Consider the following 54,593-nt stretch of genomic DNA (forward strand, 5'->3'; position numbering starts at 1 on the left):
GCATGCGTGAGCCACTCACGCGAAGGAGAGGGGATCGGTGGGCGGCGGGTGAAGCACCCGTGCCGCCCGGCGACTCATCCAGTTCTACCGACGGCCCCGGGCCCTGGCAACGACCCCGATTACTAGCCTGCCTCGCAGCACCGGCCCGACGACCATGCCACGAGACGGCGAGGAGGGGGCCGGGCGGGACGTCTCGGGACTACTAGCCCGGTTCGTATGTGACGTGGGTCCTGTGGGGCGCCTCACCGCCAGGGGACCCGAATGTCACCGAGTGCAACAAGTCGCACACCTTCAGGGGGCGCTCGATGCATCTGCACCGGCGTGCTCGGCCGACTGCCGAGCGCGGAGTTGCCGGGCCCTTCGGCCAGTGCTTGCTTGGACGGGTAGAGCCCCCGGACCGCGGGGGCCGCCTCGTACCAGGAGGACCCATGAAGTTCGCGCAGATCATCGACTTCGAGACCGACCGCGCCGACGAGATGCGCGACCTCATCCGTCAGTACGAGCAGACGGCCCGGACGGAAGGCCGCAAGCACGCCCCCACGCACCGCACCCTGCTGCGCGACCGGTCCAACCCGAACCGCATTCTGGCAGTGGTCGAGTTCGATTCGTACGAGGACGCCATGGCCAACAGCAACGCCCCGGAGACGGCCGAGCTCGCCAGGCAGCTCGCGGCCCTCTCCACGCGGCCGCCCGCCTTCACCGACTGCGACGTGGCGGAATCCTCGGACCTGTAGCGGACCGGTCAGGCGACGAGCGTGTAGATACTGCTGCCCATCAGCCAAAGACCGGCCAGCAGCGAGAGGGCGACGATCAGCTGGTCCTGGTGGTGCTCGAGCCGGCTCCGCAGTGCGTTCAGCCGGGCCTGGGCGGCGTCCGGCGCCCGTACGGCGTACAGCTCCATCACCAGGAGGCTGAGGGTGGCCAGCAGGCAGTAGGCCGTCAGGGCGAGCCAGTCGGAGAGGGAGGAGAGGTCGGCGTCGACGGCCGTGGCGGCGCCGGCGCCCACCAAGGCCCAGGGCTGGAGCAGCCAGGCGAGTGCGGCGGTCGTGCCGAGCGAGGCGTCGTCGATGCGGGCCGTCCAGGCCGGTGGCTTGCGCGGGCGCGGCGGCTGCCGGTAGTGGTGGACGCCGAACAGCACCAGGCCGACGCCGATCGCCAGCTTCGCCGCGACCGCGGCGGTCGACGGCGTGCTGTGGTGGACGGGCGGGGTCCCGCCGGTCAGCAGCACGACGCAGGCGATCACCACGACCAGATTGGCCAGCCAGGACAGCAGGAACGTGAGGCCCTTGCGAACGCCGCGGCGCGACGCGAGCAGCAGGATGAAGCCACTGTTGTGCAGCGGGCCGAGGGTGATGGCCGTGCCGATCACGACGAGGTCGACGACCATCGGCACGGCCACTCCCGGGGGTGAAGGCCGCCCGGTGTCCCCGGACGGGCATTTCGCGCGGGCGTGCCCGGCGAGCAGGGGTTCCGGCGCCTGCGTGGTGCCGCGTCCCGACTCTGCGGCCCCCGGCCCGACGGGTCAAGCGGGCCACGCCGGTGCGCGCCGACCGTGGTGACGACCTAGGAGCCGGGGTTCACGGGCCTCTTGTAGTACCGCCACGGGAACCATCCCGCGCCGACCGGGATCCAGCCTTCGGACTCCATTCGCCGGTGCCGTGCGAGGGAGGGGAGCGTGACTCGGCAGTGTTCCCAGGGGTGGCCGGACGCCTCCACCTCGTGGAAGAACGGACCGTAGCCGACCATGTGCCAGCCGTCGCGGCCCGCCTCGTCCAGGGCGGCCATCTCGTTGAACGCGGTCAATCCTCCGAGGGTGCGACGCTTCGGGGCGTTCGGTCCCCCGGCGGCCGGCGCCGTCGCGCCCGCGACCTTGGCCGCGAAGCGCTGCTGGGCGGCCTGGCGGCTCACTCCCAGGACCCGACCCACCGTGTCCCAGCTGTGGCCGGCGGCCCTGGCGCCCTGGACCGCCTCACGCAGCAGCCGGCTCGCCTCCTCTGCACCGACGCGCGAGGCGTCCACCAGGCGCAGGTACCCGTGGGCGTCGTGTTCGAGCGAGTCGGCCAGCCCCTCGGGGGCGCCGAGGACGGCTGCGGCGATCCCTTCCCGGATCCGGTCCATCTCCGCCGGGTGGAGCAACGGTTCGTCACTCATCGGCGCAGTCCGGCAAGGGGTTCGAGGGCGTCGAGGACCGCCTCGTCGCGGCGCGCCTGCTCGGCGGTGTTGCGGGCAGCCGCTCGGGCGGCCGCCCCGGCCGTGCAGGCGATCAGTGCGAGGCCGACGACGATCAGGACGACGGTGACCCAGGGGCCGAGCCGGTCGTCGAACATCACCGTCACGGCCGGCAGGCTCACGGCGAGCGGCAGCACGGCAGCCATGGACGTCGTGGCCGGAAAGAGGTCCCGGTGTCGGGCCCTTGAATTCAAGATCAACATGCGTCAAGGAAACCTTGACGTCGCCGACTTGTCAAGAATTCCTTGACATCGGCGTCCGGGCCCACGTGCGGGGGCGTGTTGCCCGTGGGGCAGGATGGCAGCCCGGGTCGAGTGCGCACACCTGCTCGAACGGGGCTCCGTACAGCACGATCTGACAGGTGAAGAAGTGACGACACGACACATACGTCGGCCGGCGGCCCCGCTCGCCGTGCGCCCGATCCCCCTCACTCCGGAGGGGGCCCTGTGAGCCGGGACCTCGTCCTGCACGACTGGGTGGTGGCCGCCATCGCGATGGCGGCGGGTGTCGCGGCCGGGTTGCTGCTGCGCGTGCTGATGCGGTGGCTGGGCGGGCACGCGAGCAGGACGGCCTGGAGCGGGGACGACATCATCGTCGACGCGCTCCGCACGCTCGTGCCGTGGGCCGCCGTCATCGGGGGCGCGGCCGCGGCGGCGTCGGCCCTACCGCTCACCACGCGGGTCACGGGGCTCGTGAACGATTCGCTGATCGCCGTGCTGATCCTCATCGCCACGGTCTCGGCGGCCAGGGGCGTCGCGGGGCTCGTGCAGTCTCTGGCGCAGTCCCGCACGGGAGTGGCCGGATCGGCCACCATCTTCGTCAACATCGCCCGTGTCGTCGTACTGACCATGGGTGTGCTCGTCGCCCTCGAAACCATGGGCGTGTCCATCGCGCCGCTGCTCACGGCACTCGGCGTGGGTGGTCTGGCGGTCGCCCTGGCGCTGCAGGACACCCTGGCCAACCTCTTCGCGGGCGTGCACATCCTCGCGTCGAAGACGGTGCAGCCCGGTGACTACATCCGGCTCAGCAGCGGTGAGGAGGGGTACGTCGTCGACATCAACTGGCGCAACACGTGGTGCGCAACCTGTCGAACAACCTGGTGATCATCCCCAACGGCCGTCTCGCACGGACGAACATGACCAACTTCACCCAGCCGGAACAGAAGCTGTCGATCCTGGTCCAGGTGGGCGTCGGGTACGACAGCGACCTGGAGCACGTCGAGCGGGTCACGCTGGAGGTCGTCGACGGCGTGATGGCCGATGTGTCGGGCGGGGTCGCCGATCACGAGGCCCTCGTCCGCTTCCACACGTTCGGGGACTCCAGGATCAACTTCACGGTGATCCTGGGCGTGAGCGAGTTCAGCGACCAGTACCGGATCAAGCACGCGTTCATCAAGCGGCTGCACGAGCGGTACCGGGCCGAGGGCATCTCCATCCCCGCGCCCAAGCAGACGCTCTCGGTCGAGTCGTGGGGTGCGTCGGTCCCCCACCAGCGCGAGGCCGAGGCCTCCGTGCTGATGGGGAACGGGCGCGATTAGCGCGGTCCGCCCCCTCGGCGGGATACCCGGGCTGAGGGGGCGGCATCGTCGCGGGGGGCGATCGGCTCGATTACGGCTCGTCCTGCTCGTCCGTTTCGTGATCGGCGTTCTGCTCGGGCCTGTTTCCCCGCATGCTCGCGTAGGAACTGCGCGCCGGAGGGTGGTCGGCGGATCGGGCCGGCGCTCCGCACGGCAGCTCAGCGCCGGACAATCCGGCGGCGCCGTCGCTCCGGGCCCCGGACAATGAGCGCCATGACAGCGCCCGCCGCATCCCGCATTGACCGAGCCGTGTCGGGCGTACGGCTCGCCGGTCAACGCCGGCCGGTCGTAGCGGTGATGGCGCCGAGGGCGTCGTGGAGGGTGTGGTCGTTCGGCGGGCGGTCGTGCCAGCGCGCGGCGACGTGGCCGTCGGGGCGGACGAGGAGTGCTCCCTGCGTCGGGAGGCCCCAGGCCTGCCCGTGCCCGTCGGTGAGGGTCTCGATGCGCAGTGGCCATGGGGTGGCGGATTGCCGTTCCCACGGGACGGGGTCGGCGGTGAGCAGGGTGAACCACTCGCCGAGGGTGTCGAGGGTGGAGCGTTCGGGTGTGAGCCACAGGTGCGGCATGCGGTGGCCCGGCTCTGCCGTGGGGACGTAGTCCGCGGTCGTGCTCGTGCCGGCCGGCTCCGGTGGGGTGCCATCGCCGGAGAGGACGGCCTCCGAGCGGTAGGCGACGCCGAGCACGAGGCCGAGCTGGGCGAAGTACTCCTCGGCCCAGGGCAGTTCGACCTGGTTGGAAGCCGTCGCCGCTCCCGCTCGGAGCTCCTCGCGGCGCCTGCTCTGCACTTCGAGTGCGAGCTGCGTGTTGGCGACTGCCTGACCGAGCGTCAGGTGGGCGACGGGCAGTCGCTCGGTCTCGTACGTGTCCAGCACACCCGGTCCGGCCCACCCCCGGAGGACACCGGCCAGTTTCCAGCACAGGTTGTGCGCGTCCGCGACGCCGGCGTTCATGCCCATGCCGCCGAAGACCGGGATCGCGTGGGCGGCGTCTCCGGCGAGCAGGGTCCTGCCGTGGCATAGGCGTTCGGCGACGAACGCGTTCATCACCCAGTGCTGAACGCGCAGCACATCGGCCCGTACGTCGGCCCGGGGGCCGAGGGCGCGCGAGACTAGGCCTGGCCAGTCGGTGCTCCCGGTGTCCTCGGGCGTGGGCCCGAACCAGGCCCAGCCGCCCTCGGGGTAGAGCGGGGCGAACGCCCCGTGCGCGGTGAAGTAGACGCCCGCGGGCTGTCCGTCGGACCAGCGGCCGAGATCGGCTTCGAACACGACCGTGGTGAAGGCCGCCATCGCCCCGGGTCCGCTGGTTTCGATGCCGAGCCGTTGCCGGACGGTGGAGTTCGCGCCGTCGGCGGCGAGTACGTAGCGGGCGCGGACGCGGCTCTGTTCGCCGCGCTGGTGGTCGACGAGTACGGCGGTGACGCTCCCGGGCCCTTCGGCCAGGCCGACGAGCTCCGTGCCGAAGCGCAGCGGCCCGTCCGCCGCGGCCAGGAGGGTGGGTTCCAGGCGGTCCTGCGAGGTGACCACGCCGATCACGGGGCTTTCGGGGATCGGTGCGTCGACCCCCACCATCGCGGCGCTGGCGAAGTCGCTGTCGTAGAGGGTGTCGCGGAAGCGGACGCGGCCGAACTTCGGCGGGAACGCGCGGGCGGCGATGTCGGCCTCGAGGCCGAGCCGGCGGAAGATCTCCATCGAGCGTGCGTTGACCAGGCGGGACCGGGGGAACGGTGACAGTTCCCGGTGCTTCTCGACGAGCAGGGTCCGTACGCCCCAGCGCTCCAGGAGCGCCCGCGCGGTGAGCCCGACCGGCCCCCCGCCGACGATCAGCACGTCCGCCTCGATGTCGGCCTCGATGTCGGCCTCGTTGTTCGCCTCTTTGTTCGCCTCGGGGTTCGCCACGGGCATGTCGGGGTCCTCCCGCTCACCTCGGTCCGGCAGGGCACTCGCTCGCCGACGGCCTGGTCACTGGCGCCCGGCACGCCGCATCCGGTCATCCCACCCCGCCCGCACGGGGATCGACCGCATTCACCCGCGGGGCGGCGCGGCGGCGGGCCGGCCCTTCGGCAGGGCCGTGGCCGCGAGAAGGAGGGCGATGCCCAGGGCGCAGCTCGCGACCACGAAGGCGCCGGGGGTGGCTTCGGCGCTGACGATGCCGGCCTCGTCCGCCGCGTCGCTGTTGATGCCGAGGACCACGGCTCCCGCGCCGGCCAGGCCGAGCGCCCCGCCCAGTTGGCGGAGCGTCTGCCGGACGACGGACGCGTCGGGCCGTCGGTCCGCGGGGACCGCGCGCATCATCTCGGCGCTCAGGGCGGGGACCGGCAGCCCCATCCCCAGCCCGGCGAGGATCATCCCGGGGACCAGCCAGCGGTACTCCCCCGTCGGCAGCGCGGCCGTCCAGGCCACAGCACCCGATGTGGCGGCCGTGAGGCCCAGCAGGACGGGCACCCGGATCGACCGGGAGCGGTCCAGCAGGTACCCGGACAGGAAGGTGCCCGTCGTCAGGGACGCGACCAGGGGGATCAGGGCGGTCCCGGTGGCCGGGAGCGACAGGTGCAGGGCCTGCCGCAGGAACAGCGTGCCGTGCACGACCACGATCAGCTGCGCGGCCTGCACCAGGAAGGTGAGCGCCACTTCCACGGCGTACGGGCGGATGAGCAGCAGCCGCAGGTCCACGAGGGGCTCCGGGGAGCGCAGGACGAGCCGTACGGTCAGGGCCAGCGCCGACGCTCCCGTCACCAGGGCGGTGAGGGTCCTCGGATCGGTGACGCCCCGGATTCCGCACTGGTAGAGCCCCCAGACGAGCAGGCCCAGCGAGAGGATCACGGCGAGGGGTTGGCCCGCGGCGAGCGTGCCGCTCCCGGCCTCGTTGCGTACGCGCGCCCGGCCGATCACCCAGAGGGTCAGCGCGCCGACCGGCACGTTGACGAGGAAGACCGACCGCCATCCGAAGAACACGATGAGGACCGCCCCCACCACGGGCCCCATGACGAAGAGGATCTGTGCCAGACCCGCGTACGCGGCGAGCGCCCGGCCGCGTTCCCGCTCCTCGTACACGTCCGCGATCAGCGTCGTCGCCACCGGCAGCATCAGCGCGGCGCCCATGCCCTGCACGGCCCTGGCCGTGAGCAGGTACGCCTCGGCGGCGTCACCACCCGGCGCGAGGCCGCAGAGCCCGGAGGCGACCACGAACACGGCGGTCCCGCACCGGAAGGTGCGCAGGAGGCCGAAGTGGCGTGAGGCCATGGCCCCGACGGGCGTGAACGCGGCCATCGCCAGGCTGTAGACGAGCACCACGGCGTGCATGACGAAGGTGGTGAAGCCCAGGCTCCGCGCCACGGGGTCGAGGGCGACGGCGACGACGGGCTGGTCCAGCATGACCATGCCCCCGGCGCAGCCCATGGCGGCGACGACGAGGTGGGGTCGAGGCGGGGCGGAAGGTCCGGCGGAAGGACGACGGGCGGGCGACACTCGTTCCCAACGAGCGAGGGTCCTGTACGACATGGCCGTGCAGGATGGGGGTCATGAGTTTCACCGTGCATGCCCGCCGCGTCCGTGACGAGCGTCTGAGTCCCGCCCGGCGCGGCGCGGCGCTGGGCAGTGCGATCGTCCTGTACGGCCCGTTCGGTTTCACCTGGACCCACTCCTACCTGAGCCGGTTCGGGGACACTCGCCGCGACCCGCGGGCCATGGTGGCGGCGCTGGCCGCCCTTGAGCGCAGCAGGGACGCGCGTACGGCCGAGTGGGCGGAGTTCTCCCACCGGCGGAGCAGGGAGAAGCAGGAGGAGCACCGCCGTACGCCGTCGGCCGCCGACCGGGCCTGGATGGCGGCTCCCCGGTGGCCCGGGCCGGACCTGCACCGTGCCCACCGGGCGATGGTGTTGCGGTGGTCGTGCCTGCCCGCGCCTCCGCCCGCGGAGCTGCGCCGTGAGGGGCTGACCGACCTGGAACGGGCAGTCGTCGCACAGGTGGACGCCTACCTGTCGGCGGACCGGCCGAACCCGGAGGCGGGAGCGGTACTGGGCGGCTTGCTGCCCGCTCTGCGGGCGGCCGCGGCGCGGACGCGGGGCGCGCGGACGAGCCGGCCGGCGGCACGTGCCGACCGGCTGCGGATGATGGCCGAACTCGTCCACTGGGACCGCCCATCCCGCTGACCTTCCCGCCGGCGGGGTGGGCACGGCGAACCGCCCCTTCGCGGAGTTCGTGCCGCGGAGGGGCGGTGTTCTGGGCCGTCCTAGTTGCCGGCGGCCCGGAAGCTCCGTAGGCGGAGGCTGTTGCCGACCACGAAGACCGAGGAGAAGGCCATGGCCCCTCCGGCGATCATCGGGTTGAGCAGTCCGGCCGCGGCGAGCGGGAGGGCGGCGATGTTGTAGGCGAAGGCCCAGAACAGGTTCGAGCGGATCGTGCCGAGGGTCTTGCGGGCGAGGCGGATGGCGTCGGCCGCGGCCCGCAGGTCTCCTCGTACGAGGGTCAGGTCGCCCGCCTCGATGGCGGCGTCGGTGCCGGTGCCCATGGCCAGCCCGAGGTCGGCCTGGGCGAGTGCGGCCGCGTCGTTGACGCCGTCGCCGACCATGGCCACGCTGCGACCTTCGGCCTGGAGTCGCTTGACGACGTCGACCTTGTCCTGCGGCATCACCTCGGCGATGACCTGTTCGATGCCGACCTCGGCCGCGACGGCTTCGGCCACGGCCCGGTTGTCGCCGGTGAGGAGGATGGGGGTGAGGCCGAGGGAGCGCAGCCGCCGGATCGCCTCGGCGCTGGTCTCCTTGACGGCGTCGGCGACCTCCAGGACGGCGCGGGCCTCGCCGTCCCAGGCCACGGCGATGGCGGTACGGCCGGCCGCCTCGGCCCGCGCCTTCGCGCGCTCCAGGTGCACCGGCAGGTCGATGGCCCACTCGGCGAGGAGCTTTTCGCGCCCGACGAGGACGGCGTGGCCTTCCACGATGCCCTGGACTCCGAGGCCGGGGACGTTGGCGAAGTCCTCGGGGGTGGGCAGGGTGCCGGCCTTGGCGGCCGCGCCTGCGGCGACGGCCTGGGCGATGGGGTGCTCGGAGGCGTGCTCCAACGCGCCCGCGAGGCGCAGGACTTCGGTCGCGTCGGTGTCGTCGGTGGTGTGGACGGCGAGGAGGGTCATCCTGCCGGTGGTCACGGTGCCGGTCTTGTCGAGGACGATGGTGTCGACCTTGCGGGTGCTCTCCAGGACTTCGGGGCCCTTGATGAGGATGCCGAGCTGCGCGCCGCGGCCGGTGCCGACCATGAGGGCGGTGGGGGTGGCCAGGCCCAGGGCGCAGGGGCAGGCGATGATCAGGACGGCGACGGCCGCCGTGAAGGCCGCCGTGAGTCCGGCGCCGGAGCCGAGCCAGAAGCCGAGGGTGGCCAGCGCGAGGCCGATGACGACGGGTACGAAGACCGCGGAGATCCGGTCCGCGAGGCGCTGGGCGGCGGCCTTCCCGTTCTGGGCGTCCTCGACGAGCTTCGCCATCCGGGCGAGCTGGGTGTCGGCACCCACGCGGGTGGCCTCGACCACGAGGCGGCCGCCGGCGTTCAGGGTGGCGCCGGTGACGGGGTCGCCGACGCCGACCTCGACGGGCACGGATTCGCCGGTGAGCATGGAGGCGTCCACGGCGGAGGAGCCCTCGACCACGATGCCGTCGGTGGCGATCTTCTCACCGGGGCGGACCAGGAAGCGGTCCCCGACCTGGAGTTCGGCGGTCGGCACGGTGACTTCGCGGCCGCCACGCAGCACCGTGACCTCCTTTGCCCCGAGTTCCAGCAGCGCCTTGAGGGCGGCGCCGGCCTTCCGCTTGGACTTGGCCTCGAAGTAGCGGCCGGCCAGGATGAAGGCGGTGACTCCGGCCGCCGCCTCCAGGTAGATGTTGCCCGCGCCGTCGGTCCGGGCGATCGTGAACTCGAAGGCGTGGGTCATGCCGGGAGTGCCGGCGGTGCCGAAGAACAGCGCCCACAGCGACCACAGGAACGCGGCCGTCGTGCCCACCGAGATCAGGGTGTCCATGGTGGCCGCGCCGTGCCTGGCGTTGGTCCAGGCGGCGCGGTGGAAGGGCCAGGCCGCGTAGGTGACCACGGGCGCGGTCAGGGTCAGCGAGAGCCACTGCCAGTACTCGATCTGGAGCGCCGGGACCATCGCCATGGCGATGACGGGGACGGCCAGGGACACGGCGGTGACGAGGCGTTGCCGCAGCGGGCGCAGTTCGTCGTGGTCCCCCGCCGGGTCGGCGGCGTCCCCCGCCTCGTCCGTACGGACCGGGGCGGGTTCGTGCGCGGTGTAGCCGGTGGCCTCGACGGTGGCTATCAGCTCCGCGACGGACACGCCGTCGGCGTCGAAGGTGACCTTGGCCTTCTCCGTCGCGTAGTTGACGGTGGCCTCGACCCCGTCCATGCGGTTGAGCTTCTTCTCGATGCGGGCGGCGCACGAGGCGCAGGTCATGCCGCCGATGGCGAGTTCGATCTCGGCGGCGCCGACGGTGGTGGTCATGGGTGCTGCTCCTCGTTCGTGCGCGGGAGGGGTGGGAACGGGCCGGGGCCCGGGCGGACGGGCCCCGGCGAGGGGACGGTCGGGTCGGGTGTCAGGCGGCGCGGCCGGTCGGCTCGTAGCCGGCGTCGTCGATCGCCGCCGCGATGGCGTCGTCGTGGGGCTCGCCGACGGTGGTCACCGTGACCAGGCCGCCGGCCAGGTCCACGTCGACGGAGACGACGCCGTCGAGGGCTCCGACCGAGGTGGTGATGGCCGTGCGGCAGTGTCCGCAGGTCATGCCCGAAACGCGGTACGCGGTGCTGACGGTCGGGTCGGCGACGGCAACGGCCACGGCGGTCGCCGCACCGGCGGTCGTGCCGGCGTTCGTGCCGCAGGTGCCTTCGGGAGTACAGCAGGACATGGTTCTCTCCATTCGCTCTGATACCTGGAGGGGGTATCGGTTTGGACGCCCTCAGGTATACCCCCCATGGGTATCACGCACAAGGGACCCGATCGCTTGACTTGATACCCCTGGGGGGTATGGTGACGAGCGTCGGCAGCCGCCGGACCCCCACCCCTCGCACGGGAGAGCAGAGATGAACACCGGACTGAAGATCACCGCCTTCGCCGCCGCCCTCACGACCGTCTTCGGAACCGCGTACGGAGTCGGCAAGGGCGTCGGCCCGATGGGCACCCCGGAGCGGGCGGAACACCCGGGTCACTCGGCACAGGCGAGCGCGCCGGGCGCGTCGGGCGCGGGCGCCGGAGCCGACGCGGACGCGGACGCGGACGGGCATGGCGGCCACCCGGAAGCGGCCCGGGCTTCCGCACCCGGCGGGCTACAGGTCTCGGACGCCGGCTACACGCTGTCCCTGGACACGAGGCAGGTCGGGCCCGGCCCCGCCGAGATCAGGTTTTCGATCAAGGACCGGGACGGGCGCAAGGTCACGGCGTACAAGACCGAGCACGGAAAGGAGCTGCACTTCATCGTCGCCTCGCGCGACCTCACGGTCTATCGCCACCTCCACCCGGTCCGGGAGGCCGACGGGACCTGGTCGACGCCGGTGGACCTGCCCGCGGCAGGCGGCTACAAGGCCTTCGCCGACTTCACCCCGGCCGCCGACGGCGCGAAGGGCGTCACCCTCGGCGCGGATCTCGCCGTACCCGGCACGTACGCTCCCGCCCCGATGCCACCGGCGACCGGGACGGCGGAGGTCGATGGCTACGACGTCACCCTGGGCGGCACCCTGGACCCGGGCAAGGCCGGCGAACTCCGGCTCACCGTCGGCAAGGACGGAAGGCCCGTCACGAACCTGGAGCCCTACCTCGGTGCGTACGGCCACCTCGTCGCCCTGCGCGACGGGGACCTCGCCTACCTCCACGTCCACCCCAACGCGGGCGGCCCGGGGCCCGAGGTCTCCTTCACCGCCACGGCCCCGAACGCCGGGACGTACCGTCTGTTCCTGGACTTCCAGCACGAGGGCAAGGTCCGGACGGCGGCCTTCACCGTGCAGGCCGGCGGGCCCGCCGGCGCCCCGAGCGCGCCCGCAGCCACCGGCTCCACCGGCTCCACCGCCGATGAGCCCGGCGGGCACTCCCACTGACCGCACGCCTGCTCCGTCCGGGAGCGAACGGCCGAGTCGGGGCCGCCACCCGTGGGCGCGCGCCCCATCGGCGGTAGGGTGCGCCCCGTGTCCGAGCATCAGCGCGATCTCACGGGTTACGGCGCCGAGCCGCCGCACGCCGCCTGGCCCGGTGGCGCCCGGGTCGCCGTCAGTCTCGTACTCAACTACGAGGAGGGCGGGGAACAGAGCGTCCTCGAAGGGGACGCCGCCTCCGAGGGGTACCTGCACGAGATCGTCGGCGCGCCGCCCGTGGTCGGCGGACGGGACCTGAACGTCGAGTCGATGTTCGCCTACGGCTCGCGCGCCGGTTTCTGGCGCATCCACCGCACCCTGGCGGCGCACGGAGCGCCCCTCACCGTCCACGCCGTGGGCCGGGCACTGGAGCAGAACCCGGACGCGGCGCGGGCGATGGGCGGTGCCGGGTGGGAAGTGGCGGGCCACGGCTGGCGGTGGATCGACTACCGGCACGCCCCCGAGGACGTGGAACGCGCCGACATCGCCCGCTCGGTCCGTAGGATCGAGCGGCTCGTCGGACGCCGGCCCGTCGGGTGGTACACCGGCCGCACGAGCAGCGCTACGCGGCGGCTCGTCGCCGAGGAGGGCGGCTTCCTCTACGACTCGGACGACTACTCCGACGACCTGCCGTTCTACGTGGAGGCGGCCGGCCGACCGCACCTCGTGCTTCCGTACAGCCTCGACACCAACGACTTCAAGTTCCTGATCGTGCACGGCTTCACCACCGCCGACGACATGCTCGCCTACCTCGTCGACGCGTTCGACGCGCTCCATGCCGAGGGCGCCGACCGCCCGCGCATGATGAGCGTCGGCATGCACTGTCGGATCATCGGGCGGCCCGGCCGCATCCGCGCCCTGGAAGGCTTCCTGAAGCACGTCGAGCGGCGCGGCGGCGCGTGGCTCGCGACGCGCGAGCAGATCGCCCGCCACTGGCTCACGACGCACCCGCCACCGCGCTGAACCCCGGGGCCGAACGCCCTCAGCCCGGCCGCCCCGTGTGGAAGAAGGCCGTCAGCACGGGTGCGAGGGCGTGCGGATCGATACCGTGGTCCTGGCCCGGGAGGAAGTCGCCTCCCAGGCCGCCCAGACAGGAGTGTTCCGCTCGGACGAGACCGCCTTGGACATCCGCACCCCCGTTCTGCCGTCAACACGCGGGACGTTGCGCTTCGGAGGCAGCGTGGGGACCTGGGTACGGATGAACAAGATCATCGACTGATCGGCCGGCCGGAGCGCCATGCGGCCCGCCGCGGCTATGCCACTTGACCGCCCCTCAGGGCCCGGATGAGCCAGGGGTGCACCGGGGTCAGGTTCGGGACCACCTGCCAGCCGTTGACGATCCACACGAGCCGCCAGTACCGATCCACCCGGGGATCGTGGAGCTCCTCGAACCGCCGGGCCAGCCAGTCCCGGAACGCGGCGTCGGGCGTGCGGTCGAACGTCTCGGCGAAGCGGTGCACGAGGTCGTCGATGATCGGTCCGGCGCCTTCGCCGAGCGGGTCGATGCCCGACTCCATGGCCCCGGCGACCTCCCGGCGGACGAGGTCCATCAGCTCCTCGCCGGCCTCGCCCTCGATGCCGGACCCGCCTCCGGTGGCCTGGTGCACGGCCGTACGGCGCATCCGCGCCCGGAAGTCCTCGTCACCGACCAGCTCGGCGAGCTCCACCCACGCGGCGACCTGCTCGCCGGACGGGTCGTCGGGGAGTTCGGGAGTGGCGGCGCGGAGCATGGACGTCGCGGTCCTCGTGCCCTCCTCGCTGTCGCGACTGCCGAACGTGTCGTCCATGAAGTCGTCGATCAGACGGCGGCGTTCCTCGCCGGACAACCGGGTGAGCCTGTGCATGAGTTTGATCTCCTCGGGTCCGGCCCCGCTCGCGGCGACGGCTCGCAGAACGCTCCGGCGCAGCTGCAGCGCCCGGATGCGGGCGTCCACGGCATCGGCGTGCGCCGCGGCGACCTCCGCCACCGAGAGCTCGCGGTCCAGCACCCGCCGGCTCGTGGCCAGGTCCATGCCCAGCTCGCGCAGGGTGCGCAGGAGTTCCAGACGGAGCAGTGCGTCGAGGCCGTAGAGCCGGTATCCGGCGGGGCTTCTGGTGGTCGGCGCCACCAACCCCGCGTCGGAGTAGAACCGGATGGTCCTGACGGGCAGGCCGGTGCGTCGGGAGAGTTCCCCGATCGAGCAGAGGGTCGTGGCGTCCATGTCTCCCACTCTGCAGTCTCCAGTCACTGGAGACTCAAGGCCGTGACCCGGCGGCGGGCAAGGCCGCCAGCAGCCTGCGCAGTACGGGGGCGGGCGGTCCCTCCGGAACGGCTAGCCATGTCGTCAGGGCGGGGCCCGCGAGGGGTCGTACGGCGATGCCGGGGAAGTCCGGAAGCCCGGTCACCTCGTAGAAGAGGGTCCAAGACGGTTCGGCCGCCGAGGCGATCGCCGCGAGGGTCTCGGTCAGGGTGGTGAAGCGGGGGCCCAGTGGCGGCCGCCCGCTGCCGGCCGCGCGCAGCAGGTCCGTCACCAGGTCGTGGAACGGTGGGTTCGCCGGCCGTTCCACGAGACGGAGTGGCAGTTCCGCGAGGTCGGCGAGGGTGAGGGCGGGCCGCGCCGCCAGGGGGTGACCGGCAGGAACGGCGGCGTACAGCGGATCCTGCCAGGCCTCCAGGAGGCTGACGCCGGGCGGCGCGAGCGGCTCGCCCCGTACGAAGGCCGCGTCGAGCTCGCCGTCGCGCAGGAGCCGGAGCCGTTCGGCCGCCGGGACGTGGCGCAGGGCGACCCTGAAAGCCGCGGTGTCGTCCGCGAGGCGGTGGAGGAGCTGGTTCGTCCGCTCGCCGGGACCCCTGACGGGGCCCAGCCGGAGCAGCCCGGCGGATCCGCCGGCGAGTTCGGCGGCGAGGGTCCGGGTGCGGTCGGCCGCCTCCAGTACGGTCCGGGCCTGCGGCAGGAGCGCTTCGCCGTGGGCCGTCAGAACGGTCTGCCGGGCGCCCCGGTCGAACAGCACCAGTCCGAGCTGTCGCTCCAGGCGCCGCACCTGGGTGCTGACCGCGGACTGGACGATGCCCAGGCTGTCGGCCGCCCGGCCGAAGCCGCCCTGTTCGGCGACCGCGACGAAGTACCGCAGCTGTCGCAGTTCCACGCTCGCGCTCCCCCAGTACGACGAGGCCTCCCCGGCCGGCCATCTCGATCCCAGATGGCCGTGATCCTCAACCGGTTCTGGCCGCACGGTTGTTCCCGGGGTCGAATGGGGTCGTCAGCCGTCGTGCTCGAGGAGGAGCGACCGTGAACCCGTTCGTCGTACGGCCCGAGGAGGCCGAACCCGTCGCACTGCCCGGAGGAGCCGGCTTCCTGCTGCTCGCGGATGCCGCCGACACCGGCGGGGCGGTGGGCGCCAATCTGCTGAAGCTGGCCGCCGGGTCCGACGGCGCGGGCCCGCACCACCACACCCGGTCGACCGAGGTGTTCTACGTCGTGGCCGGCACCGCCTGGTTCCGGTTGTTCGGCGCGGACGGCACGGACGGCACGGACGACGACCGGGTGGAGACCGTGGGGGCGGGTGGACTCGTGGTGGTCCCGCCTGACACCGTCCACGCCTTCGGGGCCGCCCCGGGACGGGAAGCGGAGCTGCTCGTGCTCCTCACCCCGGGAGTCGACCGCTTCGGATACTTCCGGGCCCTGGGACGAGTCAGGCGGGGTGAGGAACCCTTCGACGTGCTCCTCCCCGAGCAGGGGCGCTATGACGTCCGCTTCGCCGCGGGCCGCGCATGAACCTCGTCCGCGCCTGTCTGCGCGACGGCGTCGGTGGCAGCCCCACCGCCGTGGTGGAGGACGACGGAGCGCCGAGCGACGAGGACCGCCGGCTTGTGGCCGCGGAGCGGGGAACCTCGCACGCGGTCTTCCCGCGTGTGCCGCGCCGGGGCGCGCCCGGGCCGTCCGGGGTCCGCGTCCGCTTCTTCACCTCCGAGGGCGAGCTGCCTGCCTGCGGGCCACGGTACGGTCGCCGCGCCGGCCTTCCTCGCCTCCCGAGCGGGGACCGGGGCCGGGCCCGGGCCCGGGTACCGGGCCACCCTCCGTACGTCCGCTCGCGCGTTCGACGGCTGGGTGGTGCGGAACGGGGCGTACTTCTCCGCGAGCTTCGACCCCGGCCCCGTCGGACTTCGTACTCCCACGGCTGCCGAGCCGGACCTCGCGCTCGCGCCGCTCGGCGCCGCCGCGGAGGCTGCCGCCGCGGGGGGACGGGTGGCGGGGGTGGGCCGGGAGCGGCTGATGGTGCCGTCGCGAGCCGCGCCGCGCTCGCCGCTTTGGACCCGGACCTCGACGGGCTCCGGGACGCGTGCGACCGGCTCGGCCTGCCGGGCGCGTACGCCCATTCGCCGCCCTCGCCGACGGGTGGGCTTGCGGCCCGGATGTTCGCACCGTCCATCGGGGTCCCGGAGGACAACGCCAACGCGAACGGCACCGCCCGCCTGGCCGCCCTCCTGGCGCGGCGGGGCACCACGCGCATCGCCGTCGACATGGGCGATGCGGTGGGCAGCCCCGCCACCATCACCGCCACGGCACGTCCCGGGCCCTCGGGCGTCCGGATCCGCGTGGGGGGCACCGCCACGGCCGCCGGGCTCCGAGTGGCCGGTCGCCCGGAGGCCTGACAGGCTGTCGGGAGTGATCGACAGGAGGCGTCCGTGCTGCTCGAAGGCGTGATGCTGCTGTGGTTCCTGCAGGTGGCCGTCGCCGTGGTCTTCGTCGCCGTCGACATCCGCAGGACGCCGGAAGCGACGGTGATGAAGTGGGGCTTCGTCATCATCACCGCCTTCAGCAGCCTGTTCGGAGCGCTGATGTACGTACTGAGCTGCCGCGAGCCGCTGCCCGGCACGCACGAGCAGTACGTGGCGGCCAAGTGGCGTCAGGTCGTCGGCTCCACCATGCACTGCGTGGCCGGCGACGGCGTCGGCATCCTCGTCGCGGCGGTGATCACCTACAACCTGGGGCTCCAGCCGTGGGCGGAGCTGCTGTGCGAGTACGCCCTGGGCTTCCTGTTCGGTTGGACCGTCTTCCAGGCCCTCTTCATGAAGGACATGTTCGGCGGCTACCGCACATCCCTGAGGAAGACGTTCATGGCGGAGCTGCTGTCCATGAACGCGGTCATGGGCGGCATGACCGCCGTCATGAACCCCTGGATGACGAACACCATGCCCCACCCGAGCCCCACGGAGCCCACCTTCTGGTTCATCATGTCCATCGCCCTGTGCGCCGGCTTCCTGGTGGCCCTGCCCATGAACTGGTGGCTGGTGGACCGGGGCCTCAAGCACGGGATGATGACCGTCCGCGACGCGGAGCCGGTGCCGCTTGCCGCGGGAGCGGCCCTGGCCGGCGCGACGCTCTCCGGCGGGCCGGGCCCCGCGGCGGCCGGAGGGCACGACCACGGCACGATGCGGGCCGGGGTCGGCCGCCGCGAGCTCGCCGTCATGACGGTGGTCAGCTTCCTCGTCTTCGGCGCCGGAGTCCTGGTCGCGGGGGTTTTCGGGCATCTGACCATGTGATCCTGCCGCATCGTTCCTCCGGGTCGAACGGACCGCCCGCCTCAGACCTGGCGCGCGCCGCCGTCCACGAAGAGTTCGATCCCGGTGATGTAGCTGCTCTCGGGTGAGGCGAGGAACAGTGCGGCGGCGGCGACCTCCTCGGGGCGGCCGGGGCGGCCGAGGGGGACACGGGCCGTCGCCTCCTCGATGACCTCGGCGGGGGCCTGCGCCAGGGACGGGGTGGCGATCGGGCCGGGACTGAGCGTGTTCACGCGGATGCCGCGGCCGGCCAGTTCCAGGGCCATGCTGCGGGCCATCGAGCGGACGGCGGCCTTCGTCGCGGCGTAGACGCCGAAGCGCCGGGACCCGGCGGAGCCGGCCGCCGAGCCGAGCAGGATGATCGAGCCGCCGTCCCGGAACAGGGGCAGTGCGCGCTGCACGGTGAAGAAGGCCGCCTTGAAGTTCAGGTCCGTCGTCAGGTCGAACTGGTCCCCGGTGAGATCGGCGAGTCCGGCGGGCCGGCCGCCCCCGGCGTTGGCCACCAGGACGTCCAGGGGACTGCCCGAATCCGCCACCGCCGTGTAGAGGCGGGCCAGGTCGGCCTCGCTGGTCACATCACCCGGGACGGCGGTCACCGAGTCTCCCAACGCGGCTGCGGCCCGGGCGAGTTCCGTCTCCCGTCGGCCCGTGAGGAAGACCCGCGCGCCCTCCCTGACGAAGCGTGCGGCTATCGCCAGGCCGATGCCGGACGAACCGCCCGTGACGACCGCGACCTTGCCGTCGAGTTGTCCCATACGTCGTCCTCCGCGCTGTGGGCCCTGGCGTAGCGGGCCGGGGTGCGCCCGAGGGTCGGGCAGCGGCCCGACGAAGTCAAGGCATCCCCCGCGCGGCCGCGGCCCCGCGAGCCGGTGGGCTCGCGGGGCCGCGGGGGCGTGCGGGACCAGGTGCGGTCCGGGGAGGATCAGGGACAGGTGGCCAGGAGGACGGAGACGACCGTGCAGGAGGCGGTCGCGCTGTCGTTGAGCGTGTTGGGGTCGGTCGGGGCGGACGCCGTCCGGGTGGCGGTGACCGAGACGCGGCCCAACGAGAGCAGGCTCAGCGGTACCCGGAACGTCTTGGCCGAGGCGCTGCCGGCGGCGATCGTGCCGTAGACGCAGGTCACGGTGGTCCCGAGGGCGGTGCATCCCGGGGACGGCGATCCGGCGGACGAGCCCGGCGGCAGTGTCGCCGTGATGGTGGCCGAAGTGACCGTACCGGGGCCGGTGTTGTGGGCGGTGAGGGTGTAGGTCAGGTACGGGACGAGGAGGCTCAGGCCCGGCTGCGCGGTCAGGTCCACGTCGATGTCGGCGGGCGGGAGCTGGTACGTGTACCGTCCGGCGGCGGCCACGGCGCTGGTGCCGCCGGGCGTGGTGACCTGTACGTCGACGGGGCCCGCGGCGTGCGCGGGTGCGGTGGCCGTGCACGCCGTGGCGGTGCAGGACAGGGCACCGGCCGGGTTGCCGGGGCCGAAGGTGAGCGAGGTGGCGCCGCCGAGGCCGGTGCCGGTCACCGTGACGACGGTACCGCCGTCCGTCGTGCCCGTGGACGGGCTGAGCGAGGTCACCGCGGGTACGGGGATGTAGGTGAAGCGGGCGGCTGCGGACGGCGCGCTGGTGCCGCCGGGGGTGGTGGCCCGTACGTCGACCGTGCCGGTCCCGGCGGGTGCCGTGGCGGTGCAGGAGGTCGGGGTGCAGGTGACGCCGGTGGCGGGATCGCCCGCGCCGAAGGTGATGACGGCGCCCGCCAGGTTCGTGCCGGTGACCGTCACCGCGGCGCCGCCCGCGGCGGGTCCGGTGGCCGGGCTGACGGCGGTGACCGTGGGCGCCCGGTGGAACGCGAACACGACGCGGCCGTCTCCGGCGTTGGCGCCGTTGGCCAGGGTGACCGGTGCGCCGGGGACCGTGCCCGAGACCAGGCTGGATCCGCCGCCTCCGCCGCCGCCTCCGCCGCCGGTTGTTCCGTACCGGCCGCCGGCTCCGCCCCGGCCTCCGCCGCCGTACCCGGCGCCGCCGCGCCCGCCGGCGCCGGTCGGGCTGAAGACCCCTTGCGCGGCCGAGCCTCCGGCGGCGTTCGGGTAGCCGCCCGGGGAGCCGTTCGCGCCCTCGTTGTCGGTGCCGAACCCTCCGGTCCCCGCCGCTCCGCCGGTGGTGTCGGTGCCCGGGCCTCCGCCCGTACCGCCCTGCGCGTCGGGAACCTGGCCGTTGCCGTTGGCGCCCGCGCCGCCGCTGTCACCGCCGGCCGCTCCCGGGTAGGCCGGGGAGCCGATGCCGGCTCCGCCCGCGCCGCCGCCCGAACCGGCCGTCAGCAGGGGGGCGCCTGCGTCCGTCGTCACCGCGACGAGGGCGCCACCGGAGCCGGGCGCGCCGAACTGCGCGTTCGCGGCCGCGTTGGCGCCGCGTTTGCCGACGGTGACGTTGAAGGTCTGCCCGGGAGTCACGGGTACGGTCGCCACGAGGTGCGCGCCCTTGCCGCCCGGTGTGCCGTCGTAGGCGTTGCCGCCCCCGGCGCCGTCGAGGGTGACCACGGCACCGGACATCTCGTCGGGCACGGTGAGGCTTCCGGAACCGCCGGCCGTGCAAGTGATCGTGGTGACGGCATCCGCCACGACCGGCGCGGCGCACACCCCTTCGGCCGCCGCCGGACCCGCCAGGACCGTCAGGCCGCCGGCGGCCAGCGCGGACGACGTGGCCACCGCCAGGAGGCGGCCCCGCCACCAGGGTCTCGGTCCGCGCGGCACGGCGATCGATGACATGAAGTCTCCCCCTCGGAGCCGGTATCGAGGACCGCTCGCGGAGCGGCGGCCCGGTGACGACTGCGGAAGCATCGCAGCGGCGGGCGCGCGCCGGGCGCGAAATGCCGGATCGTCACTTCGGCCCCGTCGGAAAATCCGACAGAGAAACCGGATCGGCTCGTACGTGCGAATACTTCGTGCCGGAGGAGTGGATTCCGGGTCAGCCGGATGCCGGGAGGTTGTCGACGATGACCGTCACGCCCTCCTCGACGGTTTCCGGCGAGAGCACCAGCGGGCCGACCGCAGGGTTCACCGGGAGCTCGTACCCGGGCGGAGCCTGTGTCTCCAGCCAGTAGTACACGCCGAGCGGCATGCTCCGGGAGCACACCCCGTCGGCCCCGGTCGTGCAGGGGCCCCCGATGTCGGTGTCCGGGTCTGCGCCGGTGGTCTGGAGACCCGGGATGCCGTTGGTCTCCTCCCACAATCGGAAGACGGCGCCGGGCAGCGGCAGGCCCGTGAGCTCGTCCTCCTTGATCACGGTGACCGCACCCGTCTCGGGCAGGCCGGGGCCGTCGCAGTCGTGCGGGCCGTGCGGATCGTGCGGGGAGCCGGCCGGAGGGCACGGAGGTCCGCTGGGGGGCGCCTCCGCCGCCACGGCGTACGAGGGGGCCGCGGCGAGCAGCGCCGCCGTCGCCATGACGGTGAACCATGGGCGCCACGAGGCCCGGGTCGGGCGAAGTCCAGGAAGTGCCATGGCACGACTTGACCAAGCCGGGTGGGTGGAGCGCACCGGCGACACTCCCCCGCCACGGGCTTCCGTCCGCAGGACCACCCGGACGGGTTCGGGGTGACGGGGGTCAGCCGACCCGGGGCACGTCGTACCGGCGGAGGACCATGAGCGAGTCCTCCGGGGCCGCGACCATGGCGAAGGGGAACCGGTCCAGCTCCAGGCAGAGCGCGACGTCGTCGGGGTGGGTCCCTTCGCGCACCCTCTCGGCCAGCTCGGCGGCGGCGCGCGACCCTGCCGCGCGGCGGAGGAACCCGGCCGCATCCGGCCCGGCCCCGGTGGCCCGCCCCGCGATGTACTGGGCGCAGGCCAGGTCCTCTTCCGCCCGTCCGTCCTCGCCGGTGACCACGAACGTGACGCTGTCGCACCCGCGTGCGCGCAGCAGCCGGGCCGTAGCCTCCGCCACCACGAAGCCGGCGCACAGCACCAGCGGGGAGTCCTTGACCGCGAGGGCGCCGACCGTCCCCGCGGTGGTCTTCTGCACCACGGTCCGTCCGCCGAGGTCGGCGGAGCGCAGCAGGCCCGGCGAGTTGACCATCTCGAACCCGGGCAAGGGCGGTCCGTCCTTGAGCGCCACCCAGTCCGGGTGACGGGCCTTGAGCTCGCGTACCTCGTCGAGCGATTCGGCGAGCACGATCTTCTCCGCTCCCCGGTCGAAGAGCCAGCCGGCCACCGTGAAGGCGCGCATGACGTCGACCACGACCGCCGCGGACGGGGCTTCGGCCAGTTCGGGGATGCCGAGGAATCGAGTGTCCATTCAATCATGATCGCGCACGGCCGGGCGGTGTATCGCGGGCATATGGAAAATCGCATACGCCGCCGCAACGGCCGTCCGGCTCCCATGGACGCATGGACCACAGCGCATCCCCACCGGCACCGGCCCGCCGCACGCGCCGGATCGTGTTCTCCGGCATCGCGATCCTGGGCGTGGCGGGCGCCCTGTTCGTCGTGCGGCGGCCGCTGATGATGTCCGCCCCGATGTGCACGGCCGGGCGGTGGCACGGCTGTTTCGACACGTTCAACGGCGTGGTGCTCATGACGCTGGTCGCGCTGCCGTTGGCCCCGTTGGTGGCGTGGCTCCTGGCTCACCGCCGGCGCGCCGCCGGTGTCGCATCGGCCTGGCGGCTGTCGCTCGCCGAAGTGGGCATGGTGCACGGGACGGTGCCGTTCGTGTGGCTGACCATGATGCCCGGCTCCGGGGCGGGCGTCGTCCCCGGCCGGGTGAGCCTGTTGCCACTGCGGGACCTGGTCACGATGGGCCCGCTCGGGATCGTCGGGAACCTGCTGGTCTTCGCGGCGCTGGGCTTCTTCGCCCCGATGCGGTTCGCGGCACTCGCGTCCCCGCCGCGGATCCTGGCGCTGGGGGCGGGCTGCTCCGTCCTGGTGGAGGTCGCGCAGTACGTCCTGCGGCTGGACCGGGTGTCCTCCGTGGACGACGTACTGGTCAACGCGGTCGGCGCCGTGCTGGCCGGGTTGGCGTCGCGCCGCTGGTGGCGCACCGCGGCGCCCGCCCCGTCGGACCGGCCTCACCCCGCCTCGGAACCGGCACTGGAGCCGGTGGGCTGAGCGGTGTCGCCACGAACGTCGGATACGTCGGCGATATGCCGGGCTGCTTAGGCTTCGGACATGCGCGTACTGATCGTGGAGGACGAGCCGTACCTTGCCGAGGCCGTCCGTGACGGTCTGCGGCTGGAGGCGATCGCCGCCGACATCGCCGGCGACGGCGACTCCGCCCTGGAGCTGCTGAGGGTCAACTCCTACGACCTCGCCGTCCTCGACCGCGACATCCCCGGCCCCTCCGGCGACGAGGTCGCCCGCCGCATCGTCGCCTCGGGCAGCGGCATGCCGATCCTCATGCTCACCGCCGCCGACCGGATCGACGACAAGGCGTCGGGGTTCGGGCTCGGTGCGGACGACTACCTCACCAAGCCGTTCGAACTGCGGGAGCTCGTCATGCGGCTGCGGGCGCTCGACCGCAGGCGCGCCCACGCCCGGCCGCCGGTCCGGGAGATCGCGGGCCTGCGGCTCGACCCCTTCCGCCGGGAGGTGTTCCGCGACGGCCGTCATGTGGCGTTGACCCGCAAGCAGTTCGCCGTGCTCGAAGTGCTGGTCGCCGCCGAGGGCGGGGTCGTCAGCGCCGAGGAACTGCTGGAGCGGGCCTGGGACTCGAACGCCGACCCTTTCACCAACGCCGTCCGCATCACCGTCTCCGCTCTGCGCAAACGGCTCGGCGAGCCGTGGGTCATCGTCACGGTGCCGGGCGTCGGCTACCGCATCGACACCGGCCCGGGCGTCCCTCCCGCCGGTGGTACGCGTGCGTAGACGCCCGGGGTTCAGTGCCCGGCTGAAGCTCGCCCTCAGCTACGCCGGGTTCCTCGCGGTCGCCGGGGCCCTGCTGCTGGCCGTGGTGTGGGTGTTCCTGCTGCGCTACGTACCCGACAACTCCCAGGGGCTGCTGGGGATCTCACCCAACCGCTACCTCCTCGTGCACATGTTCGCGCCCGCCGCGGCCGTGGCGATGGTCTTCCTGCTCCTGTTCGGCCTGGTCGGGGGCTGGTTCCTCGCGGGGCGGATGCTCGCCCCGCTCACCCGGATCACGGATGCGGCGCGGACGGCCGGGGAGGGATCGCTGTCCCACCGGATCCGCATGGAAGGCCGGCGGGACGAGTTCCGCGAGCTCGCCGACGCCTTCGACACGATGCTCGGCCGGCTGGAGTCGCACGTCGCCGAGCAACGGAGGTTCGCCGCGAACGCCTCCCACGAACTGCGCACCCCGCTCGCCATCTCGCAGACGCTGCTCGACGTGGCCCGCAGGGACCCGACCCGCGACCGCGACGAGGTCCTCGAACGCCTCCAGGCCGTCAACGCGCGTGCGATCGGCCTCACCGAGGCCCTCCTGCTGCTCAGCCGCAGCGACCGGGGGACCTTCACCCACGAGCGCGTCGACCTCTCCCTCGTCGCCGAGGAGGCCGCGGAAACCCTGCTGCCCCTCGCCGAACAGCGCGGTGTCGCGCTCGACGTCGCGGGCGGACCGGCGTGGACCAGCGGCTCCGCGGAGCTCCTGCTGCGGATGGTGACGAACCTCGTCCAGAACGCCGTCGTCCACAACCTCCCGTCCGGCGGCGCGGTGACGGTCCGCACCGAAGCACGGCACGACGCGAGCGTGCTGCGGGTCGAGAACACCGGCCACGCGGTGCCACCGGAACTGGTGCCGACCCTGACCGAACCCTTCCGGCGCGGAACGGAACGCGTACGCACCGACGAGCACGCGGGCGTCGGCCTCGGCCTCGCCCTCGTGCACAGCATCGTCCGCGCCCACGAGGGCACCCTCGAGCTCGTCCCCCGGCCCGCCGGCGGTCTGCTCGTCACGGTCCGCCTCCCCGTCCGGGACACGCCGGAGCCGGGAGAGCGTACGGTGCTCATGTGATCAAAGGCGAGAACACGACGGGGACCGCACTGCTCCTCGCGGCCGCGCCGACGGGCAAGAGCCGGCTCATCAACGCCACCGGCGTCCTGCCCACCCTCGCGGCCGTCCCACCCAGCACCCTCACCGGAACCCCGGCCGGCACGATCGTCGAGCTCGCCGATCCGATGGACCAGCAGACCGTGCTCACCCGCGTGCGCGCTGCCGCCGCGACCCCGGGACCGCTCAGCCTCCTCGTCACCGGGCAGCTCCAACTCGACGCGCGGCAGCACCGGCTGCACCTGGCCCTGGCCCGGTCCACTCCCGCGACCCTGCGGTACACGGGTCTGCCGTGGGAGTGGCTGGTCGGCGAACTGAAGCCGCGGCGAGCCGACTCGACGAGGGTGATCGTCGACCTGGTCGCCGCCCCCGACGCCTGGCAGGAGATCGCCGCGTACGGTCTCACGCTCGGGCCCGGGATCGCCCTCTACGGCCGGGTGGCACCGCCGCCGGCCCGCAACCGACCTGCCGCGGAACCGTCCTACCTCCAGGCCGTGGCGACCCTTTGGCGCAGCGGACTGAACCCGCCGCCGGGCGAGCTCCACGCCAGGGCCGCCGCCCAGGCCGGCCACGACGGGGCCCTGCTCCTCTCCGTGGCCGGTGCGCCGGCTCCCGTACCGGCGCACGCGGCTCCGGCTCCGGCTCCGGCTCCGGCTCCCACGCCACCGGCCCCTGCGGCGCCGGCCGAGGACCCGCTGCCCGCGATCCTCTCCATCGCGCACGCCGGCCGCCACGGCGAGGCCGCGGCGCTCGCGGCGCAGTGGGAGCGCTGGGCCGTGCGGACCAGCGGCGCGGGGTCGGTCGAGGCCGTCCACTGGCTGGAGGTGCGGGCAGATCTGGCCCACGTCTCCGGCGACGCGCAGGCGAGCTGCGAGCTGTGGATGGCGGCCGCCGATGCCCGCCTCGCCCTTCACCAGGCCCCGGACAGCGCGGGCGTCCAGGCCGCCGTGGACCGGGCGCACCACCAGTGGCAACAACTCCGGGACCCTGGTCCGGCGTCGGAACTCGGGCCGCGCCTGGCCTCCCTGCGGGGCCGCGTCCCGGGGCGGCGGCCGGGAGCCACGGAGGCGGTGCGGCGCCGACTGGAGTTCCTGCGCACCGGGGCACTCACCGCGGGTCAGTGATCGCGGCCGGGGCGCGGGCCGACGTACCGGTCCGCCGGTGACGCACCGCGCGCCGCGGCGTTGTTCCCCACATGGACAGCGATGAAGAGCTTCTCGACGTACTCCTCGATCGCCCCGCCAACGGTCGGCTGAAGCTCATCAGCGAAGACGAGGCACGGGCCGTCCTGGTACTGCTCGGCATCCTCTGGGAGGAGACCCGCTCGGCGGAGGTCCGCGAGGCCGCCGAAGAGCTGCGCCGCCGTCTCGCCTCGCGGCTGGGCCCGGGCGCCGGTGGCGGCGGCGCCGTCGCCGCCCCCCTGGCCGTCCTCAAGGCCGGTGCGGCGCGGGAGGGGGCGTGTTTGCCATCATCGTCCGATGAACGATGATCAGCGCACACACCCCTCGAAGGTGGCCGACGACCGGGCGTCGCTCACCTCGTTCCTCGACTACCAGCGGGCGACCCTGGCCATGAAGTGCGCCGGGCTGACCGGCGAGCAGCTGAAGCGGAAGGCGGTCCCGACGTCGGGGCTCACGCTCCTCGGCCTGGTGCGCCACGCGGCGTCGGTCGAGCGGAGCTGGTTCCGCCTCGTCGTGAACGCCGAGGCCGTCAGGCCGCCTTGGCCCGGCGAGGTCGACGGCACGTTCGCCGAGTTCCACGTCGAGGACGCCGATGTCGGCGAGGCCTTCGAGACGTGGCGCGAGGAGTGCGCCCGCGCCCGGGCCGTCGTCGACTCCGTCGACTCGCTCGACGACGCCGTCGACTTCCGCGGCGAGACGATCTCGCTGCGCTACGTCCTCACCCACATGATCGAGGAGTACGCGCGGCACAACGGCCACGCCGACCTGCTGCGCGAGGCGATCGACGGGGCCGTCGGCGAGTAGCGGGACGGACGCCCCCGGAGCGGGCGTTGTCGGTCCCCCGTGGAAGACTGCGGCCCATGGCTCTTTCCGACCTCACCTTTGACCAGTGGCAGTCGTTCGACCTGGCGGCCGCCCGCCGGGTCGCGCAGGAGGCGGCCGATGCGGCGGGTGGTCGCCTGGTCGCCGTGGAGGCGGTCGAGCACCTCGGTGCGCCGATGCACCGTGCCCGGATCGAGCGGGACGCCCGGGAGTTCGCGCTCGTTCCGGGCGGTGCCGTGACGCTGGGGTTCGACCTCGACTCCTGGCGGCCGACGCCCGAGCAGGCCGCCGACTACCTGGAGAGCCAGGAGGAGGGCTACGGGTACGGCCTCGATCTGCGCGAGTACCTCGCGCACGTGCTCAGCCCCCGCCGGCGCGTCGCCCTGGAGACCGTCCTCATGGCCGTGGAGGACGAGAACCTGACCGAGGCCCCCGCCGACATGCCGGCCGTGCTCGCGGCGCGCGGCCTGCGGATGCCGAGTTCCGACGAATGGGAGCACGCCTGCGGAGCCGGTGCGAGCACCCTGTTCCGGTGGGGCGGCGACTGCCCGCTCGACCGGATCCCGTACACCGATCCGGCCGGCCCGCAGCACGGCCTGAACGCCCTGGGCCTGCACATCGCCTACGACACGTACCGGACGGAGCTGACGAGCGACGTCACCGCGGTGCACGGCGGCGACGGCGGTGAATCGGTCTGCGGCGGCTACGGCAACCTGCTGGGATGGCTGCCGCTGGCGACGGCCAACCGCAACCCGTTCGTCGCGGAGTTCGTGTACGGGCCGGACGGCGAGGGTCTGTACGACTCCTTCTCCACCCGGCCCGTCATCGCCTTCTGAGCCCGGAGGCGGACTTCGTCACAGCGTGGGCGGTCCCGTGTGCACCGAGGTGTCCGCGTGGCGCAGTTCGGCGAGCAGTTCGCTCTGCCCCGCCAGCAGCTCGGTGAGGATGCGCCGCGCGGCCCGCAGGAGTTCCGCCACGTCGCCGCCGGCCAGGGCGTAACTGACCGTGGATCCGTCGCGGATGGAGACCACGATGCCGGACCGGCGCAGTACCGCGAGCTGTTGGGAGAGGTTGGACGGCTCGATCTCTATCTCGTTCAGCAGTTCGCGCACCGGAACAGGGCCGTTCTGAAGCAGTTCCAGTACGCGGATCCGAACGGGATGTCCGAGCATGCGGAAGAACTCCGCCTTGGCCTGGTACAGCGGCACCTGCATGCGACAACACTCCCACCCGGGTTCGCCCGTTCCATGGTCCATCGGCCGGCCCCTGCCCAACCGGCGACGTCCAGCTCCAGCCATCCTCCCGCCTCCCGGCCCCGGCCCACTCGCGGCTGATCACTTTCAGATGTGCCGAGTTGAAGATTCTTTCAACTCGTGGGCGTGCGGAGCCGGGAAGCGGGACGAAAAGTTAGAGCTCCAGCTCCGCCTCGATGCGCTTGAGCTGGTGCCTCGCCATGGCCAGGTTCGCCCTGGCCTTGTCCAGGACCATGTACAGGAAGAGGCCGTTGCCCCCTCGGCCCTTGATCAGCCGGATGAGGTGGTACTGGCTGCCGAGGGTGATGAGTACGTCCTCGATGTCCTCCTTGATGCCCAGCATGTCCATGGTCCGGGTCTTCGCCCGGATGACGTCGGTGTTGCCGGCAGCGGCCACCTCCAGGTCGAGGTCCTTGCCCCCGCCCAGCGTCCCGAGGGCCATGCCGCTCGTGTAGTCGACCAGCGCGACCCCCACGCTCCCCTCGATCGAGGTCATCGCCTCCTTCAGAGACGTCTCCACGCTCACCATCAGTACTCGCTCCCTCGACTCTTGACGGCCCCGGCGGAGTTCGGAACCTCTCGCCGGGTGATGAGCGCAGACGCTACCCACTGGGCGTCAGGCGGGTCGGGAAGAACGGGTATTCGGCGGAAAACGATCGCCCGCACCCTAGAATGCGCCGCCGCGCCTCACGAGGCCGCTCCCGTGCGGACCCGGTGTTCGCGCCAGAAGGAGGTGAGGTCGGTGGTCGTCGCCGCCTGCGCGGCACGCTGGAACTCCTCGGTCGTGGAGACCCCGTACCAGTGGTCGCGTACGTAGCGCCTCATCATGTCGGCCATCGCCGGGGAGCCCAGCACCTTCTCCAGGTCGTGCAGCACGCACCCGCCGTAGGTGTAGACGAAACGGCTCCAACCGGGGCCGTAGGCGGCCCAGTAGCCCATGGAGTTGGTGACGGCCTGGGTGTCGTTCTCCCAGTTGACGAACTCCGCGCAGTACGCGCCGTCGTCACCCGCGAGCACGTCGCCGGAGTACATGGCGAAGGCCTCGTCCAGCCACGGCGACGCATACTCGTCGTTGCCGACGATCCCGTACCACCACTGGTGGGCCAGCTCGTGGACGACGGCGCCGCCCCACTCGTCCGCCCAGACCAGGACCAGGCCGGGGAACTCCATGCTGCCGATGGGTTCGAACCGGTCGCTGAGGACCACGTCGACCTCACCGTACGGGTAGCGGCCGAACCGTTTCCCGAGGTCGTCGATGGCGCGGAGCGCCTCGGTGCGGGCGGTCTCCACCCAGGCCTCCGGGGTGCCGTCGGTCCAGTACGTGCGCACGGTGACGCCGCCCGGCGACGTGGCCGCACCGCTGTGGAACGGGCCGGCCGCCCAGGCGAAGTCCCGCACCTGTCGCGCGGTGCCGGTGGTGACGCTGCGGCCGGGGGCGCCCGGCCGGGTGGTGGTGGTACCGGTCGCCGGGACCTTCAGCCCGGTCGGGTGGTCGAGGGTCACCCGGAAGTCGGAGGCCAGCGCGTAGTAGCTCTCGCCCCGGTGGACGTCGGGGTCCAGGTGCCAGCCCCGCGCGTCCCGGACGGCCAGCACGGGCAGGGCGTTGCCGAGGTAGCGGTGGTCTCCGTCGCGTCCGAAGCGGTGCAGCCGGTCGGGGACGGTGATCGAGACGTCGAAGCCGACGGTGGCCCGGCCGCCGGGCGGCAGCGGGGCGGGCAGCGCGATCCGCACCGCGGTGCACCCGACCGACGGGGCGTCGGGGGTGCCTCCGGTCACCCGGCCGATCCGGACCGGGGAGGGGTTCTGCGGGGTGCCGCAGCCGTCGGTGCCGTTGCCCCAGAGACGGACGTAGACCTCGCGCAGCGGCTCGGCGGAGCGGTTGCCGAAGGTGACCGTCTCGCGGCCGGTCCACCGGTCGCCGGTGGCGTCGGCGCGCAGGTCCGCGCCGTACGAGGGCCGGGAGGGCGCGGCGCCCTCGTCGGCCCCGGACGAGGATGCCCCGGCCGCGGGTGCCGCGGAGGCCGGGGTGCCGAGCCCGGTCACCCCCAGGAGTGCCGCGAGCACCAGGCCCGCCAATCCGCGCCCGGTCCGTTCCATGGTCCGCCCCCGAGGTCGTGGTGATGGGCATGCGCGCCGCAGACGCTACGGGACCGGCGCGGTCTTGCCCATACCCGCGTACTGCCCCAACTCACCCCGCACAAAGTCGACTTCGGGGAGTACGCCGCGCACGGGAGCTCGGCCCGGCGGGTCGGAATGGTCTCGGGAAGCCTGGCCGACGGCCGGCACTTACAGCGGGATGTACCTGCCTGTACCGTCCCGTACATGACCATCACGGATGGACCGGGCATCGACCCCTCGGACCCGGGGACCGTCGCGAACGCGGATGCCCTGCGCGCCGCCCTCACGAAGGCGGTACGCCCGGCGGGCGCCTGACCTGCGGGCGCCCGACCGGCAACGCGACCGGCGGGCGGCCGGGGGCCGGAAAGGCGCAGGAAGTAGGGTGCCGGAATGAACACTTCCTCCGCGCTCCCGCATTCGTTCCGGCTGCTCGTCACGGGCGGAGGGACGGGCGGCCACACCTACCCGGCCCTCACCGCGATCCGTACGCTGCAGGGCCGCCTGGCAGCCTCGGGCGGCACGCTCGACGTCCTGTGGATCGGGACCGCCGACGGCCTGGAGGCCCGTGTCGCCCCGGCGGAGGGCATCGCTTTCAAGACGGTCGCCACGGGGAAGATCCGCCGCTCGGCGAACCCGCTCAAGATGCTGTCGGCCGCGAACGTGAAGGACATGGCGAAGGTGCCGCTCGGGGTGGCCCAGGCCCGCGCCATCGTGTCCGAGTTCCAGCCGGACGTCGTCCTCGCGACGGGCGGGTACGTCGCGGTCCCCGCCGGGCTCGCCGCCCGGCTGTGCCGGCGCCCGCTCGTCCTGCACGAGCAGACCGTCCGACTGGGGCTGGCCAACCGGAAGCTGGCCGGTTCGGCCACCCGGATCGCGGTGTCCTCGGAGTCCTCGCTGCCGCTGCTGCCCGCCGAGGTCCGCGACCGCGCGGTCGTCACGGGCAATCCGGTCCGGCCCGAGGTCCTCACCGGCCACGGCGAGAAGGCGCTGCACGCGCTGAACCTCACCGGCTTCGACCGGCGCCTGCCCACCGTCTACGTCACCGGCGGGGCGCAGGGCGCCCAGCAGATCAACGGCGTGATCCGGGACGTGCTGCCGTGGCTGCTGAGCCACGCGAACGTGATCCACCAGTGCGGCCCCGCGAACGTGGACGAACTGCGCGCCGCCGCCTCCGCCCTCGACCCGGTGCTCGCCTCCCGGTACCACCTGACCGGGTTCGTGGGGCCGGAGCTGCCGGACGTCCTGGCCCTGGCGGACGTCGTGGTGTCCCGCAGCGGCGCCGGCACCCTGGCCGAGCTGACCGCGCTGGGCAAGCCCGCCGTGTTCGTGCCGCTCGCCTCGTCGGCGGGGAACGAGCAGGCGCACAACGCCCAGTACCTCGCGGACGCGGGGGCGGCGGTCGCCCTGCTCGGCGAGGTCACCCCGCAGGCCCTCCAGGGCGCGGTCGGCCCGCTGCTGACCGACCCGGCCCTGCGGACGGCGATGGCGGAGCGGGCCCGGGCGTACGGACGGCCGGACGCGGCGGACCGGCTCGTCGACGTACTGCTGTCGGCCGCGACCGGCTGACGCCCGGACCCCGAAACCCCGAAACCCGAACCCGCGCTCCGGACGGCATCACCGTCCGGAGCGCGGGTTCGTCGTTTCCGGCCGCCCCGTCAGTCCGCCTTCGGCTGGGTGCGCCGGGCGTACGCGCGGGCGGCCCGGGCGCGGTCGCCGCAGCGGGTCGAGCACCAGTGGCGGCGGCCGTTGCGCAGCAGGTAGCGGTTGCAGGGGCTCGACCCGCAGCCGGTGAGGCGGTCGGCGTCGGGGCCCGTGAGGAGATCGGCGGCATCGGCGGCGAGCGTCGCGAGGGCCCGGTCGAGGATCTCGTTGGTGGGACACGGCGCCACGCGGTAGGGCCCGTTCTTCTCGTCCCAGTACAGCAGGGCGGCCGAGGGGGCCTTGCTCATCGCGTCGTTGACGGCGGACAGCGCCGCGGGCAGGGCGGGCACCCCGTCGGCGCGGGCGGCGAACAGCGCCCGGAGGTGTTCGCGCATCGAGCGCAGCTGCGTCGCGCACATCTCCCGGACCCCGGCGTCGGCGGGCGCGAGGCCGTGTGCGGTGAGCCACCGGTTCGCGCTCTCGGGCGTGCCCAGGTAGTCGATGAACTGCCCCCCGGGCAGCGCGACGGCGCTGTTGACGAAGTCGAGGGCGAGGTGGTCCTGCGCCCCCGGCGCGGGTGGTGGCGCGGATTCGACGGCCGGGATCTCACTCATGGTTCTCATGGTACCCATTGCGCCCATCCGTGAGAGACCCCTATGATCATCACGGATAACCAACCACTCATCCGTGAGGTACTGATGGCTGACACCAGCACGCCCGTCGAACAGATCCCCGTCCGCGTGTTCGGCGGCCCGACCGCCCTCTTCGAATACGGCGGCCTGCGGTTCCTGACCGACCCCACCTTCGACGCGCCGCGCGAGTACCCGATGCCGAGCGGCCGGCGGCTGACCAAGACGGCCGCCTCCTCGGCCGCACCGGCCGACCTCGGCCGCGTGGACGTGGTCCTGCTCTCCCACGACGAACACCCCGACAACCTCGACGAGTCCGGCCGGGCCCTGCTCGCCGACGTTCCCCTGACCCTGACCACTCCCGGAGGCGGACAGCGCCTCGGAGCGGGCGCCAAGGGGCTCGCCGACTGGGAGTCGGTCGACCTCGACCGCCCCGACGGCGGCACGATCACGGTCACGGGCGTGCCCGCCCTGCACGGGCCCGGCACGCGCGAGGAGGTCGAGCCGTTCACCGGTCAGGTCGTCGGGTTCGTCCTCACCGGACAGGACCTGCCGACGGTCTACGTCAGCGGCGACAACGCCTCCGTCGACCTGGTCAAGGAGATCGCCGTACGGTTCGGCCCGGTGGACACCGCCATCCTGTTCGCGGGGGCGCCGCGCTTCCCCCAGCTCTTCGACGGCGGGCTGCTCGTCCTCGACAGCGCGCAGGCGGCCGAAGCAGCCGGGATCCTCGGTGCGCGCCGGGTGGTTCCCGTCCACTACGACAGCTGGGGGCACTTCACCGAGGGGCGCGACGAACTGGTCGCCGCGTTCACGGCCGCCGGGCTGATCGACCGGCTGGACCTGGGCAACCGGGGCTGACCGGGGGCCGACCCGCGCCGACCGCGCCGTGCGTCAGTCGCGGGCCACGCCGGCGAGGGCGTCGGCGATCAGGCGCGTGGCGTAGTCGCGGTCGTCGGTGAGCCGGTTGATGTGCTCGGCCGGCAGGAGGGCGGTGGCCTCCAGGGGATTCATCTCCTCCTCGGTCCACTCCCCGTACTGCATGCGCCACAGGTTCGGACTGAGGCCGGTTCCCGCCGCGATGACCATGCCGGCCGTCGTGGGGATGGCCTCGGGCCGGACGCTGCGGGGCATCGAGCGCATCATCGCCGGCCCTTGCCGTCGTAGACGGCCTTCAGCCGGGAGTCGATCACCGGGAGCGCCGCACTCACGTCACCCGCGGGCGCGTACCGGGGGTCGCAGGTCGATGACAGCGGGTCCTCCTCTGGTGGCCGCGGCAGGACGGGGCGGCCTTCCGGAACTGCGACGGCGTTCCCGTGACAGCGCGTTCAGCCTGGCGAGCGACCGTCGGACGGAGGGAGGAAATGCAAGAACCCGGCGCAATCCAGGCTCCATGCCTCCCCGGGGCCGCCCTTCGGACACCCCGGTGCGGCGAACTAGGCTTACAGGCATGGATCTTCAGGACGAGCTCGTGAACCGGCCGTACGCGGCATACCGTCGACTGCGGGAGACGGCGCCCGTGCAGCGCGTCACGGGACCGGGTGGCTCGCCGGCCTGGCTCGTCACCCGGTACGACGACGTTCGTGCGGCGCTCGCGGATCCGCGGCTCTCCCTCGACAAGCGTCACGCCGCGGAGGGCTCCTACCGCGGCCTGTCCCTGCCACCGGCCCTCGACGCCAACCTCCTGAACATGGACCCTCCGGACCACACCCGGCTGCGCAGGCTGGTCGGCCGGGCGTTCACCCCCCAGCGCGTGGCGGAACTGCGCGGTCCGATCCGCCGGACCGCCGACGACCTGCTGGACGCGCTCGGCACGCACGGCCGCACCGACCTCATCACGGCCTACGCGGCGCCGCTGCCGATCACCGTCATCTGCGACCTCCTCGGGGTACCGGACGACCACCGCAAGGACTTCCGCGCCTGGACCACCGAGCTGATCTCGCCGGATCCCGCCCGCCCGCAGGCGGCCAAGCAGGCGGTGGTCGCGATGCTCGCCTTCTTCACCGAGCTCATCGCGCACAAGCGCGAGCACCCCGCGGACGACCTGCTCTCCGACCTGATCGCGGTCCGCGACACCGACGGCGACCGGCTCGGCGAGGACGAGCTGACGTCCCTCGCCTTCCTCATCCTCATGGCCGGCTACGAGAACACCGTCCAACTCATCGGCAACGCCGTTCTGGCCCTGCTCGACCGTCCCGAACTCCTGACCGCGCTCCGGCTCGACCCTTCGGGCATCCCCCGCGCGGTCGAGGAACTCGCGCGCCTCGAAGGGCCGGCGCTCCTGGCCATCCGCCGCTTCCCCACCGAGGACGTGACCATCGCGGGGGTGACCGTCCCCGCGGGAGAGACGGTCCTGCTGTCGCTGTCCGCCGCCAACCGCGACCCCGACCGCTTCCCCGACCCCGACCGGCTCGACTTCACCCGGGACACGACCGGGCACCTGGCGCTGGGGCACGGCATCCACTACTGCCTGGGCGCGCCGCTGGCCCGCGCCGAGACCGAGATCGCGCTGGAAGCCCTGCTGGAGCGGTTCGGCAGCCTGGAGCCGGCCGCGCCCGAACCCCGGTGGCGGCCGTCCCTGCGCGCCCGCGGACTCGTCGAACTCCCCGTGGTGTACGGGCCGGCGCGGCCGCTCGACTGAGGCGGCGGCGTACGCCGCGGGCCGTTCGACGGCACCTCAAACTGGTGATCGATTTTCGGCCGCCGGGTGGGTATGATCTCCGACAGCAAGGCCGTAGCGCAGAGGTCGTCGCGCCCACGCATCGAGCTGGAGGACGTCGGTTCGAATCCGACCGGTCTTGCGTCTACTTGTGCAGTTCTGGTCTCAAGTCGTGTTGGACGCCGGGCACCGGCGAAGGAACCGGTGGAGTGGTGATGACACAGCCGACACCCGTACGTTGCCCTGCGATCGAGCACCCCGACATGCCACCGGCCGACCCGGCCGGCCTCGACCCGCTGCTCGCCCGGCTCGCCGCGGACCGGCCCGTCGAGACCGACGAGACCTTCCCGCTCGGAACGCTGCGCGCCGACGGCCGGGTCGACCTCTGCAAGCAGGGTCTCGGGCCGGAAGGCGCGGCCCGGCTGCTGCCGGTCGCGGCCGCCTCAGCCCACGCCACCCACCTGCTCCTCGGCACCAACGCCATCGGCGACGCGGGTGCCCGCACCCTGGCCGGAACCCTCACCCCCGGGCACGGGCTGCACACCCTGTACCTCGGCTGCAACCGGATCGGTCCCGACGGGGTGGAGGCCCTCGCCGGCGCCCTCGCCGACGACACCACCGTCCGCGCCCTCTGGCTCAAGCGCAACCCGCTCCACGCGGACGGCGCCCGCACCCTGGCCGCGCTGCTGCGCCGCAACTCCGCCCTGCGCACCCTCGACCTGGTCAACACGGGGATCGGCACCGACGGCGTACGCCTCCTGCTCGACGCCCTGCTGGACCGCGGGCAGCCCCTGGAACGGCTCTTCCTCGGCGGCAACGGCCTCGGCCCCGACGCGGCCCCGCTGCTCGCCGCCCTGATCCGGGAGGCCGGCGTACGCGAGCTGTACGTTCCGGCCAACCACCTCGGTGACGAGGGCGCCGCGGCGCTCGCCTCCGCCGCGGGCGACTCCGCGCACCCGGTCCGCCTCGGACTCGGCGGCAACGGCATCGGCGCCGCCGGAGCGCGCTCCCTGGCCGCCTCCCTCGGCGGCATCGAAGCCCTCGACCTCGGTCGGACCATGTCCGAGCGCAGCCTCGGGGCTCCCGGCAACGAGCCCGGCGACGAAGGCGCGTACGCCCTGGCCGCCGCCCTCCCGGGCAGCCCCCTGCGCCGCCTGGAGCTGCGCCACACCGGCCTCACCGGACGCGGCGCGAAGAGCCTGCTCGCCGCGGTGCCCGCCGACAGCCCCCTGGAGTACGTGGGCCTCGGGCCCGGACTGCCCCGCCGCGTGAAGCGCTCCTTCACCGAACGGCTCCGCCCCGCCCGGGCCGCCCACCCGGACCTGCGCGCGATCGGCAGCGTGTACCGGTGAGCGTCGAGGACACCGAACTGCCCGGCGACTCCCGGTGGGAGGACGGTCCGGCGTGGCAGCGCATCCGCCGCCACGCCGTGCCCGGCTGGATGATCGAGCGGGCCACCGCGCACCGGCTGGCCGGCGACTGGCGGGCCGCCTGCGCGGCCGCGGCCGTGGACGTCCGCTTCGACCCGGCCGAACTGGAGGCCCGTCACGGCGCCGCCACCGCCGAGGCCATCTCCGAGGACCTGCGCCACTTCGCCCCGGACCTGCTGCGCTGGCACCTGCCCCGGTACCTGGGCGGCCGCACCACCCTCACCACCGACCTGCGCGTCGTGCTCGCCTCCTACGGGGGCCCGGACGGCCCGACCCTGTCGGTCACCACCCCCCTCCTGACGGAGGGCTCGCAGCGGCTGCAGCTGCACTGCGAGCCGCTGCTCGTCGCCGAGAAGCGCAACGCGTACACGGGGCAGGGATTCGTACGGGAGCACTGGAACGCGGTCCGGCCGTTCTGGGACGCCCGGTGCGCCCCCGACCTGGCCGCGCACTTCGCCGTCCCGGAGGGCCTCGCCGAGCGGATCGCCCGGCTGCGCGCCGACGGGGAGATCGTCGAGGCCTACGCGGCCGCGGGCATCGAGTGCGACCTGACCGATCCCCCCGCGCCGCCGTACGGGCGCCCGGACGACGCGAAGAGCACCTTCGCGCGCCTGCCCGTCGACCTCCGCCGGCTCGCACGGGAAGTGACGCGGCTCGTGGCGGCCGGGGCGGGCGACCGGTACCGGATCCCGACCGGCTGGTACTCCCACCTCCTGCTGGAGCACGCCGGTCCGGACCGGCTCCGGGCCCGCATCATCGACCGGACCGAGGCACTCCCCGTCCCGCCCATGCCCCGGTACGCCTTCCAGTCGCTGCCCGACCCCGAACTCGTACGCACCGGCCGGATCACGCCGCGCGAGCTGCACCCGCTGGTGGCCGCCGCGCTGTTCCCGGGCTCCGGGCCCGCCGAGGGCCCGCCCGGCCCGGACGCGGGCGGGCCGGTACGGGTGCGCTGCCACGGCGTGTGGCACCAGGTGCGCTCGCGCGACGGGGTGCTCGACGTACCGCACACCCCGGAGGAGCAGCAACGCGAGCGCGCCATGCGGGCGTTCGGCGGCGCGGTCTCCGGGTGCTTCGCGGTGCAGCAGAGCTGGACCACGGGTGAGGGGCGGCTGCCCCGGGCCCTCCAGGACCAGCGGCGTGAGCTCTTCCTGCGCGTGCAGCACGGCGACACCCCCGGTGTGACGGCCCTGCTGGACGCGGGCGTGGACCCCCGCATCCGGGACGCCCGCGGCCGCGGCCTTCTGCACTCCCTCCACCTGCTCGACCACGAGGTGCTGCTCCCCCGGCTGCTGAAGGCCGGCCTCGACCTGGAGGCACGGGACACGAACCGGCGCACGCCGCTGCTGTCCGCCGTGCACTGGGGCGGTTCGGCGGATCTGGTCAGGGCCCTGGTGGCGGCCGGCTCCCGGATCGACGTCACCGAGGAGATGGACCTGTCCCTGTCCCAGGAGATCCGCCGCTACAAGCGCAAGGACCTCGCCTTCCTCCAGGAGCGCGTCGACGAGGAGTTCCCGGACATCGGTGCCGACTGGTTCGACGAGCACATGGAGTACCGCGAGGAAGACGAAGAGGAAGACGAAGACCAGGACGACGAGGACGACGACGCATGAGTGCGACCCGGCAGCAGGGACAGCCGCAGCCCCAGCCCTCTCGGGCCCTGGCCGCCGCCGACGCCCTGGGGGCCCGGCTCGGCGCCACCCGCACCGAGCCCGCCGGCAACCCCCAACTGGAGGCGCTGGCACTGGCCGTGACGGCCAATCAGCCCGTGCTGCTGTGGGGTGAGCCCGGTATCGGGAAGTCCGCCGGCATGGAGCAGCTCGCCGCCGCGCTCGGCGTGCGGCTGGAGACGGTCATCGCCAGCGTCCACGAGCCCTCCGACTTCTCCGGGCTGCCCATCGTCGGCGAGGACCCCGCCACCACCGGTGTCCCCATGGCGCCGCCGGACTGGGCGGTGCGCCTGGCCCGTACCGGGCACGGGCTGCTGTTCTTCGACGAGCTGTCCTCCGCCCCGCCGGCCGTGCAGGCGGCCCTGCTGCGCGTGGTCCTGGAGCGCCGGGTCGGCAGCCTCGAGCTCCCGGCCGCGGTAAGGATCGTCGCCGCGGCGAACCCGCCCGCCAGCGCCGCCGACGGCTGGCACCTCAGCCCGCCGCTCGCCAACCGCTTCGTCCACCTCGACTGGACGCACAACCCGCGCACGGTGGCCCGCGGCATGGCAGGCACCTGGCCCGAGGTGGCGATCCCGGCCGTGGATCCCGCCAAGGCCTCGGGTGCGGTCGCCCGGGCCCGCGGCGTCGTCTCCGGCTTCCTCACCGCCCGGCCGGGCCTGGTCCACCACATGCCCACCGAGGCGGCCGGACGGGGCCGCGGTTGGCCCTCCCCGCGCACCTGGGAGATGGCCCTGCGGCTGCTGGCCACGGGGTACGCGGCCTCCACGGGCCGGGAGGCGCTCGCGGCCGCGCTCACCGGGGCCGTGGGCGAGGCCGCCGGGATCGAGCTGCTCTCGTACCTCGAACACCTCGATCTGCCGGACCCGGACCGGGTGCTGGCCGACCCGGACGCCTTCGCCCTGCCCGAGCGCGGCGACCGGCAGCTGGCCTTCCTGATCGCCGTGGTCGCCGCCGTGCAGAGCGAACTGACGCGCCCCCGCTGGGAGGCGGGTTGGGCGGTGCTGGCCAAGGCCGTGGACGCGGGCGTGCCCGACGTCGCCGCCCGCGCCGCCGCCGACCTCGCGGCGATGCGGGACCTGGACTGGCCGGTGCCCGCCGGGATCGACGCCTTCGTGGAACTGCTCCAGCTGTCCGGCTCCCTGCCGGGCGGGAACTGAGCGCGGGTCCGCCGTGCGCCCGGAGCTGGACCGCGCGAAGCTGCTGGCGGCCCGTTACAAGGCCGCCGAGTCCCGTCCGTACCTGGCCTCGGCCCTGTACGCGCTGACCGTGGTCCCCTCGGAGGGGATCCGCACGATGGGCGTCGACCGGTACTGGCGCTGCTACGTCTCGCCCGCCTTCGTCGAGGCGACCCCGGTCGTCGAGCTGGCCGGGGTGTGGATCCACGAGGTGGCGCACCTGCTGCGCGACCACCACGGCCGCGCCGAGCGGCTGCCCGCCGCCGACCAGCGCGACCGTGTCCGGGTCAACATCGCGCAGGACTGCGAGATCAACGACGACCTGCTGGCCGACGGGCTGTCGCTGCCGGAGAGCCGCGTGGAGCCGAGGCACTACGGCCTGCCCACGGGCGGCCTGTTCGAGAGCTACCTGCCGGCGATCCCGCCGACACCGCACGGGCCGGACTGCGGTTCCGGCGCGCACGGCGTCCCCGGCCCCTGGGAGCTGGGCGAGGACGCCGGCCCCGCCCGGGTCGGCTCCGTGGAGGCGGAGGCGCTGCGCCGGCAGACCGCCCAGGCCGTACGGGCCCACCAGCGCACCCGGGGCCGGATCCCCGAGGGCTGGACCCGGTGGGCGGAGGAGCTGCTGGAACCCACCGTGGACTGGCGCGAGGTCCTGTCGGGGGCGGTCCGCGAGGCCGCCGCCTGGGCTGCCGGCGCGGTGGACTACACGTACCGGCGCCCCTCGCGCCGCACTCCCGCGCTCGGCGGCCGGGTGGTGCTGCCCAGCCTGCGCAGGCCGCTGCCCCGGGTGGCGATCGTCATCGACACCTCGGGCTCGATGGGCCCCGACGACCTCGCGGCCGCGCTCGCCGAAGTCACCGGTGTCCTGCGGGAGGTGGGCGTCGGCGGCAACCGGGTCGCGGTCCTCGCCTGCGACGCCGACGTACACGCCGTGACCCGGGTGCGCAGCGCCGGCGAGGTGACCCTGGCGGGCGGCGGGGGCACGGACATGCGGGTCGGCGTCGAAGCGGCGCTGGCCCTGCCCGACCGGCCGAACGTCGTGATCGTGCTGACCGACGGGTACACGCCGTGGCCGGAAGAGACGCCGTCCTGCCGGCTGATCGCGGCTCTGGTCGGGGAGGATCCGCCCGCGCCCCCGGCCTGGGTGGAGTCGGTGCGCATCGACCTCTCCGCGTGAGGGTGGCACCATGCACCCATGTGGTCACGGCTGACGTTCGGGGACGGGTTACGGGCCGAACTGGGATCACCCGGACGCGCCCGAAGACTGGGCAGCAGCCCGCGCTCGCGCGTGTGGCGCGTCGAACTACCGCACACCCCGGCGGTGGTGAAACAGATCGTCGACGGGCCCGACGCCGACGAACGGTACGCACGCGAGGTGACCGCCCTGCGGCTCGCCGCCCGGGCCGAAACCCCCATGGTCCCTGCGCTGTTGGCCACCGACCCGGCCGAGCGGGTGCTGGTCCTGGAACATCTGGAGCACGGGCGCCCGGCCGACGACTGGATCGTCGACTACGCGGCCGCACTGGCGCGGCTGCACTCCGCGGCCGGTCCGGCGGACGCCGGCGCGCTTCCCCGGTGGCGGGGTCCGGACCGGTCCGACGTCGACGCCTTCCTTGCGCTGGCAACGGCTCTCGGGGTCCCCTTCGTGCCCGGGGTCGCCGAGGAACTCGCCGACCTCGTGGACCGGCTCGGCGAGGCGTCCGGTGACGCGCTCCTCCACGGGGATCCGTGCCCCGGAAACGACCTCCACACGGCCGGGGGCATCAGGTTCGTCGACTTCGAGCAGGCGTCCTTGGGCAGCGGCCTGATGGAACTGGCCTACCTGCGCATGGGCTTCCCCACCTGCTGGTGCGTCACCTCGGCGTCCGAGGCGCTGCTGGAACGGGCGGAGCGCGCCTATCGCACGGCGTGGCGCGCCGCGACCGGTTCCGAGGTCCGGGACGGCCTCGCCGACGCGTGCGCCGGCTGGCTGCTCCGCGGCGACGCGCTGGTCGAACGGGCGCACCGGGAGAGCGGGGACCACCTGGCCCGGATTCCGCGCCAGGACTGGAAGTGGGGTACGGCGACGGCCCGGCAACGCCTGGCCCACCGGCTCGGGGTGGTCGGCCGCATGACCGCCGACCACCCTCCCCTGGGCCGCGCGAGCGTCCTCACCGGCGCCATGCGTCACCGGATGCTGGACCGCTGGCCGGCACTCCGGCCGGTACCGACCCGGCGGCCCTGAGGAGTCACGCTGTGGGGCGTGGATCGAAAGTGGATCTTGAGTGTCCGCACTCGGTACCGTCTCCCCTTGCCCACTGACGCCGTTCAGGCATGATGTCGTCCCATGATCACCGTTCATTTGAAGTACGAGATCGATCCCGACCGCATGGAGGACTTCGAGGAGTACGGCCGCCGGTGGGTCGCTCTCGTCAACCGGTTCGGGGGCGCGCACCACGGCTACTTCCTGCCCAGCGAGGGCGACAGCGACATCGCGTACGCACTCTTCTCCTTCCCCAGCCTTGCCGTGTACGAGCAGTACCGCGCGGACAGCGCGAGTGACCCCGAGTGCCAGGAGGCGTTCGAGCTGGCTCGTCGGACTCGATGCATTCGCCGGTACGAGCGTCGCTTCCTTCGGCCGCTCGACCAAACACCCCAGCCCTAGAGGGCGATCAGAACCGCTGTTCAGGCCGAGCGGAGGGCCTCCGTGGGGGAGGCTCGGGCCGCGCGGGTCGCCGGGTGGATGCCGGCCAGGGCGGCCACCAGGACGGAGACCACGGGCCCGGCGACGAGCGTGTACGGCGGGATCGAGGCGGGCCAGCCCTGCGCGAGCGCGTAGGCGTAGACGGTGAGGGCGCCCGCCGCGAGTCCGGCGAGGCCTCCGACGAAGCCCATCAGGACGGCCTCCAGCAGGAACTGCGCGGCGATCTGCCCGCCCCTCGCGCCCAGGGCCCGCCGCAGCCCGATCTCCCCTCGGCGCTCCATCACCCCCACCACCATGGTGTTGGCGATGCCGACGCCGCCCACGAGCAGGGCGACCGCGGCGAGCGCGAGGACCAGGCCCGTCAGCGCGCCCTTCGCCTCGCCGCGCGCCGTCAGCAGGTCGGAGGGGCGGCTCACCGCCACCTTGCCGGGGGCCGCCGGGTTCGCGGTGGCCGCCGCCACGGCCTGTACGTCCGGCACGCGTTCGGGATGGGAGCGCAGGTAGACGGTGGCGGCCGTGCCGTCCGCGCCGAGGTGCGCGCTCGCCTGAGGCCAGCCCACCAGTGCGGCCGTGCGGAGCTCCGGGGCCAGTTCGTTCGCCGCCACGATGCCCGCGACCTGGTACGACTGTCCGCCCAGCCAGACCCGTTCGCCGGGCGCGGTCACGCCGAGGCGTTCCGCTGCCTGGTCGCCGAGGACCGTGACGGGGAGGTTCTCCGAGGCGCGGTCCAGCCAGGTGCCGCTGAGCAGGCTCGCGTGCAGTACGTCGAGGAGGTTGAGCCGGGCGGCCAACACGCTGATGCTGCCGGTCTGTTCCTTGGGCACCAGCGCGTTGCGGTACACCTCGGCCTTGGTCGCACCGGTCGCGGTGACCCGCTCCACGGGGGCGATGTTCGCGAGCATCCGCTCGGCGGTGGCCGGCAGCGGCACGGGCCGTTGGTCGATGTCCTTGCCCGGGGAGACGGTGATCAGGTTGGAGCCGAGCCGGTCGAGGCGGGCCAGGAGGTGGGCCTGGTTGGACGAGGAGATCCCGGTCACGGCGATCACGGCGGCGATGCCCAGGCAGATGCCCAGCGCGGACAGCGCGGAACGCAATCGGCGCGTACGCGGCCCCAGCAGGCCCAGGCGCAGCAGGTCCGCGGGGCGCAGCCGGGAGCGGCGGGGACGCGAAGGGGCGCAGGGCGGTGGCGCGACGGTCATCGGGCGGCTCCGGAGGGATGGGGGGCGGTGGCGGGTCGGCGTTCGTCGAAGTCGATGCGTCCGTCCTGGATGCCGATGCGCCGCGGGAAGGAGGCGGCGAGCTCTCGGTCGTGGGTGATCACGACGACGGTGGTGCCGTGGGCGTTCAGGGTCCGCAGCAGTTCCACGACGCCCGCGCCGGAGGCGCTGTCCAGTGCGCCGGTCGGTTCGTCGGCGAGGAGCAGCGCGGGCCGCCCCACGAGGGCGCGCGCGATGGCCACGCGTTGTTTCTCGCCGCCCGAGAGCTGTTCGGGTCGGTGGCGCAGCCGGTGCCCGAGGCCCACCTCGCGCAACGCCTCGACGGCGGCTTCGCGTCGTCGGGCGGCGGGCACGCCCGCGTAGAGCAGCCCGGTGGCGACGTTCTCGACGGTGGTGAGACCGGCCAGCAGGAAGAACTGCTGGAAGACGAAGCCGATGCGGTGCGCCCGCAGCTCGGCCAGCTCCCGGTCGTGGAGCCCGGACAGTTCGCGGCCCTCGAAGTACAGTCGCCCGCCGGTCGGCCGGTCGAGCGAGCCGAGCAGTGCGAGCAGGGTGGACTTCCCCGAACCGGACGGGCCGACGACCGCGAGGAGTTCACCGGCGCTCACGGTGAGGTCGATGCCGTGCAGGATGCGCAGCGGCGGTGATCCGGGGTACTCCTTGGTGACGCCCCTGAGTTCCAGTACCGGGGCCGCGCCCCCGGTCGGCCGCCGGGTCACTTGGGGACCACCACCTGGTCGCCGCTCTTCACGTCACCGGTGATCTGCGCCCGGGCGTCCGCGACGAGTCCCAGGGTGACCGGGACCAGCCGAGTGCCGGGGCCGTCGACGACCTTGACGCCGTATCCGCCGCCGCTGAGCGCGAGGAGCGCGGTGACGGGGACGATGAGCGCGTCGGCGGCGGTGTCGCCGACGACGTTGACCGTCACGGGTGAGGGACCGGCCTGCCGGACCGGGTCCTGGCTGTCGAGGACGATGGTGACGGTGGTCTTCTGCGGGGCGCCGCCCCCTTCGCCGCCGGCCCCCGCACCGCTCCCGCCCGGGCCGCCCTCCCCCGCGCCGCCGCGGACCAGCGAGCGGACGCGCCCCGTGACGGTGCCGCCTTCGGCGAGCCTGACCACCACCTTGCCGTCCGGTTTGAACCGGGACACCTGGTTGTCGGCGGGCTGTACGACCGCGACGAGGTCGGTGCCGCTCACCGTCATGACCGCGGTCGGTCCGAGCGCGGAGCCGAGCTGCGCCCCGAGTTTCTGCACCTGTACGACGGCCCGGGGCAGCATCGCGACGCTGCCGAGGGCCACCGTCCCGGTCTGCCGGACTCCGAGGGCCTTCTGCCACCGCTTGACGGCGGTGGCGGTGCCCTCCGTGAACTTCTCGTCGTCGGCGAGCCCCAGCCCGCCGGCGTGGCCGAGCTTGACGAGGTTGCCCTTGAGCTGCCGTACGTCGGGGCCGTCGGGGACGCCCGGGCCGAGCTCGCGCCACAGGGGCCGGTTCCCCGTCATGAGCACGACCGGCCGGCCGTCCACCTCGTAGAGCCTGCCGCCCGCCTTGACCACGTCGCCGACGGCCGGAAGGGCGGTGAGGGTGCCGGATCCGGCACCGACGACGGAGGTGGGTGCGTCGTAGCCGAGGCTCCCGGCGACCTGGATGCCGCTGGACAGCGATCCCCGCTCGACCGCCGCGGTGCCGTGGTGCGGTGCCTCCTGCCCGGTGGCGGGCCCGCCCGTCTCCCAGGGGCGCGTCAGGCCGAGCACGCCGGCCCCTCCGACCGCCACCACCAGCACGAGCGGTACGACGATCCGGCGACGGCGGCGCCGGCGGTGGCCGGGGGTGGCGGGGGCATCGCCGGTCGCGCCGGCGGCGACTTCGGCGTGCGGCTCGTCCGCGGAGTACGACACGGTCACTCGCCGATCCGGTAGCCGGGCATCGGCAGCTTGCTGCACGCCGGCTGTATCGCGTCCCACTTGGCCGCGTCGAAGGAGCCCGACGGTATGACGACGATGCCGTCCTTCGGGTCCGGGTCGGGGAGGTCCGGATAGCCGTTCTTCCGGCCGCACGCGACCCAGGCGCGCGCCTCCTCGACGAACTTCTGCTTCCCCTTCTCCTGCGCCTGGTGGATGCCGGGCACCTTGGCGTCGCAGAGCTTCGAGGCCGTCTCGTAGCCGGCAGGGTCGGAGGCGTCGCCGCCGAGCCCGGTGGCCGGCATGTAGATGTTGCCGTCCTTGTCCTGCTGGACGCCGTTCTGTCCTTGCCCGTGCATGCAGTTCACCCAGTCGCGCCGGACCGCGTTGTCGTCCTGCGGCTTGCCCGAGCGGGGGCCCGAGCCGCCGTCCCCGGCGACCCTCGGCACGGAGTCCCCCGCCGAGCATCCGCTCGACACCAGTGCCGCTGCCGCGGCGACGGCCACCAGGGCGGCCCGTCCGGTTCGGTTGCGCATGTGTGTGCTCCCAGCTGCTTCTCGACGATGACGCTGACGTCGAGCAGTTCTACGGAGCCTGCGGTGAGCCGTCCGTGAGCGTGTGCCTAACCGCCGGCTAACGCCCCTCGCGGCATGCTTGACCTGTGGGTTCGCCCGGCATCGGCCGCCGGGCGGGACGAGTGGAGAGCGGGACGGGCGCGGCAATGCGGGTACTCATCGTCGAGGACGAGACGGAACTGGCCGAGATGCTCGCCGACGGGCTGCGGGCCGAGGGCATGGTCTGCGACGTCGTCCACGACGGTGCTCGCGCGCTGGAGTCGACGGCCGCCGCCGAGTACGACGTCCTCGTCCTGGACCGGGACCTGCCCGGGCTCAGCGGGGACGCCGTCTGCCGGGCGCTGAACACGGCCGGATACCCGGCGCGGATCCTGATGCTCACCGCCGCCGGCACGCTCTCCGACCTGGTCGACGGGCTCGGCCAGGGCGCCGACGACTACATGGCCAAGCCGTTCTCGTACCTGGAGCTGATCGCCCGGCTGCGCGCCCTGGGCCGCCGCGCGCCCGGCGGCTCCGCCTCCGCCACCGTGCTGAGCCGTCGCGGGATCAGCCTGGACACCGTGCGCAGGGCGGCCGAGCGGGACGGGCGTCCGCTGAAGCTGACGCCCCGGGAACTGGGCGTACTGGAACTGCTGCTCGCGGCGGACGGGGCGCCCGTCGCCACCGAGGAACTGCGGGACCGGTTGTGGGACGCCGCACTGGACCCGGCGACGACCGCCGTCCGGGTCACCGTCCATTCCCTGCGTCGCAAGTTGGGCGAACCGCCGCTGATCAGCCACGACACCGGCTTCGGGTACCGGCTGTGAGCCGCCGGCCGGCCGCGCGCCACCGGCTGCCCCTGCGTGCCCGGCTGACCCTGGTCACCACCGCGGTCTTCGCCGTCCTCGGTACGGCTCTGCTCCTCCTGAACTGGCTGAGCTCGCGTCAGCTCATCGAGCGCAACCGCCACCTCGTGCTCGACGCGTCGGTGCTGGAGCCCGCGGTGACCGGGCCCCTGTCGACCCCCGAGCCCCTGCCGCCGGGCGCCTCGATGCCCGCCATGGCGACCACTCCCGCCGCCGAGGCCTTCGCCGACTTCCAGGACCGGGTCCTGTCCGAGCTGCTGCTGCGCTCCTCGCTCCTGCTGGCCGCCCTGACCGCGCTCGCCGCGCTGCTGGCCTGGTGGGCGGCCCGCCGCTCCCTGCACCGGCTGAGCCAGGTCACCGCGGCCGCGCGCCGGATCGGGGCGGGCAGCACCCTGGAGGAGCGGCTCGCCCTCGCCGGGCCGCACGACGAGGTGCGCGAACTCGGCGACACCTTCGACGCCATGCTCGACCGGCTGGACCGCAGCTTCACCGCCCAGCGTCATTTCACCGCCCACGCCTCGCACGAGCTGCGCACTCCCCTGACGGTGCAGCGCACCGCCCTGGAGATCCCCTTGGCGCGGGGCCGGGTCCCGGAGGAGCTGAAGCCCGCCCTGCACCGCGCGCTGGAGGCCAACGCCCGTACCGAGCAGCTCATCGGGGCGCTGCTGACGCTGGCCCGGGCCGAGGGCGAGGAGCTCGTGGCTCAGCCCTTCGACCTCGCGGACGCCGCCGTCGGCGCCGGTGACGACCTCGCCGAGGAGGCCCGTACGGCAGGTGTGCGGATCACCGTGCGGGCCGGGTCCGCGCCGGTCGCGGGCGATCCCGCGCTGCTGCGGCAGACCGCGCTGAACCTGCTGGCCAACGCCGTACGCCACAACCACGCCGGCGGCACCGCCGTCATCACCACCGGCACGATCACCACCGGTACGGCCCGCGCGACGGCCTTCGTGGAGGTCGTCAACTCCGGACCGGTCGTCGAACCGGCGGAGGTCCCCGCCCTCTTCGAGCCGTTCCGTCGGGGCGCGCGGCGCCGGGGCAAGGGGTCCGGGCTGGGCCTGGCCGTGGTCCGCGCGATCACCGCGCAGCACCACGGCGAGGTCACCGCGACCCCCCGCACCGGCGGCGGCCTCACCGTCCGCGTCGAACTGCCCGCCGTCGGGTAATTCGCTTGACCCTGACTTTGGCCGGGGTTGGACTGTGGCGGGGCATCGCGAACGGTGGTGTCGGCATACGGGGAAGGCGGCGGCCGCGCAGATGGAGATCCGTAACACGACCGACCAGGACTTCGACGTCTTCGTCGGCACGATGCTCGCCGCGTTCGGACTCTTCCCGGAAACCCCGGTCGACGGCGGCGGGCACTGGTGGTCGGCGCTCGAAATGGACCGGTGCCTGTTCGCCGTGACGGAGGACGGGAAGCCCGTCGGCACCGCCGGTGCGTACCCCTTCGAGCTCACCCTGCCCGGTGGGAACCTCGTACCGGTCTCCGGGGTCACCGCCGTCGGCGTCCTGCCCTCCCACCGGCGCCAGGGCGTACTCAGCGCAGTGATGCGGCATCAGCTCGCCGAGCTGCGCGCCCGCGGGGAGTTCCTCTCCGTGCTGCTGGCCTCCGAGGCACTGATCTACCGCAGGTTCGGCTACGGACCGGCGACGTACACGGCGGGGCTGACGGTGCCGCGCCACCGGTCGGCCCTCGCCCTTCCCCGGGCGGGCGCGGGGCAGGGCGACCGGGACGCGGGCGCGGCGACCGGTTCGGTCGAGGTGGTGCGCAGTGCCGACTGCGCAGAGGTCCTCGAAGAGGTCTACGACCGGTACCGCCGCTCACAACCCGGCGCGTTGTCCCGCCCGCACCGCTGGTGGTCCCTGCGCGCGGGACAGCCCCCGATCTCCCCCGCGCCGCGTTACGTCGCGATCCACCGGGACGCCGACGGCGTCCCGGACGGGTACGCCAGCTACACGATCGAGCCCGGGGCGTCGAGGACCATGAAGGTGGACGAGACCATCGCCGTCGACGACGCCGTCCACACGGCCCTGGCCCGGTTCCTGCTGGAGCACGACCTCGTCCACCAGGTCTCCTTCAAGCACGTCCCGACCGATCATCCGCTGCGTTGGCGGTTCGAGGACTTCCGGGGCGGCGAGGTGACGGGAGTCGGCGACTGGCTCTGGGTGCGGCTGCTGGACGTTCCCGGCGCGCTGACCGCGCGCGGCTGGTTCGCGGACGGCGAGATCGTGCTCGACGTCGAGGACCGGTTCCTCGGCGAGCGCGGCCGCCACCTGCTGACCGTCCGCGACGGCAAGGCCGACTGCGTCCCGACGGACCGGAAGCCCGACCTGTCCCTGGACGTGAGCGACCTGGCCTCGGTCTACCTCGGCGGCACCGCCCCGAGCACCCTCGTGCGCGCCGGGCACATCAGGGCCCACCACCCGGGCGCGGCCGCCCTCGCCGACGCCCTGTTCCGCACCGAGCGCTCCCCGCACTGCCTGCACTGGTTCTGACCCCGGCCACGGCGGTCTCGTGGCGGGGCCCGCAGCGGGGCTCGTGGCGGGCTTCGCCCGACCGGGCCAAGGCGGGGCGGCCGGCTGCCGCGAACGGCCCAGTACGGGGGCACCGGACGGGCCGGGGACGGGCGGGCCGGCTAACGTCGCGGCAGGAACATCGGTCCGCGAAGCGTGTGGAGGCACCATGTCCCGTCTGGGCCGCCGGCTGGTGCGCGCCTGTACGAGCACCATCGCCGTCGGCCTGCTCTTGACCGGGTGCCACGCGACGCGGCCTCGGGAGGGTTCGGGCGGCAGTCCGGGCACCGAGATCGCGGTGGGTGCCTACCTCCACTACGGCTCGCCCGGCGTCGAGAGGATGCGGGAGTTCTCGCGCTGGCTCGGGGGTACGGAGCTGCGCGCCGGGCACACCTACCTGCCCGGCGACACCTGGGCCAACATCGAGGGGGCGCCCGATTCGCTGCGCACCTGGGCGCAGTGGCGCAGGGCGCGGGCCGACCGGCTGTTCGTCCTGAACGTGCCGATGCTGGAGCGCAACGAGGCGGGTGTCCCCGACGACCAGGTGGCCGGGCTGATCCGTTCCGGCGCGCGGGGCGACTACGACCACCACTTCCGGCGGCTGGGCGAGCGTCTGGTCGCGCTCGGGGTGCCGGACACGGTGGTCGTGCTCGGCTGGGAGATGAACGGCTTCAACTACACCCACCGCTGCCGGCCCGACCCCGACAGCTGGAAGCGGTACTGGCGCCGCATCGTCGGTGCCATGCGCTCGGTGCGGGGGCAGCGGTTCCGTTTCGACTTCGCCCCCAACCGCGGCGGCGACGCGATCGCGTGGACCCGCTGCTACCCGGGCGACGACGTGGTCGACGTCGTCGGCATGGACAGCTACGACCAGCCGCCGGGCGACGACTTCGACGACCAGGTCCGCCAGCCGCTCGGGCTCCAGGAGCAGGTCGACTTCGCGAAGGCGCACCGCAAGCGGATCTCGTACCCCGAGTGGGGGCTGTTCCGCAACGGCGACAACCCCGAGTACGTGCGGCGCATGCTGGCATGGATCGCCGAGCACGAACCGCTGTACCACAGCATCACCGACTACTGCCCGCACGGCGTGTGGCAGTGCGGCGAGAACCCGGAATCCGCGCGGGTGTTCAGGGAGTCGCTGTCCCCGCGGCGCTGATGCCGCGGGGTCACTTGGCCTTCAGATCGTTCCTGATCATGGAGGTGGTGGAGGCGAGCCGGTTGATGCCCGTCTGTACCTCTCGGATGCCTTCGGAGGCCCGGGGCGAGTCCTTCTTCCCGGCCCCGTCGACGCACTCGTTGCCTCCGTGCTCGAAGGCGGTCATGGCTTCCGTCCAGAAACCCCGGGCGTTGTCGCTCGGCGGAGCGCCCTGCTTCTTGGCCTTCGCCACCGCCGCCAGCAGTTCCTGGCAGGCCGGGCCCCAGGTGTCCGTCGGGCGCACGCTCACGTCGTTGACCCGGCCCGAGGTGTCGGCGAGTGCCTTGATGCCGCCCTCGCCGCCCGAGGACCACCAGTCCTTCAGGTCTTCGGACGGGCTCGAACCGCACCCGGTGAGCAGCGCTCCGGTGGCGATCGTGGCCACGGTGACGGCGGTGAGCAATCGGGCGTGCGTACGCATGGGACCCCCCTTGTCCGGTGGTGCCGATGGTGCCAGGAACGGGCGGGCCTGGGAGGGCCGACGGCCCAACTGACCGGTTATCGGGCGTCCGTTGCCGGTAGCCGGTTGTCGACCGGAGATCACCAGGCGGTAGGCTCGGCCCGCAACACGACGCGAAGAGGAGTTCGAGTGGCGCGGGTTGCGATCATCGGTAGCGGTATCAGCGGGCTGGCTACGGCGCTCATGCTCGGCCGACGGGGCCATACGGTCACGTTGTTCGAACAGGACGCGCGGGAGGCCGGAGACCACCTGGACGAGGACTTCCACGACTGGAAGCGGCCCCGGGTCCCGCAGGCCGTGCAGCCGCATTCCTTCCTCGCGCCCGTCCGCACCGTGCTGCGCGCCGAGGCCCCCGATGTGTACGCGGACCTGCTGGCGCGCGGGGCCCGGGAGTACCACGACTTCGACTGGTTCGGCGAGCACCCTTCGTACCGGGCGGGCGACGAGGACCTGGTGACCCTCCGCACCCGCCGGATCGTGCTGGAGGCCGCCTTGACGGCGGCCGTGCGGCGGGAAGCCTCCGTCGACGTGCGTCGCGGCTCCCGGGTGAGCGGCCTCGCTTTCGAGGACGGGCGCCCTCCCCGGGTCACCGGCGTGCGGGTGGGCGGGGAGACGCACCCGGCGGAGCTCGTCGTCGACGCGTCGGGGCGGCGCTCGCCGGTGCCGGCCTGGCTCACCGCGGCCGGCTGCCGCCCACCCGTGATCGAGAGCCACCGCACCGGGATCGCGTACCTGTGCCGCTGGTACCGTCTGCGCGCCGACGGTCCGCGTGACCCGGGGCGGGTGAAGACCGGTTCGGACGCGCCCTACGCGCTCGCCGGCGTCTTTCCTTCCGACAACGACACCTTCGCCCTGCACCTCGTGCTCTCCACGGGTGATCCGACCCGCGGCGCGCTCACCGATCCCGCGGTGTTCGAGGCCGCCGCCCGCCTCTTCCCCGCCACCGCCGCCTGGCTCGACCTGGACCCCGAACCGCGGTCGGCCGTCCTGGCGATGGCCGGCCTGGACAACCGCTGGACCTCCCTCACCGACGATGACGGTCCTGTGGTCGCCGGCCTGGTCAACGCCGGGGACAGCCTCGTTCACACCAATCCCACGCTCGGCCACGGCGTGGCCCTCGGCCTGCACGCCGCCCAGCGCCTCGCCACCCATGTCGACGAGATCGTCGCGGACCCCGCCGACTACCACTCCTGGGCCGCGGGGGCCCTGCGCCCGTGGTTCGACGCGCAGGTGAAAGCCGATCACGCCGCCGGACGACGCCTCGCCGAGAGCACACCGCCCTCGGACCGGCGGGCTGCCGCGCGGGGCGTCTGTGCCTTCGAGGACCCGGTCGTCATGCGGGCCCGGGCCCAGGTGCGCCACCTCCTGCGGCCAGCCGACGACGCCTACGGCGCGGACGAAGTGGACGGGCGCGTCACGGCCTGGCTGGCTGCCCGCCCCGACTTCTCGCCGACGTACGACGGCCCGACCCGCGACCGGTGGGACGCGGTCATCGCGGGCTGAGCACCTTCCCCAGGAGCTCGCCGAACTCGGCCGGGTGCGTGGTCAGGCCGGTGTGCCCGCCGGGGAAGTGGAGGAGTTCGCTGCCGAGCCGCTCGGCCAGCAACGCGGCCGGGCGGTAGGGCAGTTCGCCGCGCGAGTCCCGGCCGCAGGCGAGCACCAGCCGGTCCGACAGTGCCGCCAACCGGTCGACGTCCGGGGCGTAGGACATGAAGGCCGGCACGATGCGACCGACGAAGAAGGGCAGGTTGGCCATCGTCCGCTCGGCCCGGGCCGCCGCCTGCGGCGGCAGGCTGACCTCGGCCTTCGGCCGGGCGGCGGTGTCACCGTCCTTCTTCAGGCCTTCGGCGAACACGGCCATCGCGGGCATGAGCCCCTCCGCCTGGAACGTCGCCCGTACGCGCGCGATGAGCGCCCGGTGTTCGGCCGCGTCCGCGAGGACTTCCACGACCGGCGGCTCGTGTGCCACGAGCAGTTCGACGCGTTCGGGGTGGGTGGCGAGCAGGTGCAGGGCGGCGATCGCGCCCGAGCTGGAGCCGAACACGCGCGCGGGTCGGCCGGGCGACAGCAAGTCCAGTATCCGCAGGGCGTCGTCGGCGTGTTGGGCCACGCGCTGTTCGGCCTCGGGGTCGTCCAGCGTGCTGTCGGACATGCCGCGCGGGTCGTAGGTCGCGACGGTGTGCTCGGCGGCCAGGTCGTCGGCGATCGCGTCGAAGGAGGCCGCGCCACCCGAACCTCCGGGGATCAGCAGCAGCAGCGGGCCGTCGCCGCGCACTTCGTAGTGGAGGGTCGCGCCGTCGACGCGCAGGCGTCCGGTGGTCGGGGAGGTCATGCGGAGTCTCCTTCTCGGGACGGGGGCCAGTGTTCGAGGAGGGCGTGCAGGGCGTCGAGGGCGCGGACCCAGGTCTGCTGGGGCGTGCGCTCGTGCGCGAAGCCGCCCGCGGCCTCCAGGGCGACGAACCCGTGGAACGTGCTGCGGAGCAACCGGACGGCGTCGGTCAGGTCGGGCTCGGCGAGTCCGTAGCCGCGCAGCATGCCGTAGGTCAGCTCGACCGCCCGCCGCGGTCCGGGGGCGTCGGCCGCGAGCGCGGGATCGATCCGGATCGGGGTCTGCGTCGCCGTGTAGCGGCCCGGATGCGCGTGGGCGTACTCCCGCCAGGCGTCGGCATACGCGACCAGCGCGTCCTTCCCCGCCAGCCCGGAGGTCGCCTCGGCGATGCGGATGGTCTTCTCGTCCGCCGCCAGCAGGGCGATCCGTCCGCGCAGGTCCTCCAGGCCGCGGACGTGCGCGTAGAGGCTCGCGTCCTTCACGCCGAGCCGGCGCGCCACCTGCGACATGGTCACCTGGTCGAGTCCGACCTCGTCCGCCAGTTCGGCGCCCGCGATCGTCACCCGTTCCGCCGTCAGCCCTGCCCGCGCCATGCGCCCTCCCCGTGATCCTAGGACCCCTAGTTTCTACCTAGGGGCCCTAGGAAGGCAACGCGATATTCCGTTGGCGGTCCCCCGGGGGGGGCGGGCCGTGGTTCAGGGGTGGCGGGTCAGGGAGGAGGGGGCGCCGACCGACTGCGCTCCCTCCGACTCGAGGGCCAGGCGGTCCGGTTCCGCCAGGCTCAGTACGTAGAGATTGCCCTGGGGGCAGTCGAAGGTGGCCCCGCGGTCGGTCGGGTGGCTGGTCACCGCCGCGAAGACCGCGGTGTCGCGGCCGACCTGGCGCAGTTCGAGGGCCTCCGTGCATCCCAGGTTCCGGCCCGTGGAGACCTCCTTGACGTCGCTGACCTGCCGGCCCACGAGTTCGCCCACCGCCCCCGCGCGCAGGGTGACGGTGACGTCGAACCGCCCCGTCCGCGCACGGGAGATGCCGTCCGCCTCCGGCGTCCCGGGCCCGGTGCCGGACCAGGTGCCGACCCATGACTGCGGCAGCGCCACCGCGGAGGACGGCTGCGCGGACGACGTCGTGGCGGGCGGCGTGGCGGACGGTGTCGCCCCGCCGCCGGCGCCCCCTCCCCCGTACCGGACCGCGAGCACGACGACCGCGGCGAGGACCACGGCGCCGCCGGCCGCCCCCATCAGCAGGGACCGGCGGGAGGCCGGGCCGCCTACCGCCCGCGCGGAGGCGGGCGCGGTGGACGGGAGCGCGGACCCGAAGGCCGCCGGCCCGGGCGGGGACTGCGGCGGGGGCGGGAGCGGGAGGGCGGCCGGGGGGACCGGTGGGGCGCCGGACCCGGCCGAGGTCTGGGCGGACGGCTGCGACGCGGCCAGGAGTTGCCGCAGTTCGGCCTCCCGGCGGCCGACGTCCGCCACCAGCGCCGCCGGCATCACGCCGGTCCACTCCTCCTCTTCCGCCGGTTCGCCGAGGCTCGCCCGTACCTCCTCGGCCGTCGGCCGCCGCTCCGGATCCTTCTCCAGGCACCGGCTCAGCAGCGGAAGCAGCCTCTGCGGCACGCCGTCGAGGACGGGCTCGTCGTGAACGATCCGGTACAGGAGGGCCGGCAGGCCCACGTCCTCGCCGTGCGCCGGGAACGGACCGCGGCCGGTGGCCGCGTACACGAGGACGGCGGCCAGGGAGAAGACGTCCGCCGGCGCCGACGCCACGGCGCCTGTCGCCTGCTCGGGCGAAAGGTAGCCGGGAGTGCCGATGACCGCGCCCGTCTGTGTGTGGCGCGGGTCGCGCACCGCCCGGGCGATGCCGAAGTCGA

At 73.6% G+C, this 54,593-nt stretch carries 53 protein-coding genes and 4 pseudogenes (1 of these 57 running past the window's edge); 31 read left to right on the forward strand and 26 right to left on the reverse strand.

What is annotated here, in order from left to right:
* The first annotated feature begins 428 nt into the window (after window positions 1-428).
* A complete protein-coding gene (locus tag ACFYYJ_RS39565) occupies window positions 429-734 on the forward strand; it encodes a hypothetical protein (RefSeq protein ID WP_389139509.1) in 306 nt (101 codons plus the stop codon).
* 8 nt (window positions 735-742) lie between these two features.
* Here the strand turns inward: ACFYYJ_RS39565 and ACFYYJ_RS39570 are convergent, their stop codons facing one another.
* The 3 genes from ACFYYJ_RS39570 to ACFYYJ_RS39580 all read right to left on the reverse strand — a co-directional run bounded on the left by ACFYYJ_RS39570 (window position 743) and on the right by ACFYYJ_RS39580 (window position 2,375).
* Window positions 743-1,387, reverse strand: coding sequence for a GAP family protein (locus ACFYYJ_RS39570; protein ID WP_389139602.1), 645 nt, complete (start codon window positions 1,385-1,387; stop codon window positions 743-745).
* Window positions 1,388-1,563: 176 nt separating this feature from the next.
* Window positions 1,564-2,151 (reverse strand): hypothetical protein, encoded by a 588-nt coding sequence (locus ACFYYJ_RS39575; protein WP_389139511.1) that lies wholly within the window; start codon window positions 2,149-2,151, stop codon window positions 1,564-1,566.
* Window positions 2,148-2,375 carry a hypothetical protein gene (locus ACFYYJ_RS39580; RefSeq protein WP_385367083.1) on the reverse strand — a complete coding sequence of 76 codons (228 nt, stop codon included), beginning with the start codon at window positions 2,373-2,375 and terminating at the stop codon, window positions 2,148-2,150. Before ACFYYJ_RS39580 ends, ACFYYJ_RS39575 begins: the two co-directional genes overlap by 4 nt.
* A 300-nt stretch (window positions 2,376-2,675) precedes the next feature.
* On the opposite strand from ACFYYJ_RS39580, the pseudogene ACFYYJ_RS39585 reads away from it, so the two are divergent.
* Window positions 2,676-3,766, forward strand: a pseudogene (locus ACFYYJ_RS39585) (mechanosensitive ion channel family protein).
* Between the two features lie 311 nt (window positions 3,767-4,077).
* Here ACFYYJ_RS39585 and ACFYYJ_RS39590 read toward each other — a convergent pair.
* Entirely contained in the window at window positions 4,078-5,706 is a 1,629-nt protein-coding gene (locus tag ACFYYJ_RS39590) for an FAD-dependent monooxygenase (protein WP_389139513.1), read from the reverse strand.
* A 120-nt stretch (window positions 5,707-5,826) separates the two neighbouring features.
* Window positions 5,827-7,302 (reverse strand): MFS transporter, encoded by a 1,476-nt coding sequence (locus ACFYYJ_RS39595; protein ID WP_389139515.1) that lies wholly within the window; start codon window positions 7,300-7,302, stop codon window positions 5,827-5,829.
* 20 nt (window positions 7,303-7,322) lie between these two features.
* On the opposite strand from ACFYYJ_RS39595, the gene ACFYYJ_RS39600 reads away from it, so the two are divergent.
* Window positions 7,323-7,952 (forward strand): hypothetical protein, encoded by a 630-nt coding sequence (locus ACFYYJ_RS39600; protein ID WP_389139517.1) that lies wholly within the window; start codon window positions 7,323-7,325, stop codon window positions 7,950-7,952.
* An 80-nt stretch (window positions 7,953-8,032) separates the two neighbouring features.
* Here ACFYYJ_RS39600 and ACFYYJ_RS39605 read toward each other — a convergent pair whose 3' ends face one another.
* Entirely contained in the window at window positions 8,033-10,291 is a 2,259-nt protein-coding gene (locus ACFYYJ_RS39605; protein WP_389139519.1) for a heavy metal translocating P-type ATPase, read from the reverse strand.
* A 91-nt stretch (window positions 10,292-10,382) separates the two neighbouring features.
* Complete coding sequence (locus ACFYYJ_RS39610) at window positions 10,383-10,691, reverse strand: cation transporter (protein ID WP_385131381.1); 309 nt, start codon at window positions 10,689-10,691, stop codon at window positions 10,383-10,385.
* 175 nt (window positions 10,692-10,866) lie between these two features.
* Between ACFYYJ_RS39610 and ACFYYJ_RS39615 the strand changes: the two genes are divergently transcribed.
* The 3 genes from ACFYYJ_RS39615 to ACFYYJ_RS39625 all read left to right on the forward strand — a co-directional run bounded on the left by ACFYYJ_RS39615 (window position 10,867) and on the right by ACFYYJ_RS39625 (window position 13,126).
* Window positions 10,867-11,874, forward strand: coding sequence for a hypothetical protein (locus tag ACFYYJ_RS39615; RefSeq protein WP_389139522.1), 1,008 nt, complete (start codon window positions 10,867-10,869; stop codon window positions 11,872-11,874).
* A gap of 87 nt (window positions 11,875-11,961) precedes the next feature.
* On the forward strand, window positions 11,962-12,870 hold the full coding sequence (gene puuE / locus ACFYYJ_RS39620; protein WP_389139524.1) for an allantoinase PuuE: 909 nt from the start codon (window positions 11,962-11,964) through the stop codon (window positions 12,868-12,870).
* A 70-nt stretch (window positions 12,871-12,940) separates the two neighbouring features.
* Window positions 12,941-13,126: a hypothetical protein gene (locus ACFYYJ_RS39625; RefSeq protein ID WP_389139526.1), complete on the forward strand. Its 186-nt coding sequence runs from the start codon at window positions 12,941-12,943 to the stop codon at window positions 13,124-13,126.
* A 34-nt stretch (window positions 13,127-13,160) separates the two neighbouring features.
* On the opposite strand, the gene ACFYYJ_RS39630 is transcribed toward ACFYYJ_RS39625, so the two are convergent.
* Together ACFYYJ_RS39630 and ACFYYJ_RS39635 are read right to left on the reverse strand one after the other, a co-directional pair.
* Entirely contained in the window at window positions 13,161-14,108 is a 948-nt protein-coding gene (locus ACFYYJ_RS39630; RefSeq protein ID WP_389139528.1) for a MerR family transcriptional regulator, read from the reverse strand.
* A gap of 34 nt (window positions 14,109-14,142) precedes the next feature.
* Complete coding sequence (locus ACFYYJ_RS39635) at window positions 14,143-15,033, reverse strand: LysR family transcriptional regulator (RefSeq protein ID WP_389139530.1); 891 nt, start codon at window positions 15,031-15,033, stop codon at window positions 14,143-14,145.
* 143 nt (window positions 15,034-15,176) lie between these two features.
* On the opposite strand from ACFYYJ_RS39635, the gene ACFYYJ_RS39640 reads away from it, so the two are divergent.
* Genes ACFYYJ_RS39640 through ACFYYJ_RS39650 form a run of 3 tightly spaced genes read left to right on the forward strand, consistent with a single transcriptional unit; the run spans window position 15,177 to window position 17,431 of the window.
* Entirely contained in the window at window positions 15,177-15,662 is a 486-nt protein-coding gene (locus tag ACFYYJ_RS39640; RefSeq protein ID WP_389139532.1) for a cupin domain-containing protein, read from the forward strand.
* The gene (locus tag ACFYYJ_RS39645) at window positions 15,659-16,540 is read left to right on the forward strand and encodes a PhzF family phenazine biosynthesis protein (protein WP_389139534.1); all 882 of its coding nucleotides are present in this window, start codon (window positions 15,659-15,661) and stop codon (window positions 16,538-16,540) included. Before ACFYYJ_RS39640 ends, ACFYYJ_RS39645 begins: the two co-directional genes overlap by 4 nt.
* A 33-nt stretch (window positions 16,541-16,573) precedes the next feature.
* Window positions 16,574-17,431, forward strand: coding sequence for a DUF4396 domain-containing protein (locus ACFYYJ_RS39650; RefSeq protein WP_389139536.1), 858 nt, complete (start codon window positions 16,574-16,576; stop codon window positions 17,429-17,431).
* A gap of 41 nt (window positions 17,432-17,472) precedes the next feature.
* Here ACFYYJ_RS39650 and ACFYYJ_RS39655 read toward each other — a convergent pair whose 3' ends face one another.
* From ACFYYJ_RS39655 to ACFYYJ_RS39670, 4 genes are all read right to left on the reverse strand, one after another.
* A complete protein-coding gene (locus ACFYYJ_RS39655) occupies window positions 17,473-18,204 on the reverse strand; it encodes an SDR family NAD(P)-dependent oxidoreductase (protein ID WP_385366499.1) in 732 nt (243 codons plus the stop codon).
* Window positions 18,205-18,371: 167 nt separating this feature from the next.
* A complete protein-coding gene (locus ACFYYJ_RS39660; protein ID WP_389139539.1) occupies window positions 18,372-20,201 on the reverse strand; it encodes an IPT/TIG domain-containing protein in 1,830 nt (609 codons plus the stop codon).
* A 199-nt stretch (window positions 20,202-20,400) separates the two neighbouring features.
* Window positions 20,401-20,877 (reverse strand): prealbumin-like fold domain-containing protein, encoded by a 477-nt coding sequence (locus ACFYYJ_RS39665; RefSeq protein WP_389139541.1) that lies wholly within the window; start codon window positions 20,875-20,877, stop codon window positions 20,401-20,403.
* 160 nt (window positions 20,878-21,037) lie between these two features.
* The gene (locus tag ACFYYJ_RS39670) at window positions 21,038-21,724 is read right to left on the reverse strand and encodes a 2-phosphosulfolactate phosphatase (RefSeq protein ID WP_389139543.1); all 687 of its coding nucleotides are present in this window, start codon (window positions 21,722-21,724) and stop codon (window positions 21,038-21,040) included.
* 92 nt (window positions 21,725-21,816) lie between these two features.
* On the opposite strand from ACFYYJ_RS39670, the gene ACFYYJ_RS39675 reads away from it, so the two are divergent.
* The 7 genes from ACFYYJ_RS39675 (at window position 21,817) to ACFYYJ_RS39705 (ending at window position 27,269) form a co-directional block, all read left to right on the forward strand.
* The gene (locus ACFYYJ_RS39675; RefSeq protein WP_389139545.1) at window positions 21,817-22,533 is read left to right on the forward strand and encodes a VanZ family protein; all 717 of its coding nucleotides are present in this window, start codon (window positions 21,817-21,819) and stop codon (window positions 22,531-22,533) included.
* Window positions 22,534-22,593: 60 nt separating this feature from the next.
* Window positions 22,594-23,289, forward strand: a complete 696-nt coding sequence (locus ACFYYJ_RS39680) for a response regulator transcription factor (RefSeq protein WP_385131416.1) — start codon at window positions 22,594-22,596, stop codon at window positions 23,287-23,289.
* Complete coding sequence (locus ACFYYJ_RS39685) at window positions 23,282-24,394, forward strand: sensor histidine kinase (protein ID WP_389139548.1); 1,113 nt, start codon at window positions 23,282-23,284, stop codon at window positions 24,392-24,394. Before ACFYYJ_RS39680 ends, ACFYYJ_RS39685 begins: the two co-directional genes overlap by 8 nt.
* The gene (locus tag ACFYYJ_RS39690) at window positions 24,391-25,554 is read left to right on the forward strand and encodes a hypothetical protein (protein WP_389139550.1); all 1,164 of its coding nucleotides are present in this window, start codon (window positions 24,391-24,393) and stop codon (window positions 25,552-25,554) included. Before ACFYYJ_RS39685 ends, ACFYYJ_RS39690 begins: the two co-directional genes overlap by 4 nt.
* A 71-nt stretch (window positions 25,555-25,625) precedes the next feature.
* Complete coding sequence (locus ACFYYJ_RS39695; protein WP_389139552.1) at window positions 25,626-25,919, forward strand: hypothetical protein; 294 nt, start codon at window positions 25,626-25,628, stop codon at window positions 25,917-25,919.
* A complete protein-coding gene (locus ACFYYJ_RS39700; protein ID WP_385131424.1) occupies window positions 25,909-26,415 on the forward strand; it encodes a DinB family protein in 507 nt (168 codons plus the stop codon). The genes ACFYYJ_RS39695 and ACFYYJ_RS39700 overlap by 11 nt, the downstream gene beginning before the upstream one ends.
* A gap of 56 nt (window positions 26,416-26,471) precedes the next feature.
* Complete coding sequence (locus tag ACFYYJ_RS39705) at window positions 26,472-27,269, forward strand: hypothetical protein (protein WP_389139554.1); 798 nt, start codon at window positions 26,472-26,474, stop codon at window positions 27,267-27,269.
* A gap of 18 nt (window positions 27,270-27,287) precedes the next feature.
* Here the strand turns inward: ACFYYJ_RS39705 and ACFYYJ_RS39710 are convergent, their stop codons facing one another.
* From ACFYYJ_RS39710 to ACFYYJ_RS39720, 3 genes are all read right to left on the reverse strand, one after another.
* Window positions 27,288-27,647, reverse strand: a complete 360-nt coding sequence (locus tag ACFYYJ_RS39710) for a metalloregulator ArsR/SmtB family transcription factor (RefSeq protein WP_319731486.1) — start codon at window positions 27,645-27,647, stop codon at window positions 27,288-27,290.
* Window positions 27,648-27,840: 193 nt separating this feature from the next.
* A complete protein-coding gene (locus tag ACFYYJ_RS39715) occupies window positions 27,841-28,215 on the reverse strand; it encodes a hypothetical protein (protein WP_385131430.1) in 375 nt (124 codons plus the stop codon).
* Between the two features lie 158 nt (window positions 28,216-28,373).
* Complete coding sequence (locus tag ACFYYJ_RS39720; RefSeq protein ID WP_389139557.1) at window positions 28,374-29,783, reverse strand: M1 family metallopeptidase; 1,410 nt, start codon at window positions 29,781-29,783, stop codon at window positions 28,374-28,376.
* 411 nt (window positions 29,784-30,194) lie between these two features.
* Between ACFYYJ_RS39720 and ACFYYJ_RS39725 the strand changes: the two genes are divergently transcribed.
* Window positions 30,195-31,370 (forward strand): glycosyltransferase, encoded by a 1,176-nt coding sequence (locus ACFYYJ_RS39725; RefSeq protein WP_389139559.1) that lies wholly within the window; start codon window positions 30,195-30,197, stop codon window positions 31,368-31,370.
* A gap of 89 nt (window positions 31,371-31,459) precedes the next feature.
* Here the strand turns inward: ACFYYJ_RS39725 and ACFYYJ_RS39730 are convergent, their stop codons facing one another.
* Entirely contained in the window at window positions 31,460-32,059 is a 600-nt protein-coding gene (locus ACFYYJ_RS39730; protein WP_385132018.1) for a CGNR zinc finger domain-containing protein, read from the reverse strand.
* A gap of 84 nt (window positions 32,060-32,143) precedes the next feature.
* On the opposite strand from ACFYYJ_RS39730, the gene ACFYYJ_RS39735 reads away from it, so the two are divergent.
* On the forward strand, window positions 32,144-32,935 hold the full coding sequence (locus ACFYYJ_RS39735) for an MBL fold metallo-hydrolase (RefSeq protein ID WP_389139562.1): 792 nt from the start codon (window positions 32,144-32,146) through the stop codon (window positions 32,933-32,935).
* 33 nt (window positions 32,936-32,968) lie between these two features.
* Here the strand turns inward: ACFYYJ_RS39735 and ACFYYJ_RS39740 are convergent.
* Window positions 32,969-33,327, reverse strand: a pseudogene (locus tag ACFYYJ_RS39740) (hypothetical protein).
* A gap of 197 nt (window positions 33,328-33,524) precedes the next feature.
* Between ACFYYJ_RS39740 and ACFYYJ_RS39745 the strand changes: the two are divergent.
* The 8 genes and pseudogenes from ACFYYJ_RS39745 (at window position 33,525) to ACFYYJ_RS39780 (ending at window position 41,655) form a co-directional block, all read left to right on the forward strand.
* Window positions 33,525-34,715: a cytochrome P450 gene (locus ACFYYJ_RS39745; protein ID WP_389139564.1), complete on the forward strand. Its 1,191-nt coding sequence runs from the start codon at window positions 33,525-33,527 to the stop codon at window positions 34,713-34,715.
* 87 nt (window positions 34,716-34,802) lie between these two features.
* Window positions 34,803-34,875, forward strand: a pseudogene (locus ACFYYJ_RS39750).
* Window positions 34,876-34,948: 73 nt separating this feature from the next.
* Window positions 34,949-36,085: a gala protein gene (locus ACFYYJ_RS39755; RefSeq protein WP_389139566.1), complete on the forward strand. Its 1,137-nt coding sequence runs from the start codon at window positions 34,949-34,951 to the stop codon at window positions 36,083-36,085.
* Window positions 36,082-37,776, forward strand: a complete 1,695-nt coding sequence (locus ACFYYJ_RS39760) for an ankyrin repeat domain-containing protein (protein ID WP_389139568.1) — start codon at window positions 36,082-36,084, stop codon at window positions 37,774-37,776. Before ACFYYJ_RS39755 ends, ACFYYJ_RS39760 begins: the two co-directional genes overlap by 4 nt.
* Window positions 37,773-38,990 carry an AAA family ATPase gene (locus ACFYYJ_RS39765; protein ID WP_385132029.1) on the forward strand — a complete coding sequence of 406 codons (1,218 nt, stop codon included), beginning with the start codon at window positions 37,773-37,775 and terminating at the stop codon, window positions 38,988-38,990. The genes ACFYYJ_RS39760 and ACFYYJ_RS39765 overlap by 4 nt, the downstream gene beginning before the upstream one ends.
* Before the next feature lie 13 nt (window positions 38,991-39,003).
* A complete protein-coding gene (locus ACFYYJ_RS39770; RefSeq protein ID WP_385366739.1) occupies window positions 39,004-40,188 on the forward strand; it encodes a VWA-like domain-containing protein in 1,185 nt (394 codons plus the stop codon).
* A gap of 18 nt (window positions 40,189-40,206) precedes the next feature.
* Window positions 40,207-41,235 (forward strand): phosphotransferase family protein, encoded by a 1,029-nt coding sequence (locus tag ACFYYJ_RS39775; RefSeq protein WP_389139571.1) that lies wholly within the window; start codon window positions 40,207-40,209, stop codon window positions 41,233-41,235.
* Between the two features lie 102 nt (window positions 41,236-41,337).
* Complete coding sequence (locus ACFYYJ_RS39780) at window positions 41,338-41,655, forward strand: NIPSNAP family protein (RefSeq protein ID WP_389139573.1); 318 nt, start codon at window positions 41,338-41,340, stop codon at window positions 41,653-41,655.
* Between the two features lie 20 nt (window positions 41,656-41,675).
* Here the strand turns inward: ACFYYJ_RS39780 and ACFYYJ_RS39785 are convergent, their stop codons facing one another.
* From ACFYYJ_RS39785 to ACFYYJ_RS39800, 4 genes are read right to left on the reverse strand one after another with little or no spacing between them, the layout of a single operon-like run.
* Complete coding sequence (locus ACFYYJ_RS39785) at window positions 41,676-42,893, reverse strand: ABC transporter permease (protein ID WP_385366252.1); 1,218 nt, start codon at window positions 42,891-42,893, stop codon at window positions 41,676-41,678.
* Window positions 42,890-43,630 (reverse strand): ABC transporter ATP-binding protein, encoded by a 741-nt coding sequence (locus ACFYYJ_RS39790; protein WP_385366251.1) that lies wholly within the window; start codon window positions 43,628-43,630, stop codon window positions 42,890-42,892. The genes ACFYYJ_RS39785 and ACFYYJ_RS39790 overlap by 4 nt, the downstream gene beginning before the upstream one ends.
* Window positions 43,627-44,814, reverse strand: coding sequence for a peptidoglycan-binding protein (locus ACFYYJ_RS39795; protein WP_389139576.1), 1,188 nt, complete (start codon window positions 44,812-44,814; stop codon window positions 43,627-43,629). Before ACFYYJ_RS39795 ends, ACFYYJ_RS39790 begins: the two co-directional genes overlap by 4 nt.
* Window positions 44,811-45,347, reverse strand: a complete 537-nt coding sequence (locus tag ACFYYJ_RS39800; RefSeq protein ID WP_385366249.1) for a hypothetical protein — start codon at window positions 45,345-45,347, stop codon at window positions 44,811-44,813. The genes ACFYYJ_RS39795 and ACFYYJ_RS39800 overlap by 4 nt, the downstream gene beginning before the upstream one ends.
* Window positions 45,348-45,532: 185 nt before the next feature.
* On the opposite strand from ACFYYJ_RS39800, the gene ACFYYJ_RS39805 reads away from it, so the two are divergent.
* The 4 genes and pseudogenes from ACFYYJ_RS39805 to ACFYYJ_RS39820 form a co-directional block, all read left to right on the forward strand.
* Window positions 45,533-46,192 carry a response regulator transcription factor gene (locus ACFYYJ_RS39805; RefSeq protein ID WP_389139578.1) on the forward strand — a complete coding sequence of 220 codons (660 nt, stop codon included), beginning with the start codon at window positions 45,533-45,535 and terminating at the stop codon, window positions 46,190-46,192.
* Entirely contained in the window at window positions 46,189-47,394 is a 1,206-nt protein-coding gene (locus ACFYYJ_RS39810; RefSeq protein WP_389139580.1) for a sensor histidine kinase, read from the forward strand. Before ACFYYJ_RS39805 ends, ACFYYJ_RS39810 begins: the two co-directional genes overlap by 4 nt.
* A 91-nt stretch (window positions 47,395-47,485) precedes the next feature.
* Window positions 47,486-48,724 (forward strand): GNAT family N-acetyltransferase, encoded by a 1,239-nt coding sequence (locus tag ACFYYJ_RS39815; protein WP_389139582.1) that lies wholly within the window; start codon window positions 47,486-47,488, stop codon window positions 48,722-48,724.
* A 187-nt stretch (window positions 48,725-48,911) separates the two neighbouring features.
* Window positions 48,912-49,886: pseudogene (locus tag ACFYYJ_RS39820) on the forward strand (glycosyl hydrolase); the annotation flags it as partial.
* Window positions 49,887-49,908: 22 nt separating this feature from the next.
* Here the strand turns inward: ACFYYJ_RS39820 and ACFYYJ_RS39825 are convergent.
* Window positions 49,909-50,358: a hypothetical protein gene (locus ACFYYJ_RS39825; protein ID WP_385132047.1), complete on the reverse strand. Its 450-nt coding sequence runs from the start codon at window positions 50,356-50,358 to the stop codon at window positions 49,909-49,911.
* Window positions 50,359-50,526: 168 nt separating this feature from the next.
* Between ACFYYJ_RS39825 and ACFYYJ_RS39830 the strand changes: the two genes are divergently transcribed.
* Window positions 50,527-51,900: an FAD-dependent oxidoreductase gene (locus ACFYYJ_RS39830; protein ID WP_389139585.1), complete on the forward strand. Its 1,374-nt coding sequence runs from the start codon at window positions 50,527-50,529 to the stop codon at window positions 51,898-51,900.
* On the opposite strand, the gene ACFYYJ_RS39835 is transcribed toward ACFYYJ_RS39830, so the two are convergent.
* The 3 genes from ACFYYJ_RS39835 to ACFYYJ_RS39845 form a co-directional block, all read right to left on the reverse strand.
* Complete coding sequence (locus ACFYYJ_RS39835) at window positions 51,887-52,729, reverse strand: alpha/beta fold hydrolase (RefSeq protein ID WP_389139588.1); 843 nt, start codon at window positions 52,727-52,729, stop codon at window positions 51,887-51,889. The genes ACFYYJ_RS39830 and ACFYYJ_RS39835 overlap by 14 nt on opposite strands.
* Entirely contained in the window at window positions 52,726-53,319 is a 594-nt protein-coding gene (locus ACFYYJ_RS39840; protein ID WP_385367002.1) for a TetR/AcrR family transcriptional regulator, read from the reverse strand. Before ACFYYJ_RS39840 ends, ACFYYJ_RS39835 begins: the two co-directional genes overlap by 4 nt.
* A 102-nt stretch (window positions 53,320-53,421) precedes the next feature.
* Window positions 53,422-54,593: the 3' portion of a serine/threonine-protein kinase gene (locus ACFYYJ_RS39845; RefSeq protein WP_389139591.1), read on the reverse strand. It continues 460 nt past the right edge of the window; the window shows 1,172 of its 1,632 coding nt (coding positions 461-1,632); its start codon lies off the right edge, out of view; its stop codon occupies window positions 53,422-53,424.

This window comes from Streptomyces sp. NPDC002467 (assembly GCF_042889825.1).
Taxonomy (GTDB): domain Bacteria; phylum Actinomycetota; class Actinomycetes; order Streptomycetales; family Streptomycetaceae; genus Streptomyces.

Bases quoted from the DNA above. Each gene is read 5' to 3' on its own strand.
- ACFYYJ_RS39720 (WP_389139557.1), bottom strand. From the start codon at position 29,783: ATGGAACGGACCGGGCGCGGATTGGCGGGCCTGGTGCTCGCGGCACTC.
- ACFYYJ_RS39565 (WP_389139509.1), top strand. From the start codon at position 429: ATGAAGTTCGCGCAGATCATCGACTTCGAGACCGACCGCGCCGACGAG.
- ACFYYJ_RS39840 (WP_385367002.1), bottom strand. From the start codon at position 53,319: ATGGCGCGGGCAGGGCTGACGGCGGAACGGGTGACGATCGCGGGCGCC.
- ACFYYJ_RS39780 (WP_389139573.1), top strand. From the start codon at position 41,338: ATGATCACCGTTCATTTGAAGTACGAGATCGATCCCGACCGCATGGAG.
- ACFYYJ_RS39800 (WP_385366249.1), bottom strand. From the start codon at position 45,347: ATGCGCAACCGAACCGGACGGGCCGCCCTGGTGGCCGTCGCCGCGGCA.
- ACFYYJ_RS39590 (WP_389139513.1), bottom strand. From the start codon at position 5,706: ATGCCCGTGGCGAACCCCGAGGCGAACAAAGAGGCGAACAACGAGGCC.
- ACFYYJ_RS39665 (WP_389139541.1), bottom strand. From the start codon at position 20,877: ATGGCGACGGCGGCGCTGCTCGCCGCGGCCCCCTCGTACGCCGTGGCG.
- ACFYYJ_RS39675 (WP_389139545.1), top strand. From the start codon at position 21,817: ATGGACCACAGCGCATCCCCACCGGCACCGGCCCGCCGCACGCGCCGG.
- ACFYYJ_RS39725 (WP_389139559.1), top strand. From the start codon at position 30,195: ATGAACACTTCCTCCGCGCTCCCGCATTCGTTCCGGCTGCTCGTCACG.
- ACFYYJ_RS39610 (WP_385131381.1), bottom strand. From the start codon at position 10,691: ATGTCCTGCTGTACTCCCGAAGGCACCTGCGGCACGAACGCCGGCACG.
- ACFYYJ_RS39785 (WP_385366252.1), bottom strand. From the start codon at position 42,893: ATGACCGTCGCGCCACCGCCCTGCGCCCCTTCGCGTCCCCGCCGCTCC.
- ACFYYJ_RS39745 (WP_389139564.1), top strand. From the start codon at position 33,525: ATGGATCTTCAGGACGAGCTCGTGAACCGGCCGTACGCGGCATACCGT.
- ACFYYJ_RS39645 (WP_389139534.1), top strand. From the start codon at position 15,659: ATGAACCTCGTCCGCGCCTGTCTGCGCGACGGCGTCGGTGGCAGCCCC.
- ACFYYJ_RS39735 (WP_389139562.1), top strand. From the start codon at position 32,144: ATGGCTGACACCAGCACGCCCGTCGAACAGATCCCCGTCCGCGTGTTC.
- ACFYYJ_RS39605 (WP_389139519.1), bottom strand. From the start codon at position 10,291: ATGACCACCACCGTCGGCGCCGCCGAGATCGAACTCGCCATCGGCGGC.
- ACFYYJ_RS39815 (WP_389139582.1), top strand. From the start codon at position 47,486: ATGGAGATCCGTAACACGACCGACCAGGACTTCGACGTCTTCGTCGGC.
- ACFYYJ_RS39630 (WP_389139528.1), bottom strand. From the start codon at position 14,108: ATGGACGCCACGACCCTCTGCTCGATCGGGGAACTCTCCCGACGCACC.
- ACFYYJ_RS39710 (WP_319731486.1), bottom strand. From the start codon at position 27,647: ATGCAGGTGCCGCTGTACCAGGCCAAGGCGGAGTTCTTCCGCATGCTC.
- ACFYYJ_RS39700 (WP_385131424.1), top strand. From the start codon at position 25,909: ATGAACGATGATCAGCGCACACACCCCTCGAAGGTGGCCGACGACCGG.
- ACFYYJ_RS39570 (WP_389139602.1), bottom strand. From the start codon at position 1,387: ATGGTCGTCGACCTCGTCGTGATCGGCACGGCCATCACCCTCGGCCCG.
- ACFYYJ_RS39660 (WP_389139539.1), bottom strand. From the start codon at position 20,201: ATGTCATCGATCGCCGTGCCGCGCGGACCGAGACCCTGGTGGCGGGGC.
- ACFYYJ_RS39805 (WP_389139578.1), top strand. From the start codon at position 45,533: ATGCGGGTACTCATCGTCGAGGACGAGACGGAACTGGCCGAGATGCTC.
- ACFYYJ_RS39655 (WP_385366499.1), bottom strand. From the start codon at position 18,204: ATGGGACAACTCGACGGCAAGGTCGCGGTCGTCACGGGCGGTTCGTCC.
- ACFYYJ_RS39730 (WP_385132018.1), bottom strand. From the start codon at position 32,059: ATGAGTGAGATCCCGGCCGTCGAATCCGCGCCACCACCCGCGCCGGGG.
- ACFYYJ_RS39595 (WP_389139515.1), bottom strand. From the start codon at position 7,302: ATGTCGTACAGGACCCTCGCTCGTTGGGAACGAGTGTCGCCCGCCCGT.
- ACFYYJ_RS39615 (WP_389139522.1), top strand. From the start codon at position 10,867: ATGAACACCGGACTGAAGATCACCGCCTTCGCCGCCGCCCTCACGACC.
- ACFYYJ_RS39775 (WP_389139571.1), top strand. From the start codon at position 40,207: ATGTGGTCACGGCTGACGTTCGGGGACGGGTTACGGGCCGAACTGGGA.
- ACFYYJ_RS39695 (WP_389139552.1), top strand. From the start codon at position 25,626: ATGGACAGCGATGAAGAGCTTCTCGACGTACTCCTCGATCGCCCCGCC.
- ACFYYJ_RS39670 (WP_389139543.1), bottom strand. From the start codon at position 21,724: ATGGACACTCGATTCCTCGGCATCCCCGAACTGGCCGAAGCCCCGTCC.
- ACFYYJ_RS39575 (WP_389139511.1), bottom strand. From the start codon at position 2,151: ATGAGTGACGAACCGTTGCTCCACCCGGCGGAGATGGACCGGATCCGG.
- ACFYYJ_RS39755 (WP_389139566.1), top strand. From the start codon at position 34,949: ATGACACAGCCGACACCCGTACGTTGCCCTGCGATCGAGCACCCCGAC.
- ACFYYJ_RS39835 (WP_389139588.1), bottom strand. From the start codon at position 52,729: ATGACCTCCCCGACCACCGGACGCCTGCGCGTCGACGGCGCGACCCTC.
- ACFYYJ_RS39825 (WP_385132047.1), bottom strand. From the start codon at position 50,358: ATGCGTACGCACGCCCGATTGCTCACCGCCGTCACCGTGGCCACGATC.
- ACFYYJ_RS39600 (WP_389139517.1), top strand. From the start codon at position 7,323: ATGAGTTTCACCGTGCATGCCCGCCGCGTCCGTGACGAGCGTCTGAGT.
- ACFYYJ_RS39680 (WP_385131416.1), top strand. From the start codon at position 22,594: ATGCGCGTACTGATCGTGGAGGACGAGCCGTACCTTGCCGAGGCCGTC.
- ACFYYJ_RS39715 (WP_385131430.1), bottom strand. From the start codon at position 28,215: ATGGTGAGCGTGGAGACGTCTCTGAAGGAGGCGATGACCTCGATCGAG.
- ACFYYJ_RS39580 (WP_385367083.1), bottom strand. From the start codon at position 2,375: ATGGCTGCCGTGCTGCCGCTCGCCGTGAGCCTGCCGGCCGTGACGGTG.
- ACFYYJ_RS39705 (WP_389139554.1), top strand. From the start codon at position 26,472: ATGGCTCTTTCCGACCTCACCTTTGACCAGTGGCAGTCGTTCGACCTG.
- ACFYYJ_RS39765 (WP_385132029.1), top strand. From the start codon at position 37,773: ATGAGTGCGACCCGGCAGCAGGGACAGCCGCAGCCCCAGCCCTCTCGG.